Origin of the sequence: Streptomyces sp. WG5, from assembly GCF_049974565.1 — a bacterium.
Classification (GTDB): Bacteria; Actinomycetota; Actinomycetes; order Streptomycetales; family Streptomycetaceae; genus Streptomyces.
Map to the genome: position 1 here is coordinate 56,363 of NZ_JBNGGC010000009.1, position 56,938 is coordinate 113,300.

General features: G+C 72.6%; 53 protein-coding genes, 1 pseudogene and 1 riboswitch (2 of these 55 cut by a window edge). Of the genes and pseudogenes, 37 read left to right on the forward strand and 17 right to left on the reverse strand.

Going from position 1 to position 56,938, the window contains the following annotated elements; translation table 11 throughout:
• The 4 genes from ACP4IX_RS11365 to ACP4IX_RS11380 form a co-directional block, all read left to right on the forward strand.
• Positions 1-482, forward strand: the final stretch of a protein-coding gene (locus ACP4IX_RS11365) for an ArsA family ATPase (protein ID WP_426526078.1). 700 nt of this gene lie to the left of the window's left edge; only the last 482 of its 1,182 coding nucleotides appear in the window; the start codon falls outside the window, past its left edge; the stop codon is at positions 480-482.
• 57 nt (positions 483-539) lie between these two features.
• Positions 540-1,085, forward strand: a complete 546-nt coding sequence (locus tag ACP4IX_RS11370) for a DUF5304 domain-containing protein (RefSeq protein ID WP_426526076.1) — start codon at positions 540-542, stop codon at positions 1,083-1,085.
• Positions 1,086-1,139: 54 nt separating this feature from the next.
• The gene (locus ACP4IX_RS11375; RefSeq protein ID WP_426526074.1) at positions 1,140-2,093 is read left to right on the forward strand and encodes an ROK family glucokinase; all 954 of its coding nucleotides are present in this window, start codon (positions 1,140-1,142) and stop codon (positions 2,091-2,093) included.
• Between the two features lie 156 nt (positions 2,094-2,249).
• Positions 2,250-3,026: an endonuclease/exonuclease/phosphatase family protein gene (locus ACP4IX_RS11380; RefSeq protein WP_426522960.1), complete on the forward strand. Its 777-nt coding sequence runs from the start codon at positions 2,250-2,252 to the stop codon at positions 3,024-3,026.
• Between the two features lie 21 nt (positions 3,027-3,047).
• On the opposite strand, the gene ACP4IX_RS11385 is transcribed toward ACP4IX_RS11380, so the two are convergent.
• Both ACP4IX_RS11385 and ACP4IX_RS11390 read right to left on the reverse strand, forming a co-directional pair.
• Positions 3,048-3,671 (reverse strand): hypothetical protein, encoded by a 624-nt coding sequence (locus tag ACP4IX_RS11385; protein WP_426522959.1) that lies wholly within the window; start codon positions 3,669-3,671, stop codon positions 3,048-3,050.
• Entirely contained in the window at positions 3,664-4,467 is an 804-nt protein-coding gene (locus ACP4IX_RS11390; protein ID WP_426522958.1) for an alpha/beta hydrolase, read from the reverse strand. Before ACP4IX_RS11390 ends, ACP4IX_RS11385 begins: the two co-directional genes overlap by 8 nt.
• A 222-nt stretch (positions 4,468-4,689) precedes the next feature.
• Between ACP4IX_RS11390 and ACP4IX_RS11395 the strand changes: the two genes are divergently transcribed.
• From ACP4IX_RS11395 to ACP4IX_RS11415, 5 genes are all read left to right on the forward strand, one after another.
• Positions 4,690-5,475, forward strand: a complete 786-nt coding sequence (locus tag ACP4IX_RS11395) for a lysophospholipid acyltransferase family protein (RefSeq protein ID WP_426522969.1) — start codon at positions 4,690-4,692, stop codon at positions 5,473-5,475.
• Positions 5,476-5,520: 45 nt separating this feature from the next.
• The gene (macS, locus tag ACP4IX_RS11400; protein ID WP_426555420.1) at positions 5,521-6,762 is read left to right on the forward strand and encodes a MacS family sensor histidine kinase; all 1,242 of its coding nucleotides are present in this window, start codon (positions 5,521-5,523) and stop codon (positions 6,760-6,762) included.
• Positions 6,759-7,436, forward strand: a complete 678-nt coding sequence (locus ACP4IX_RS11405; RefSeq protein WP_426555421.1) for a response regulator — start codon at positions 6,759-6,761, stop codon at positions 7,434-7,436. The genes macS and ACP4IX_RS11405 overlap by 4 nt, the downstream gene beginning before the upstream one ends.
• Positions 7,437-7,493: 57 nt before the next feature.
• Positions 7,494-8,522 carry a 6-phosphofructokinase gene (locus ACP4IX_RS11410; RefSeq protein WP_426522955.1) on the forward strand — a complete coding sequence of 343 codons (1,029 nt, stop codon included), beginning with the start codon at positions 7,494-7,496 and terminating at the stop codon, positions 8,520-8,522.
• Positions 8,523-8,621: 99 nt separating this feature from the next.
• On the forward strand, positions 8,622-9,617 hold the full coding sequence (locus tag ACP4IX_RS11415) for a 2-hydroxyacid dehydrogenase (protein WP_426522954.1): 996 nt from the start codon (positions 8,622-8,624) through the stop codon (positions 9,615-9,617).
• Here ACP4IX_RS11415 and ACP4IX_RS11420 read toward each other — a convergent pair.
• Both ACP4IX_RS11420 and ACP4IX_RS11425 read right to left on the reverse strand, forming a co-directional pair.
• Positions 9,569-11,461, reverse strand: coding sequence for an anthranilate synthase family protein (locus tag ACP4IX_RS11420; RefSeq protein WP_426555422.1), 1,893 nt, complete (start codon positions 11,459-11,461; stop codon positions 9,569-9,571). The two genes, ACP4IX_RS11415 and ACP4IX_RS11420, sit on opposite strands and share 49 nt — an antisense overlap.
• 101 nt (positions 11,462-11,562) lie before the next feature.
• On the reverse strand, positions 11,563-11,670 hold the full coding sequence (locus ACP4IX_RS11425) for a trp operon leader peptide (protein ID WP_426555423.1): 108 nt from the start codon (positions 11,668-11,670) through the stop codon (positions 11,563-11,565).
• 176 nt (positions 11,671-11,846) lie between these two features.
• On the opposite strand from ACP4IX_RS11425, the gene ACP4IX_RS11430 reads away from it, so the two are divergent.
• Both ACP4IX_RS11430 and ACP4IX_RS11435 read left to right on the forward strand, forming a co-directional pair.
• Positions 11,847-13,202, forward strand: a complete 1,356-nt coding sequence (locus tag ACP4IX_RS11430) for a class II 3-deoxy-7-phosphoheptulonate synthase (protein ID WP_426522952.1) — start codon at positions 11,847-11,849, stop codon at positions 13,200-13,202.
• Positions 13,203-13,380: 178 nt separating this feature from the next.
• Complete coding sequence (locus ACP4IX_RS11435; RefSeq protein ID WP_392123591.1) at positions 13,381-13,614, forward strand: (2Fe-2S)-binding protein; 234 nt, start codon at positions 13,381-13,383, stop codon at positions 13,612-13,614.
• On the opposite strand, the gene bfr is transcribed toward ACP4IX_RS11435, so the two are convergent.
• Positions 13,615-14,118 (reverse strand): bacterioferritin, encoded by a 504-nt coding sequence (bfr, locus tag ACP4IX_RS11440; RefSeq protein WP_019327969.1) that lies wholly within the window; start codon positions 14,116-14,118, stop codon positions 13,615-13,617.
• Positions 14,119-14,300: 182 nt separating this feature from the next.
• Here bfr and ACP4IX_RS11445 point away from each other — a divergent pair, with 182 nt between their 5' ends.
• A complete protein-coding gene (locus ACP4IX_RS11445) occupies positions 14,301-14,948 on the forward strand; it encodes a sulfite oxidase-like oxidoreductase (RefSeq protein WP_426522951.1) in 648 nt (215 codons plus the stop codon).
• 59 nt (positions 14,949-15,007) lie between these two features.
• On the opposite strand, the gene ACP4IX_RS11450 is transcribed toward ACP4IX_RS11445, so the two are convergent.
• From ACP4IX_RS11450 to thiO, 5 genes are all read right to left on the reverse strand, one after another.
• Positions 15,008-15,904, reverse strand: coding sequence for a deoxyribonuclease IV (locus ACP4IX_RS11450; protein WP_426522950.1), 897 nt, complete (start codon positions 15,902-15,904; stop codon positions 15,008-15,010).
• A 47-nt stretch (positions 15,905-15,951) separates the two neighbouring features.
• On the reverse strand, positions 15,952-17,904 hold the full coding sequence (gene pknB, locus ACP4IX_RS11455) for a Stk1 family PASTA domain-containing Ser/Thr kinase (protein WP_426522949.1): 1,953 nt from the start codon (positions 17,902-17,904) through the stop codon (positions 15,952-15,954).
• Between the two features lie 220 nt (positions 17,905-18,124).
• Positions 18,125-18,922 (reverse strand): thiazole synthase, encoded by a 798-nt coding sequence (locus ACP4IX_RS11460; RefSeq protein WP_426522948.1) that lies wholly within the window; start codon positions 18,920-18,922, stop codon positions 18,125-18,127.
• 2 nt (positions 18,923-18,924) lie between these two features.
• Positions 18,925-19,125, reverse strand: coding sequence for a sulfur carrier protein ThiS (gene thiS / locus ACP4IX_RS11465; protein WP_426522946.1), 201 nt, complete (start codon positions 19,123-19,125; stop codon positions 18,925-18,927).
• Positions 19,122-20,321, reverse strand: a complete 1,200-nt coding sequence (gene thiO / locus ACP4IX_RS11470) for a glycine oxidase ThiO (RefSeq protein ID WP_426522945.1) — start codon at positions 20,319-20,321, stop codon at positions 19,122-19,124. The genes thiS and thiO overlap by 4 nt, the downstream gene beginning before the upstream one ends.
• Positions 20,319-20,430, reverse strand: a riboswitch (TPP riboswitch). Its footprint overlaps the gene before it by 3 nt.
• A 52-nt stretch (positions 20,431-20,482) precedes the next feature.
• On the opposite strand from thiO, the gene ACP4IX_RS11475 reads away from it, so the two are divergent.
• The 6 genes from ACP4IX_RS11475 to ACP4IX_RS11500 all read left to right on the forward strand — a co-directional run bounded on the left by ACP4IX_RS11475 (position 20,483) and on the right by ACP4IX_RS11500 (position 25,727).
• Entirely contained in the window at positions 20,483-20,833 is a 351-nt protein-coding gene (locus ACP4IX_RS11475) for a hypothetical protein (protein WP_426555424.1), read from the forward strand.
• A gap of 89 nt (positions 20,834-20,922) precedes the next feature.
• Complete coding sequence (locus ACP4IX_RS11480; RefSeq protein ID WP_426555483.1) at positions 20,923-22,137, forward strand: NAD(P)/FAD-dependent oxidoreductase; 1,215 nt, start codon at positions 20,923-20,925, stop codon at positions 22,135-22,137.
• Positions 22,138-22,274: 137 nt separating this feature from the next.
• Complete coding sequence (locus ACP4IX_RS11485; protein ID WP_055416498.1) at positions 22,275-22,640, forward strand: Rv2175c family DNA-binding protein; 366 nt, start codon at positions 22,275-22,277, stop codon at positions 22,638-22,640.
• A gap of 307 nt (positions 22,641-22,947) precedes the next feature.
• Positions 22,948-23,604, forward strand: coding sequence for a thiamine phosphate synthase (gene thiE / locus ACP4IX_RS11490; protein ID WP_426555425.1), 657 nt, complete (start codon positions 22,948-22,950; stop codon positions 23,602-23,604).
• A 147-nt stretch (positions 23,605-23,751) separates the two neighbouring features.
• A complete protein-coding gene (metF, locus tag ACP4IX_RS11495; RefSeq protein WP_426522942.1) occupies positions 23,752-24,675 on the forward strand; it encodes a methylenetetrahydrofolate reductase [NAD(P)H] in 924 nt (307 codons plus the stop codon).
• Between the two features lie 56 nt (positions 24,676-24,731).
• On the forward strand, positions 24,732-25,727 hold the full coding sequence (locus tag ACP4IX_RS11500) for a hypothetical protein (protein WP_426522941.1): 996 nt from the start codon (positions 24,732-24,734) through the stop codon (positions 25,725-25,727).
• 54 nt (positions 25,728-25,781) lie between these two features.
• Here the strand turns inward: ACP4IX_RS11500 and ACP4IX_RS11505 are convergent, their stop codons facing one another.
• Both ACP4IX_RS11505 and ACP4IX_RS11510 read right to left on the reverse strand, forming a co-directional pair.
• Positions 25,782-27,302 carry a phytoene desaturase family protein gene (locus tag ACP4IX_RS11505; protein ID WP_426522940.1) on the reverse strand — a complete coding sequence of 507 codons (1,521 nt, stop codon included), beginning with the start codon at positions 27,300-27,302 and terminating at the stop codon, positions 25,782-25,784.
• A gap of 491 nt (positions 27,303-27,793) precedes the next feature.
• Positions 27,794-28,423, reverse strand: coding sequence for a TetR/AcrR family transcriptional regulator (locus ACP4IX_RS11510; RefSeq protein ID WP_426522939.1), 630 nt, complete (start codon positions 28,421-28,423; stop codon positions 27,794-27,796).
• Positions 28,424-28,694: 271 nt separating this feature from the next.
• On the opposite strand from ACP4IX_RS11510, the pseudogene ACP4IX_RS11515 reads away from it, so the two are divergent.
• The 3 genes and pseudogenes from ACP4IX_RS11515 to ACP4IX_RS11525 form a co-directional block, all read left to right on the forward strand.
• Positions 28,695-29,294 (forward strand): annotated as a pseudogene (locus ACP4IX_RS11515) (SAV_6107 family HEPN domain-containing protein); the annotation flags it as partial.
• Between the two features lie 337 nt (positions 29,295-29,631).
• Complete coding sequence (locus tag ACP4IX_RS11520; protein WP_426522938.1) at positions 29,632-30,459, forward strand: methyltransferase; 828 nt, start codon at positions 29,632-29,634, stop codon at positions 30,457-30,459.
• 276 nt (positions 30,460-30,735) lie between these two features.
• Positions 30,736-31,137, forward strand: coding sequence for a spore wall synthesis complex protein (locus tag ACP4IX_RS11525; protein ID WP_019327988.1), 402 nt, complete (start codon positions 30,736-30,738; stop codon positions 31,135-31,137).
• A gap of 313 nt (positions 31,138-31,450) precedes the next feature.
• Here ACP4IX_RS11525 and ACP4IX_RS11530 read toward each other — a convergent pair whose 3' ends face one another.
• The 4 genes from ACP4IX_RS11530 to ACP4IX_RS11545 form a co-directional block, all read right to left on the reverse strand.
• Positions 31,451-33,841 carry a transglutaminase TgpA family protein gene (locus ACP4IX_RS11530; protein ID WP_426555426.1) on the reverse strand — a complete coding sequence of 797 codons (2,391 nt, stop codon included), beginning with the start codon at positions 33,839-33,841 and terminating at the stop codon, positions 31,451-31,453.
• 115 nt (positions 33,842-33,956) lie between these two features.
• Positions 33,957-35,321, reverse strand: coding sequence for a DUF58 domain-containing protein (locus tag ACP4IX_RS11535; RefSeq protein WP_426522936.1), 1,365 nt, complete (start codon positions 35,319-35,321; stop codon positions 33,957-33,959).
• Complete coding sequence (locus tag ACP4IX_RS11540; RefSeq protein ID WP_426522935.1) at positions 35,321-36,394, reverse strand: AAA family ATPase; 1,074 nt, start codon at positions 36,392-36,394, stop codon at positions 35,321-35,323. Before ACP4IX_RS11540 ends, ACP4IX_RS11535 begins: the two co-directional genes overlap by 1 nt.
• Positions 36,395-36,653: 259 nt before the next feature.
• Complete coding sequence (locus ACP4IX_RS11545) at positions 36,654-37,202, reverse strand: beta-class carbonic anhydrase (RefSeq protein ID WP_426522934.1); 549 nt, start codon at positions 37,200-37,202, stop codon at positions 36,654-36,656.
• A 424-nt stretch (positions 37,203-37,626) separates the two neighbouring features.
• Between ACP4IX_RS11545 and rsmH the strand changes: the two genes are divergently transcribed.
• From rsmH to divIVA, 16 genes are all read left to right on the forward strand, one after another.
• The gene (rsmH, locus tag ACP4IX_RS11550) at positions 37,627-38,583 is read left to right on the forward strand and encodes a 16S rRNA (cytosine(1402)-N(4))-methyltransferase RsmH (RefSeq protein ID WP_426522933.1); all 957 of its coding nucleotides are present in this window, start codon (positions 37,627-37,629) and stop codon (positions 38,581-38,583) included.
• Positions 38,584-38,642: 59 nt separating this feature from the next.
• Entirely contained in the window at positions 38,643-39,107 is a 465-nt protein-coding gene (locus tag ACP4IX_RS11555; protein WP_426522932.1) for a septum formation initiator family protein, read from the forward strand.
• Positions 39,104-41,071, forward strand: coding sequence for a penicillin-binding transpeptidase domain-containing protein (locus ACP4IX_RS11560; RefSeq protein WP_426555427.1), 1,968 nt, complete (start codon positions 39,104-39,106; stop codon positions 41,069-41,071). Before ACP4IX_RS11555 ends, ACP4IX_RS11560 begins: the two co-directional genes overlap by 4 nt.
• 215 nt (positions 41,072-41,286) lie before the next feature.
• Positions 41,287-42,807 (forward strand): UDP-N-acetylmuramoyl-L-alanyl-D-glutamate--2,6-diaminopimelate ligase, encoded by a 1,521-nt coding sequence (locus ACP4IX_RS11565; protein WP_426555484.1) that lies wholly within the window; start codon positions 41,287-41,289, stop codon positions 42,805-42,807.
• A gap of 37 nt (positions 42,808-42,844) precedes the next feature.
• Positions 42,845-44,260 (forward strand): UDP-N-acetylmuramoyl-tripeptide--D-alanyl-D-alanine ligase, encoded by a 1,416-nt coding sequence (locus ACP4IX_RS11570; protein ID WP_426522930.1) that lies wholly within the window; start codon positions 42,845-42,847, stop codon positions 44,258-44,260.
• Entirely contained in the window at positions 44,260-45,354 is a 1,095-nt protein-coding gene (mraY, locus tag ACP4IX_RS11575; protein WP_426522966.1) for a phospho-N-acetylmuramoyl-pentapeptide-transferase, read from the forward strand. The genes ACP4IX_RS11570 and mraY overlap by 1 nt, the downstream gene beginning before the upstream one ends.
• Before the next feature lie 11 nt (positions 45,355-45,365).
• Positions 45,366-46,781 (forward strand): UDP-N-acetylmuramoyl-L-alanine--D-glutamate ligase, encoded by a 1,416-nt coding sequence (gene murD / locus ACP4IX_RS11580; RefSeq protein ID WP_426522965.1) that lies wholly within the window; start codon positions 45,366-45,368, stop codon positions 46,779-46,781.
• Positions 46,782-46,858: 77 nt separating this feature from the next.
• On the forward strand, positions 46,859-48,229 hold the full coding sequence (gene ftsW / locus ACP4IX_RS11585; RefSeq protein ID WP_426555428.1) for a putative lipid II flippase FtsW: 1,371 nt from the start codon (positions 46,859-46,861) through the stop codon (positions 48,227-48,229).
• Positions 48,230-48,235: 6 nt separating this feature from the next.
• Positions 48,236-49,330: an undecaprenyldiphospho-muramoylpentapeptide beta-N-acetylglucosaminyltransferase gene (murG, locus tag ACP4IX_RS11590; protein WP_426555429.1), complete on the forward strand. Its 1,095-nt coding sequence runs from the start codon at positions 48,236-48,238 to the stop codon at positions 49,328-49,330.
• 25 nt (positions 49,331-49,355) lie between these two features.
• Positions 49,356-50,150, forward strand: coding sequence for a cell division protein FtsQ (ftsQ, locus tag ACP4IX_RS11595; protein WP_426555430.1), 795 nt, complete (start codon positions 49,356-49,358; stop codon positions 50,148-50,150).
• Between the two features lie 288 nt (positions 50,151-50,438).
• Positions 50,439-51,641: a cell division protein FtsZ gene (gene ftsZ, locus ACP4IX_RS11600; RefSeq protein WP_426522926.1), complete on the forward strand. Its 1,203-nt coding sequence runs from the start codon at positions 50,439-50,441 to the stop codon at positions 51,639-51,641.
• Positions 51,638-52,366: a peptidoglycan editing factor PgeF gene (gene pgeF / locus ACP4IX_RS11605; RefSeq protein ID WP_426555431.1), complete on the forward strand. Its 729-nt coding sequence runs from the start codon at positions 51,638-51,640 to the stop codon at positions 52,364-52,366. Before ftsZ ends, pgeF begins: the two co-directional genes overlap by 4 nt.
• Before the next feature lie 6 nt (positions 52,367-52,372).
• Positions 52,373-53,092: a YggS family pyridoxal phosphate-dependent enzyme gene (locus ACP4IX_RS11610; protein ID WP_426522924.1), complete on the forward strand. Its 720-nt coding sequence runs from the start codon at positions 52,373-52,375 to the stop codon at positions 53,090-53,092.
• Between the two features lie 129 nt (positions 53,093-53,221).
• Positions 53,222-53,863, forward strand: a complete 642-nt coding sequence (locus ACP4IX_RS11615) for a cell division protein SepF (protein ID WP_426522923.1) — start codon at positions 53,222-53,224, stop codon at positions 53,861-53,863.
• A gap of 81 nt (positions 53,864-53,944) precedes the next feature.
• Complete coding sequence (locus ACP4IX_RS11620; protein ID WP_007448661.1) at positions 53,945-54,229, forward strand: YggT family protein; 285 nt, start codon at positions 53,945-53,947, stop codon at positions 54,227-54,229.
• 55 nt (positions 54,230-54,284) lie between these two features.
• Positions 54,285-55,478 (forward strand): apical growth/hyphal branching protein DivIVA, encoded by a 1,194-nt coding sequence (gene divIVA / locus ACP4IX_RS11625; RefSeq protein ID WP_426522922.1) that lies wholly within the window; start codon positions 54,285-54,287, stop codon positions 55,476-55,478.
• Positions 55,479-55,791: 313 nt separating this feature from the next.
• On the opposite strand, the gene ileS is transcribed toward divIVA, so the two are convergent.
• Positions 55,792-56,938, reverse strand: partial view of an isoleucine--tRNA ligase gene (gene ileS / locus ACP4IX_RS11630; RefSeq protein WP_426555432.1) — the end only. The gene runs 2,000 nt beyond the window's last position; 1,147 of the gene's 3,147 nt are visible here — the last part of the coding sequence; its start codon lies off the right edge, out of view; its stop codon occupies positions 55,792-55,794.

Below are 56,938 nucleotides of genomic sequence, written 5' to 3' on the forward strand. Positions count from 1 at the left end.
TGCGCGGCCTGCGCACCGACCTGCTGGTCGCCAACCGCGTCCTGCCCGAGGACACCCCGGCGGACAGCTGGCTCACCGGCCCCCTCGCCCAGCAGCGCAAGGCACTGGAGGAGTGGCAGGGCACGTACGACGTCCGCACCACCGCCCACCTCGGACGCGACCCGCGCGGCACGGACGACCTCGCCGCGCTCGACGCGCCGGGCGTCAACCCGGACGTCCGCCCGGTCGAGTGGCCGGTCACCGACCGGCTGGCCGAAGACGGCGTGCTGGTCTGGAGCATCCCCCTGCCCGGCGCCATACGCGACGAACTCGACCTGATCCGCCGCGGCGACGAACTGGTCCTCACCGCCGGACCCTTCCGCAGGATCGTCCCGCTGCCGTCGGCGCTGCGCCGCTGCACCGTCGACGGGGCCGCGCTGCGGGAGGACGCCCTCGCCGTCCGCTTCCGGCCGGACCCGCGGCTGTGGCCGCAGAGCCGCTGAACGCGCCGCGCCCCTTCGGGTAACGTCGTAAGGACGAACCGTAGTCAGGAGTCCGTCATGAGCGAAGAGCTCCCCCCGTCCGAGGCCGCCCGCCCCGACGAGGCCGACGCGGTCGACGAGGTGCGGGCCGGCGACGCCGACGCCTGGGCGACGGCGTGCGCCGAGGACCTGGAGGCGGAGAAGGCCCGCCGCCGGGCCGAGTACGGGCCGCCGCCCGGGTCGGCCGCCGAGGAACTGCGCCGGCTCGTCGACACCGTCGCGGAGAAGCTGTCCGGCCTCCAGTCCCCGCTGCTCGGCCAGGTCGCCGGGCCGGCCGCCCAGCAGGTGGTCCGGCAGGTCGTCCAGCAGGCCAAGGCTGCCGTCGAACCGGTCATCGAGCGCAACCCGGACGTCTTCGACCACCTCGCGGCCGCCGGCGGCGAACTCCTGGCCGCCTACCGCTCCGCCGTCCAGAACCAAGAGCGCCGCTGGACCGCCGGGCCCTCCGGACGCGACGCCCCCGGGGACTCCCGCGACCCCCGCGACCTGGACGAACCGCGCGACGACGGAAGCGACGACGGCGACGAGGGCACCGGCCCGGGCCGGCGCATCGACTTGGACTGACACTCCCCTCGGGTACGGTTGGCCATAGCGGGGCTCGACCGAACTGAGGGATTCATGGGACTCACCATCGGCGTCGACATCGGCGGCACGAAGATCGCGGCCGGCGTGGTCGACGAGGAAGGCAACATCCTCTCGACCCACAAGGTGCCGACCCCGGGCACGCCCGAGGGCATCGTGGACGCCATCGCCTCCGCGGTGGAAGGCGCGCGCGCGGGACACGAGATCGTCGGCGTCGGCATCGGAGCCGCCGGATACGTCAACCGGCAGCGCTCCACGGTCTACTTCGCGCCCAACATCGACTGGCGCCAGGAGCCGCTCAAGGAGAAGGTCCAGGCCCGCGTCGGACTTCCCGTCGTCGTGGAGAACGACGCGAACGCCGCGGCCTGGGGCGAGTACAGGTTCGGTGGCGGCAAGGGCCACCGCAACGTCATCTGCATCACCCTCGGCACCGGCCTCGGCGGCGGCATCATCATCGGCAACAAGCTGCGCCGCGGCCACTTCGGCGTGGCCGCCGAGTTCGGCCACATCCGCATGGTGCCGGACGGCCTGCTGTGCGGCTGCGGCTCGCAGGGCTGCTGGGAGCAGTACGCCTCCGGCCGCGCCCTCGTGCGCTACGCCAAGCAGCGCGCCAACGCCACCCCCGAGCGCGCCGAGGTGCTCCTCGCGCTCGGTGACGGTACGCCCGACGGCATCGAGGGCAAGCACATCTCCGTCGCCGCCCGCCAGGGCTGCCCGGTCGCCGTCGACTCCTACCGCGAGCTGGCCCGCTGGGCCGGCGCCGGCCTCGCGGACCTGGCCTCCCTCTTCGACCCGTCCGCCTTCATCGTCGGCGGCGGCCTCTCCGACGAGGGCGACCTGGTGCTCGACCCGATCCGCAAGTCGTACAAGCGGTGGCTGGTCGGCGGCAACTGGCGTCCGGTCGCCGACGTGATCGCCGCCCAGCTCGGCAACAAGGCCGGCCTGGTGGGCGCGGCCGACCTGGCGAGGGAACCCGACCCGATCATGTAGCGGACGGCCGGTGCACGCTCTCGGGGGCGCGGGGCGGAGCCGACGCACGGCTCCGCCCCGCGGCGCGAAGCCACGTCGCGACCCGCCGGCCGTGCCCCGTCCCGCGCCCCGGGCTGCCGGGCGCCCGGGCCCCGGTCACAGCGTAGATTGACCCCCATGGCAACGTCGCTGCGACCGCTCCCCAACTCCCGCACCGAACCCGACGGTTCCGCCGTCATCCGGGTCCTCAGCTACAACATCCGCTCGATGCGGGACGACACCGACGCCCTCGCCCGTGTGATCGCCGCGTGCGCCCCCGACCTGGTCCTCGTGCAGGAGGCGCCCCGGTTCTTCCGCTGGCGCAAGAAGCTCACCCGGCTCGCGGCGGCATCCGGGCTGGTACTCCTGTCCGGCGGCGGCACCGCCGCCGGGCCCGCGCTCCTGTGCTCCCTGCGCGCCACCGTCGAACGCACGGAGGACGTGCTGCTCCCGCTCACCCCCGGCCGGCACCGCCGCGGCCTCGCGACCGCCGTGGTCCGCATCGGCGGGGCCCGCCTCGGCGTCCTGAGCTGTCACCTGTCGCTGTGGCAGGACGAGCGGTACGAGCAGGCGGGCCTGCTCCTCGACCGGCTCGCCGGCCTCGGCGTGACGCACGCGGTGGCGGGCGGCGACCTGAACGAGCGCCCCGGCGGCCGCACCTTCCGGCGGATCGGCGACGGTCTGCGGGACTGCTGGACCGCCGAACCCTGGGGCGGCGAGTACACCTTCTCCGCGGCCGCCCCCGACCGGCGCACCGACGCGGTCTTCGTCACGGAGGGCATCGAGGTACTGGGCTGCGGAGTGCCGCTGGGCCTGCCCGGGGTGGCCGAGGACGACCTGAGGGCGGCCACGGACCACCTCCCGGTCCTGACCGCCCTCCGCGTACCCGCGTCGCCCACGCACCGGGCCGCCTGACGGCCCCGCGGGTCACCACGCCTAGACCACCGCGCCCCGCCCCGGATCGTCGTCGTCCTCGTCACCCGTCCGCATCCGCATGACCAGGGTGGCGAAGCCGCCGAGGAAGCCGCCGACGCTCGCGGTCGCCAGCCACCAGCTCATGTCCCAGCCGAGCAGCACCGCCAGCAGGAGCAGCACCGGGCCGCCGAGCACGCCCAGCCAGGCGAACTTCGCGGTGGTGTCGGCCTCGGGCAGCGGCGGGGGCTCGGGGGGTACGAAATGCCCCTCGTCGTCCTCGCCGAGATCGTCGTCCGAGGGCCCGGCCAGGGTGTGGTCGCGGGGACCGACACCGGGGGCGAACGCCACGGAGCCCCCCAGCGGCCGGGCCGAGGCCGGCCGGTCCGCCCCGGGCTCGTCGTCGTTGGTCTCCGGCTCCAGGAGCGCCAGGTCCTCCACCGACTTGAACGGCTTCGCACCCGGCGGGTCCGGCGGCTCGTCCCCGTACCCGGCGACGATCGCGGCCCAGGCGGCGTCCTCGTCGAGGGGCACGCCCTGCTCCTCGGGCCCGCGGTCCGCCGCGCGCTCTCGTCCCTCGCGGTGCTCCCGCTCCCGCTCCAGGTCCCGCTCCTCGCGGTCCTCGCGGTCGGAGTCGTGCTCAGCCACCTGCGGCCGTCCCTTCCTTGCCGAGACCGGGCTCCGGATCCCCGACGGAACCGGGCGCGAGCCGGCCGATGAACGCGACGCTCTCCGCGAAGATCCGGTCCGCGTCGTGGTCCAACGTCGCCACGTGGTAGCTCTGTTCCAGCAGGACCTCCGTCACGTCCGTCGACGACACCCGGCCGAGGATGCGGGCCGAGTCCGCGGGCGGCACCACATGGTCCTGCGGGCTGCGCAGCAGCAGCAACGGCTGGGTCACCTGCGGCAGGTCGCCGTCGGCGAGACGGAAGAACGCGCGCAGCGAGTGCGCCGCGTGCAGCGGCACCCTGTCGTACCCCAGCTCCGTGCCGAGCGGCTTGGCGATGTCACTGGCGATGCCCTTCGTCGCCGGCAGCAGGTGGCGCAGGACCGGAAGGGCGTGCTGGGCGACGCCGTGCATCCGGTTCGCCGGGTTGACGACCACGACGCCCGACACGGCGTCGCCGTGCTTCGCCGCGAGCCGCAGCGCCAGCGTGCCGCCCATGGACAGGCCGGCCACGAAGACGCGCCCGCAGCGCTCCCGCAGGGCGCGCAGCTCGCGGTCCACCTCCGCGTACCAGTCCTGCCAGCCGGTGACCTGCATGTCCTGCCAGCGCGTGCCGTGCCCGGGCAGCAGCGGCAGCGCGACGGTCAGGCCGCGGTCGGCGAGGTACCGGGCCCAGGGGCGCAGCGACTGCGGGGAACCGGTGAACCCGTGGCAGAGGAGGACACCGACCTCACCGCCCTCGTGGCGGAACGGCTCGGCTCCGGGCAGGACCGGCACGTCTCGGTCTCCTGTCGTCAGGGGCCGGCACGGCCGGCACGTCGGGTGGGGTACACGCGGGCGCGGTACACGCGGAGGTAGTGCTTGCGGGTGCGGTACTTGCGGGTACTTCACCGTACGCGACCGCACTGACACCGACCAGGGCCGTCGGGGCCATTGACGGTGCCCCGGGATAGGGTCTGACCCACAGACACAGGAGGCACTCGCTTGTTGTACGGCGCGATGAAGGTCACCGTCGGAGGTTCGCTGAAGCTCGCCTTCCGGCCCTGGGTGGAAGGCCTGGAGCACATTCCGGCCGACGGCCCCGCCATTCTGGCGAGCAACCACCTGTCGTTCTCCGACTCGTTCTTCCTGCCCGCCGTCCTCGACCGCAAGGTGACCTTCATCGCCAAGGCCGAGTACTTCAACACCCCCGGGGTCAAGGGCCGGCTGACCGCCGCCTTCTTCAAGGGCGTCGGCCAGTTGCCCGTGGACCGCTCCGGGGCACGCGGCGCGGGCGAGGCCGCCATCAAGAGCGGCATAGAGGTGCTGGAGCGCGGCGAGCTGTTCGGCATCTACCCCGAGGGCACGCGCTCCCCGGACGGCCGCCTCTACCGCGGCAAGCCGGGCGGCCTCGCGCGCGTGGCGCTCGCCACCGGCGCGCCCGTCATCCCGGTCGCCATGATCGACACCGAGAAGATCCAGCCGCCCGGCAAGGTGGTGCCCAAGCTGATGCGGCCCGGCATCCGCATCGGCAAGCCCCTCGACTTCACCCGCTACCAGGGCATGGAGCACGACCGCTTCGTGCTCCGCGCGGTGACCGACGAGGTCATGTACGAGATCATGAAGCTCTCCGGACAGGAGTACGTCGACATGTACGCGACCGCCATGAAGCGGCAGCTCGCGGACGAGGCGAAGGCCGAGAAGGAGGCGGGCAGGGCGGCGAAGGCCGCGCTCGCGCAGGCGGAGAGGGAACAGGCCGCCAAGGAGAAGGAGGCGGCCGAGCAGGACCGGTCCGGCGACCGGTAGCGGCCGGCCGGGACGGAAGAACGTACGGGCCGGGGACGGGGGGACATGGCCAGGCGCGAGAGAGTCATGAGGATGTCGGTCGAGCAGCCGCTGTGGCGCGCGCTCGCCGGCTACCGCGTGCTCACCATGGTGTACGCGATCGGCTTCTTCGTCACCGCCCACTCCGGCTTCGCCCGTCCCTGGCTCGCCGTCGCCTACTACGCTGTCCTCTTCGTCTGGACCCTGGCCACCCTGCCCAAGGTCGCGGGTGCGGCGAGCTGCACCAAGCGGTTCCTCACCGCCGACCTCACCATCGCGCTGACCGGCATCCTGCTCACGCCGTTCGCCGACGCGCACGAGCGGGTCATGAACGGGGGCCCGACCCTGCCGTCGATATGGACGGCCGGCTCCGTCCTGGCCTTCGCCATCAAGGGCGGCTGGCGCTGGGCGGCCGTCGCCTCCACGCTCGTCGCCGTCGCCAACCTGGTCGAGCGCGGCACCCCGGCCCGCGACACCGTGCACAACGTCGTCCTCGTCTGGGTCGCCTCCATCGCCATCGGCTACGTCGTCGAGGTGGCCCGCGCCTCCGAGCGCACCCTCGCCCGCGCCCTGGAGATCGAGGCGGCGACCAGGGAACGGGAGCGGCTCGCCCGGGACATCCACGACAGCGTGCTCCAGGTGCTGGCGATGGTGCAGCGGCGCGGCGCCGTCATCGGCGGTGAGGCGGCCGAGCTGGGCCGGATGGCCGGTGAGCAGGAGGTGGCGCTGCGCACGCTGGTCTCCGGCGGCCTGGTGCCCGTCTCCCGCGTGTCGGAGGACACCGCCGAGGGAGCGGTCGTACGGGCCGTGGAGGAACCGGAGCGGGACGATCCGGACGGTCCCGTGGACCTGCGCGCCCTGCTGGCCCCGTACGCGGGCTCCCTCGTGAACCTCGCCGAGCCCGGCGCGCCGGTCCTGCTGGCCCCGTTGGCGGCCCGGGAGCTCGCGGCCGCCGTGGGGGCCGCCCTGGACAACGTGCGCCGGCACGTCGGCGAGCAGGCGCGCGCGTGGATCCTGGTCGAGGACGAGCCGGACGAGGTGATCGTCACCGTCCGCGACGAAGGGCCCGGCATCCCGGAGGGGCGGCTCAGCGAGGCGGAGGGCGAGGGGCGGCTCGGCGTGGCCCTCTCGATCCGCGGCCGACTGCGCGACCTCGGCGGCACGGCCGAGCTGATCTCGGTGCCCGGCCAGGGCACGGAGGTCGAACTGAAGGCACCGAAGAAGACGACCAGCAGTACCAGCGCGCGGGGGAAGGCAGCGGAGCGATGACCGAACGACACGAACCGATCAGGGTCATGGTGGTCGACGACCACCCGATGTGGCGCGACGCCGTCGCCCGGGACCTGGCCGAGTCCGGCTTCGACGTGGTCGCCACCGCCGGCGACGGCGAGCAGGCGGTGCGCCGCGCCCGGGCCGTCGCGCCCGACGTCCTCGTGCTCGACCTCAACCTGCCCGGCAAGCCCGGCGTCCAGGTCTGCAAGGAGGTCGTCGGCGCGGACCCGAAGCTGCGCGTCCTCGTGCTCTCCGCGAGCGGGGAACACGCCGACGTGCTGGAGGCGGTGAAGTCCGGGGCGACCGGATACCTGCTGAAGTCGGCCTCCACCGAGGAGTTGCAGGACGCGGTGCGCCGCACGGCCCTCGGCGACCCGGTCTTCACCCCCGGGCTGGCCGGCCTGGTCCTCGGCGAGTACCGGCGCCTCGCCTCCGAACCGGCTCCCGCCGCGGAGACCGGTGAACCCGGGGCGCCGCGGCTCACCGACCGCGAGACCGAGGTGCTGCGCCTGGTGGCCAAGGGACTGAGCTACAAGCAGATCGCCGAACGCCTCGTCATCTCCCACCGCACCGTGCAGAACCACGTCCAGAACACCCTGGGCAAGCTCCAGCTGCACAACAGGGTGGAGCTGGTGCGGTACGCGATAGAACGGGGTCTGGACGACGCGTGACCCGCGCGGGACAGTGGCAGTGGCCTGAACCACCCGCTGTGGCAAGGGAGTTGCGCGATGAAGGTCGGAGTGCTGACCGGAGGCGGTGACTGCCCCGGGCTCAACGCCGTCATCCGGGCCGTCGTCCGCAAGGGCGTACAGGAGTACGGATACGACTTCACCGGCTTCCGGGACGGCTGGCGCGGTCCGCTGGAGGGCGACACCGTCCGGCTCGACATCCCGGCCGTCCGCGGCATCCTGCCCCGCGGCGGCACCATCCTCGGCTCCTCGCGCACCAATCCCCTCCAGCACGCGGGCGGCATCCGGCGCATCAAGGAGAACCTGGCCGAACGGGGTGTCGAGGCGCTCGTCGTCATCGGCGGCGAGGACACCCTGGGCGTCGCCACCCGCCTCGCGGACGAGTACGGCGTGCCGTGCGTCGGCGTGCCGAAGACGATCGACAACGACCTGTCCGCCACCGACTACACCTTCGGCTTCGACACGGCCGTCGGCATCGCCACCGAGGCCATCGACCGGCTGCACACCACCGCCGAGTCCCACATGCGCGTGCTGGTCGTGGAGGTCATGGGCCGGCACGCCGGCTGGATCGCACTCCACTCCGGCCTGGCGGGCGGCGCCAACGTCATCCTCATCCCCGAGCAGCGCTTCGACACGGAGCAGGTGTGTGCCTGGGTGACGTCCCGGTTCCGGTCGTCGTACGCGCCGATCGTGGTCGTCGCCGAGGGGGCGATGCCCCGGGACGGCGACATGGTGCTCAAGGACCAGTCGCTGGACTCCTTCGGGCACGTCCGGCTGTCCGGGGTGGGTGAGTGGCTGGCGAAGGAGATCGAGAAACGCACCGGCAAGGAGGCCCGGACCACCGTCCTCGGCCACGTCCAGCGCGGGGGCACGCCCAGCGCCTTCGACCGCTGGCTCGCCACCCGGTTCGGCCTGCACGCCGTGGACTGCGTCCGCGACGGCGACTTCGGCACCATGGTCGCCCTGCGCGGCACGGACATCGTCCGCGTGCCGATCGCGGAGGCCACGGCCCGGCTGAAGACGGTCGACCCGAAGCTGTACGAGGAGGCCGGGGTGTTCTTCGGCTGACCGGCGCCCGCAGGCGCGGCGCCGTATATTCGGCCCGGAGCCCAGCACAAGCCCGGGAGCCCGGCGAAAGCCCCGGAGCCCGGCAGAACGGGAGCGGTCATGGAGATCCTGGCCTTCGGCGTCCAGGCCGACGAGAAGCCCCTGATCGAACAGGCCTTCCAGGGCCACGGCCAGGTCCGCTGCCTCGACGTCTTCCTCAACGAGGACACCGCCCCCATCGCGGCCGGCCACGAGATCGTCTCCACGTCCGTCAACGCCGACCTCGGCGCGGCCGTCCTGGAGATCCTCGCGGCCGGCGGCACCCGGATGGTGGCCCAGCGCTCCACCGGCTTCAACAACATCGACCTCGACACGGCCGAGCGGCTCGGCATGACCGTCGCCCGGGTGTCGTACTACTCGCCCCACTCGGTCGCCGAGTTCGCCTGGACCCTCGCCATGGCCGTCAACCGGCGGATCGTGCGGGCCTCCACCCGCACCCGGGACTTCGACTTCCGCCTGCACGGCCTGATGGGCCGCGACATGCACGGCCGCACCGCCGGCGTCCTCGGCACCGGCAAGATCGGCGAGGCCTTCGCCCGCATCGCCCACGGCTTCGGCATGCGGCTGCTGGGCTGGGACGTCGCCGAGAACCCCGCGTGCATGGAGCTGGGCATGCGCTACGTCCCCAAGGACGAGCTGCTCGCCCGCTCCGACCTGGTCTCCCTGCACCTCCCGCTGATGCCCGCGACCCAGCACCTGATCGACGCCGCCGCCCTGAAGGCGATGCGGGACGACGCGATCCTGGTCAATTCCAGCCGCGGCGGTCTGATCGACACCGCCGCCCTGGTCACCGAGCTGCGCGCGGGCCGCTTCACCGGGGTGGGCCTGGACGTGTACGAGGCGGAGGCGGGCCTGTTCTTCCTCGACAAGTCCCTGGAGGCCATCGCCGACGACACCCTGGCCCGCCTCGTCACCTTCCCGAACGTCCTGGTCACCTCGCACCAGGCGTACTACACCGAGGACGCGGTCGGGCAGATCGTCGACGCCACGGTGCGCAACGTCCTCGACTACACCGAGGGCCGCCGCTCGGAGAACGTGCTGGTACCGCGCAGCTGACCGGTCAGCTCCCGTACGATCGCCGCCCCGTTCAGCGTCAGCACCGACTCGGGATGGAACTGCACCGACGCGAACCGCGCGGCGCGCAGCGCGTGCACTTCGCCGCCCGCCGAGCGGCTCACCTCCACCCCGCGCGCGGCCAGCTCCAGGGCCGTCCCGTCGTCACAGCGCGCGGTGAAGCTGTTGTAGAAGCCCACGGTCTCGCGCCGCCCGAACAGGTCGATCTCCGTCTGCGCCCCCTGGTACGGCACCTCCTTGCGGACGATCCCCAGCCCCAGCTCCGCCGCGATCAGCTCGTGCCCGAGGCAGACCCCGAGGACGCCGTGCCGGTTCTCCCGGATCACGTCGGCGGTCAGGGCACGCAGGAAGCGCATCTTGGGATCCGCCGGATCGCAGGGGTCGCCGGGGCCGGGCCCCAGCACCACCGGGCCCTCGTGTCCGAGCACGGCCTCCCGCAGCCCCGGTTCGTCGTACCGCCGCACGCTCACCCCGAGGCCCGACGAGCGCAGTACGTGCGCGAGCATCGCCGTGAAGGTGTCCTCCGCGTCGACGACCAGGGCATGGCCCTCCAGCGCGTCCGACGGCTCCTGCATCCGCAGCCAGAACGGCGCCAGCGAGGACCGGCGCCCGTCCAGCGCCGCCCGCACGCGCGGGTCGTCGGCCAGCTCCGGCCGCCCGGCCTCCGTACGCGGCCGGGACGGACGCACGCCCAGCGCCGTCAGCACCCCGGCCGCCTTGGCGTGGGTCTCCGCGACCTCGCCGGCCGGGTCGGAGCCCCGTACCAGCGTGGCGCCGACCGGCACCCGCAGCCGCCCGGCGGCGTCGATGTCGGCGGTGCGGATGAGGATGGGGGAGTCGAGGGTCTGGGCGCCGCCCGAGTCCCGCCCCAGCAGTGCCAGCGCGCCCGCGTAGTAGCCCCGCCCCCCGACCTCGTGCCGCTCGATGACCCGGCAGGCGTTCTGCACCGGCGACCCGGTGACCGTCGCCGCGAACATGGTCTCCTTCAGCACCTCCCGCACGTCCAGCGAGGAACGGCCGCGCAGCTCGTACTCGGTGTGCGCGAGGTGGGCCATCTCCTTGAGCCGCGGCCCCACGACCATTCCGCCCATGTCGCCGACGGTGCACATCATCTTGAGCTCCTCGTCGACCACCATCGACAGCTCCTCGATCTCCTTGCCGTCGGCGAGGAAGCGGAGCAGGTGCTCGGGGGTCGGGCCCTCGGCGGGATAGCGGTACGTCCCGCTGATCGGGTTCATCACGACCGTGCCCCCGGACACCCGGACATGCACCTCGGGGCTGGCCCCGACCAGCGTCCGGTCCCCGGTGTGCACGACGAACGTCCAGTACGCGCCCCGCTCGCCCTCCAGCAGCCGCCGGAACAGCGCCAGCGCGTCGGCCCGCCCGAACCCGGGAATCCGCCCCTCGTACGTCCGCCGGATCACGAAGTTGGCGCCCTCGCCGGCCCCGATCTCCTCGTCCAGCACGCGCCCGACGATCTGCGCGTACGCGTCGTCGCCGACGTCGAAGCCGCCGCCCTCGACCCGGACGTCGTGCGCGGGGAGGGCGGCGAGGGCGTCGGCGAGCGGGATGTCGTGCCGCTCCTCGGGGGTCAGCACCAGCAGCGGCGTGCCGTCGTCGCGGACGTCGAAGCCACGCTCGCGGAGCTGCCGGAAGGGGACGAGCGCCAGTCCCTCGTCGGGCAGGCCGGCGAGTCTGTCGTGCTCGGTCACCGGGCCGAGCAGCAGTTCCACGGTGGTCCCGTCCCCGGCGGCGCGGCCCGGGGTGCGGCGGCGGAGCAGGGCGAACGGGCGGGGGTCGGCCAGGAGGCCGTCGAGCGGTGTCATGGTCCGGGTCCTTCTCGGTTCGTCGGAGAGGAACGGACCCCGGTCGCAAACGCCGAAGGCCGCCCCTCGGGCGGCCTTCGCGAAGTCTTGCGTACGCGCAGTCAGTGGGCCGCCGAAGGAGCGGTCCACCACCAGTTCTGGGTCGAGTGCGCGAACATGGCACGGACCGTACACCATGAGTGCCGGGTTCCGGAGCCCCACCGCGTCATTGGCCCTGTCGCGCTCCCGCCCGCGCCGGGGCGGCCCGCAGCTCAGGACACCGCCGCGGCGGGACGCCGATCACTCCCGCACCGGCGGGGCCGCCGGGCGTACTCCGCGGAGTACGCCTGTCTCACGGACTGGTCGGGGTGATGGACACCGTAACCGACCGCGTACTGTTGGGCACGTGACCGTGAACGCTGATTCCCGAAGCGTCGCCGCTCAGGCGACATGGCGAGACCTGCCCGCGGCGCAGCAGCCCGAGTACCCGGATGCCGAGGCTCTGCGCGATGTGATCGCCGAGCTCGAAACGTATCCCCCGCTGGTGTTCGCCGGCGAGTGCGACCAGCTGCGCGCGCGCATGGCAGCGGTCGCCCGGGGAGAGGCCTTCCTGCTCCAGGGCGGTGACTGCGCCGAGTCGTTCGACGCCGTGTCCGCCGAGCACATCAGGGCGAAGCTCAAGACGCTCCTCCAGATGGGCGCCGTACTCACCTACGCCGCGTCCGTGCCCGTGGTGAAGGTGGGCCGGATCGCCGGCCAGTACTCCAAGCCGCGCTCCAAGCCGACCGAGACCCGGGACGGCGTGACGCTGCCGACCTACCGCGGCGACTCCGTCAACGGCTTCGACTTCACCGAAGAGGCCCGGATCCCGGACCCCGAGCGGCTCAAGCGCATGTACCACGCGTCGGCGTCCACGCTGAACCTGGTGCGCGCCTTCACCACCGGCGGCTACGCCGACCTGCGCCAGGTGCACGCCTGGAACCAGGACTTCGTGAAGTCCTCGCCGTCCGGCCAGCGCTACGAGCAGCTCGCCCGGGAGATCGACAACGCGCTGAACTTCATGCGGGCCTGCGGGACGGACCCGGCCGAGTTCCAGACGGTCGAGTTCTTCTCCTCGCACGAGGCGCTGCTGCTCGACTACGAGTCGGCGCTCACCCGCGTCGACTCGCGCACCGGGCAGCTGTACGACGTCTCCGGGCACATGGTGTGGATCGGTGAGCGCACCCGGCAGATGGACCACGCGCACATCGAGTTCGCCTCGCGGATCCGCAACCCGATCGGCATCAAGCTCGGCCCGACCACCACGGCCGAGGAGGCGCTCCAGTACATCGAGCGTCTGGACCCCGAGCGCGAGCCCGGCCGGCTGACCTTCATCGTCCGCATGGGCGCGGACAAGATCCGCGACAGGCTCCCCGAGCTGGTCGAGAAGGTCACCGCGTCCGGCGCGACCGTCGCCTGGATCACCGACCCGATGCACGGCAACACCTACGAGGCGGCCTCCGGCCACAAGACCCGCCGCTTCGACGACGTGCTCGACGAGGTCAAGGGCTTCTTCGAGGTCCACAAGTCGCTGGGCACCCACCCGGGCGGCATCCACGTGGAGCTGACCGGTGACGACGTCACCGAGTGCGTGGGCGGCGGCGACGAGATCTTCGTCGACGACCTGCACCAGCGCTACGAGACGGCCTGCGACCCGCGGCTCAACCGCAGCCAGTCGCTCGACCTGGCGTTCCTGGTGGCGGAGATGTACCGGGACCAGTGACGGCGCCCCCGTCGGGCGACGCGGACGGGCGGCAGGGACGGGGAATGGGGCGCGGGTCACATACGATCCGCGCCCCTTCCGCTTTTGCCGCCCCCGCCCGATGGGTAAGGTTAGGTTTGCCTCACCGAGTCGGGCCTCCGGTCGTTCGGTACGGCACGACCTTGTATCCGCCCGGGAGGTGAACCGCGTGTTCGTCTGCAGCTGCTTCGGTGTCACCGAGGAACAGGTGAGGAGCCACGCGGAAGCCGGCGCCTGCACGCCCCGGCAGATCGCCTCCGCCTGCAAGGCGGGCACCGACTGCGGCGGCTGCGTGCGGCGCATCCAGGCGCTGCTCGGCCGTGGCGCCTGCCCCCGCCGGCAGCTGGCCGACCAGGGCGGACCGGTCCTCGCGGAGCTCCCGGAAGCGGCGTAGCTAGAGCGAGCCGGGACCGGACGCGTCCGGCTGGGACTGCTCGATGACCGTCGACAGGTAGAGCGACTCGCCCAGCTTCTCGATCAGCTCCAGCTGGGTGTCCAGGTAGTCGATGTGGTGCTCCTCGTCGGCGAGGATCGCCTCGAAGACGTTGGCGGACGTGATGTCGTTCTTGGCCCGCATCACCTCGACGCCCCGGCGCAGCCGGTCGATCGCCTCGACCTCGATCTCCCGGTCGGCCTGGAACATCTCGGTCACGCTCTGGCCGACCCGCACGTGGAAGAGCCGCTGGTAGTTCGGCAGGCCGTCCAGGAGCAGGATGCGGTCGGTGAGCACCTCGGCGTGGCGCATCTCGTCGAAGGACTCCGCGCGCGTGTACTTCGCGAGCTTGGTCCAGCCCTTGTGGTCCTGCAGCTTCGCGTGCAGGAAGTACTGGTTGATCGCCGTGAGCTCGGCGGTCAGCTGCTCATTGAGGAACTCGATGACCTCGGGGTCGCCCTGCATCGCTTGACGCTCCTTCGAACGGGAACTGGCGTGTTGCGCCGCATGATTGCACCGGCACCGAAGATCGTCCAGTAAGTCTCGACTTAGTAAGTAAGTACAGGCTTAGTGGAATCTGTTCGTGTTTGCCCGAATGTGAGGAGGGTGGGTCGGGGGCATCGGTCCAGGTCTGTCAGGATGGAGGCATGGGTCAGCCGGCGGGAAACGAATCGGGAGAAGGCGGTGCGGAAGGAGCATCGCGGTTCGAGCTCCCACCGGGGCAGCGACTGCAGCGCGGCTGGCCGGTCACGCACTACGGGCCCGTCCCCAGGTTCCGCCCCGAGCGCTGGGAGTTCCGGGTCTTCGGCGCCACCGCCGACGGTGAGAAACACGGCTGGACGCACGAGGAGTTCACGGCCCTGCCGTACACCACGGTCGTCGCCGACCTGCACTGCGTCACCAAGTTCAGCATGCTCGGCTCCGAGTGGGGCGGCGTTCCGGCCGCCGCGATCCTGGAGCTCGCCCCGCCGGCGCCCGCCGTCACCCATGTGATGGTGTGGGCGGAGTACGGGTTCAGCTCCAACCTGCGGCTGTCCGACTTCGCCGCCGAACGCACCCTCTTCGCCACCCACAAGGACGGCGAGCTGCTCACCGCCGAGCACGGCTTCCCGCTCCGGCTGGTCGTCCCGCACCTGTACGCCTGGAAGGGGCCCAAGTGGGTCCGCGGCATCGAGTACATGACCGCCGACCGCCGCGGCTTCTGGGAGGAGCGCGGCTACCACAACATCGGCGATCCGTGGCAGGAGCAGCGCTACTCCTACCAGGAGGAGCCCGGGGACGGTCCCGAGCTCTGACCGGCGGGGGCCTGACCTGCGGGTTCAGCCGTCGCGCAGCTCTCGGGAGCCCGCGGCGTTCAGCCGTCCCGCAGCTTCTTCAGCCGCTCCACGTCCGCCGCGTGCCCCTCCTTGCCGCCCGGGGTCTCGATGACCAGCGGCACGCCCTCGGTCGCGGGGTGGGCCATCAGCGCCCGGAACGGGTCCTCGCCGATGTGGCCGGAGCCGATGTTCTCGTGCCGGTCCTTGTGCGCCCCCGCCACGTCCTTGGAGTCGTTGGCGTGGATCAGCCTGAGCCGGCCCTCGCCGACCGTGTCCACCAGCAGGTCCAGCGTCTGGTGCATGCCCGACGGGCCGGTCAGGTCGTGCCCCGCCGCGAAGATGTGGCACGTGTCCAGGCACACCCCGAGCTTCGGGTGGGCGTCCAGCGCCTCGAAGTACGGCCCGAAGTCCCAGGTCCGCGAGCACAGGGAGGCGCCCTGTCCGGCGGTCGACTCCAGGAGCAGGTACGGATCGTCGTCGTGGGTGAGCTCGTCGAGCAGCGGAAGCATGTACTCGCGTACCTGCTCCAGCGCCACCGCCCGGTCCCGTCCGCCGGTCGCGCTGCCGGTGTGCACGACCACGCCGAGCGCCCCGATCGCCCGCCCGCGCCGCAGCGAGTGCCGCAGCGACTCGACCGACCGCTCCACCGTCGCCTCGGTGTGCGAACCGAAGTTGATCAGGTAGGGCGCGTGCACGTAGGCCGGGACCGACCCGGCCGCGCAGGCCTCCCGGAACGCCTCGTCCTGCTGCGGGTTGCCGGCCGGGGTGGCCCAGCCGCGCGGGTTGGCGACGAAGACCTGCACGGCCTCCGCCTTCAGCTCACGGGCGTAGGACAGGCCCACGGAGTGCAGGCCGCCGGCCACGGGGACGTGGGCGCCGACGGGGTTGCGGGGGAGGCCGGAGGCGGGGGAGGGGGCGGACTGTTGACTGTTCACCCATTCAGGGTGTCACGCGCTCGTACCCGTCCGGACCGTGAGAGCCGTCACCTGATGGTGATCTTGATGGTGGAGCCCTTGGGAGCCGTGTCCCCGCCCTCCACGGACTGCTCCTTCACGGTGTCGCCGAACAGCCCGAGCAGACCGCGGTCCTCCTTCACGTCGAAGCCCGCGTCCTTCAGCGTCCGCTTGGCGTCGTCCACGCTGTCGCCGACCACGTCCGGAACCTCGATCATCTCGGGGCCCTTGGAGACCGTGAGGGTCACCGTGTCGCCCTCGGCGGCCCGACTGCCCGAGCCCGGCGTCTGGCGGGCGACCTGGCCCTTGTCGTGCTCGGAGTTCACCTGCTCGTCGGCGACCTTCACCTTCAGCCCGGCCTCGGTCAGCTCGGCCCTCGCGTCGGCCAGGTCGTCGCCGGTGACGTCGGGGACGTCGATCGGGCCGCCCTTGCTGACGACCAGGGCGACCGCGGAGCCGGCGCGCACCGTGGTGCCCGTCTTCGGCTTCGTGGAGATCACGAAGCCCTTCGGCACCTCCTCGCTGAACGCCCGGGTCACCATGCCCGGCTCCAGCCCCTCGTCCTTCAGTACGGTCCGCGCCCGGTCCAGCCGGTAGCCCGCGACGTCCGGCAGCTTCACGGTGTCGGGGCCGTCGGAGACGGTGAACGACACCGAGTCGTTCTTGCGGATGCGGGTGCCCACCCCGGGATCCGTGCTGATGACCTTGCCGCGCTCCACGGTGTCGCTGTAGGCGTGCTCGACCTCGCCCACGTCCAGGCCCGCCTCGTCCAGCCGGTCCCGGGCCTGCGCCTCGGTCGTGGACAGCAGTGCGGGCACCTTGGTGAACTGGCCGGAGTTGATGTACCAGACACCCGTGCCGACGCCGAGCACCAGCAGGACGGCCACGACGACCGCCAGCGGGCCGCGCCGCAGCTCCGGGCGCCGGCGCCGGGGCGGGGCCGGCTGGGGAGCGGCCAGCCGACTGGTGCGGTTCACCCCGTCCGCGGGGAACGCCCCGTCCGTGCCGTCGCCCTCGTCCTCGTTGACGGGGAGCGGCCGGGGCAGGGTCAGCGCGCGGGGGATCACGCTCGTGCGGTCCTCGGCGTTGTCGTGCCCCCCGGTGAGCGCCTGCGGCGGCACCGCGTCCAGCTGGTCCTCGCTCAGCGCCCCGCGGGCCTGGCGGGTCTGCGAGAGCAGGGCCACGGCGTCGTGCGGACGGATCTCCGGGTTGCGGGCGGTCGCCGAGGCGACCAGCTCGTCCAGCTCGTACGCCATCCCCGGCACGGCGGCCGACGGCGGCGGCACGTCCTCGTGCAGATGCTTGTAGAGCACCTGGGCGGGGGAATCCCCCTCGTGCGGCTTGGCGCCGGTCAGCATCTCGTGCAGCACCACGCCGCACGCGTAGACGTCGACCCTCGGATCGGCGGTGCCGTGCTCGATCTGCTCGGGCGCCAGGTAGGAGACGGTGCCGAGGACGGCTCCGGTGGTGCTGGTGACCGTGTCGACGGCCCGGACCAGTCCGAAGTCGGCGACCTTGACCCGGCCGTCGTCCCCTATCAGCACGTTCTCCGGCTTCATGTCCCGGTGCACGAACCCGGCCCGGTGCGCGGCGCCCAGCGCGGCCAGCACCGGCTCCAGGATGTCCAGCGCGGCCCGCGGACGCAGCGCCCCGCGCTCGCGCAGCACGTCGCGCAGGGTGCAGCCGGCGATGTACTCCATGGCCAGGTAGACGTACGCTCCCTCGGCCCCTTGGTCGAACACCTGTACGACGTTGGGGTGGTCGAGGCGGGCGGCCGACTTCGCCTCGCGGATGAACCGCTCCACGAAGGTGGCGTCGGCCGCGAGCGTCGGGTGCATCACCTTCAGCGCGAGCACGCGGTCCAGGCGGGTGTCCACGGCCCGGTAGACCGTGGCCATCCCGCCCACCGCGATCCGCGCCTCGACGCGGTACCGGCCGTCGAGCACCTGCCCGACGAGAGGGTCCTGAAGGGTCGTGTCCACGCAGGCGAGTCTACGAGTCACCACGGACACCCGGCGCCGCAGCCGACGGGCGGGGGCGGTACTGCAGCGCATCTGTGACGTGCCCGACGCGGAGCCGGGCCCGTGCCCGCGCACGGTGGGCCCCGGACGGCGACGGGCCCCGAGGCCGGGACCCCGCCTCTTGTCCGACGGGACACGGGCGGTGCGTCGGACGGAGACGGAACGGCAGGTCAGCGCCTGGTCACTGGAAAGCGGGCCGCTCAGGGTCCAGGACGGCCAGGCCCTTTGCGGGAGACGACGCCTGCGCGAAGTGCCGCCGCGGGATCCGCCCGGCCCGCCGGGCCAGCCGCCCCGCCTCCACGGCCAACCGCATCCCCTCCGCCATCAGCACCGGCTCCTGCGCCCGCGTCACCGCCGAGGCGAGCATCACACCCGCGCACCCCAGCTCCATCGCCGAGGCCACGTCCGACGCGGTACCGGCCCCCGCGTCCAGGATCACCGGCACGCGCGCGTGCTCCACGATCAACTCGAAGTTGTGCGGGTTGCGGATACCGAGCCCCGACCCGATCGGCGAGCCGAGCGGCATGATCGCGGCACACCCCACGTCCTCCAGCTTCCGCGCGAGGACCGGGTCGTCGTTCGTGTACGGCAGCACCGTGAACCCGTCGTCGACCAGCGTCTCCGCCGCGTCCAGCAGCTCGATCGGGTCCGGCAGCAGGGTGCGCTCGTCGGCGATGACCTCCAGCTTGACCAGGTCCGTGCCGAGGGCCTCGCGCGCGAGCCGGGCGGTGAGGACGGCCTCCCCGGCGGTGAAGCAGCCGGCCGTGTTCGGCAGCACCCGGATGCCGAGCTTCTCCAGCACCGACAGCACGGACCCGTGCACCGAGGCGTTCACCCGCCGCATCGCGACGGTCGTCAGCTCCGTCCCGGACGCCACCAGCGCCCGCTCCAGGACGTCGAGGCTGGGCGCCCCGCCGGTACCCATGATCAGACGGGACCCGTACGCCGTACCGCCGAGGACAAAGGGATCGTCGGCCATGGTCAGCCTCCTTGGACGGCGGTGAGGACTTCGACACGGTCGCCGTCGGCCAGCGCGGTGGCGGACCACCGCGCGCGCGGGACGACGGTTTCGTTGAGGGCGGCGGCCACACCGGACGACGCCGCGGTGAGCGTGCCCACCAGGGCGTCCAGGGCCGTGCCGGGAGCCACCTCGCGCGGCTCGCCGTTGACGGAGATGTTCATACGGGCTGCTCCGAGAGTCGCGGGAGTGCGGGGGCGGCGCCGAAGCGCCGGGGGCTGAAGGGGCGGGCCTCGGCCGGAAGCTCCCCGGTGGTCAGGACGTCCGCCATGACGTCGCCGGTGACCGGGGTGAGCAGGACACCGTTGCGGTGGTGCCCGGTGGCCAGCAGCAGGCCGTCCAGAGCGGTCGGGCCGAGCAGCGGGGCGTTGTCCGGGGAGCCGGGGCGCAGACCCGCACGGGTCTCCGCCAGGGGCAGCTCGGTGATGCCGGGGACCAGCTCGTGGGCGTCGCGCAGCAGCTCGTACACGCCGCCCGCGGTGACCGTCGTGTCCCAGCCCAGTTCCTCACTGGTGGCGCCGACGACCAGCTCGCCGTTTTCCCGGGGCACCAGGTAGAGGGGGTTGCCGCGCACCACGGCGCGCACCGTCCGGTTCAGCAGCGGCCCGTGCGCCTGCGGCATCGTCAGACGCAGCACCTGCCCCTTGACCGGCCGCACCGGCGGCAGCACGTCGTCCGGCACGCCCGTGAGCCGCCCGCTCATGCTGCCCCCGGCCAGCACCACCTGCCCGGCCTCCCGCGCGGTGCCGTCGGCCGTGACGACGCCCGTGGCGCGCTCACCGCCGCGCCCGACGGTGAGCCGGTCGGCCCACACCCGGTGGAAGACGACGCCCGCGCGTTCGCAGGCGGCCACGAGCGCGCCGGCGAGGCGCCGGGGGTCGATCTGATGGTCGCCGTCCACCCGGAGCCCGCCGCGCACACCCGGCGCGAGCATCGGCTCCAGACGCCGGCACTCGCGCCCGGGCAGCCACTCGGACTCCAGGCCCGAGCGCTGCTGGAGCGCGTGCAGTTCCCGCAGGTGGGCGCGGTCGTCGGCGTCCAGGGCGACGGCGAGTGTGCCGCACCTGCGGTAACCGAGGTCGTGACCGGTGAGGTCGGCCAGCTCCGCCGCGAACTCGGGGTACCGGCGGGCGGAGGCGAGGTTCAGGGCGAGCAGCGTCTGCTCGCCGTAGTGCAGTTCCGTGACGGCGGCCAGCATCCCGGCCGCCACCTGGGCGGCCCCACCGCCCGGTTCCGGGTCCACGAGGGCCGTGACGAGCCCGCGCTGCGCGGCCCGCCAGGCCGTGACCAGGCCGATGATCCCACCCCCGACGACGAGGACGTCGGGGGTACGTGACGACGTGTGTGGCGGAGACGACATGGGCGTCCAGCCCCTCCCTTCGCCGGCATGACCCGGATCAGGTTCGTACGGTCGGAGGCCGCCAGCCTCCCTCTCAGCCCGGTGCGTCCGGGCTCCCGCGAGTGCTTTACGTTGGCCACCCTAGCCCGCAGCGCATCGCACTCGTAAGGGAGCCTCCGCCCATGGCACGTTCACTCGACGGTCTCGTCCTCGCTCCCGTCGCCGACCAGGCGCCGGGCCAGGTGGGCACGCGAACCCGCTTCACGTATCACGAGCAGGACGGTGCCGTATGGGCCGAGTACGCGGGCGGCGACGTCGTCCGCGGCCGCTTGGTGGGAAGCAGGGAGGGCGACCGTCTCGACTTCCGCTACGTGCAGCTCAAGACCGACGGCAACACGTCGTCGGGCCACTGCGTGTCCACCGTCGTCGAGCTGCCGGACGGGCGGGTGCGCCTGGAGGAGGCCTGGGAGTGGGAGTCGCAGCGGGGCAGCGGGACGAGCGTTGTGGAGCAGGTCACCGCGCACGGGCACTGACCGGCGGACCACCGGGTGTCTAAGGTGATCAGGTGAGCGAGCAGACGCAGGAGCAGACCCGGGAACGGGGAGCGGACGCGGAGCGCGGCGTGGTCGTCGTGGGCGCGGGCATGGCAGGGGTGCAGACCGCCGTCGCCCTGCGGGAGCAGGGCTTCACCGGCACCGTGACGCTGATCGGCGCGGAGCCGCACCAGCCGTACGACCGCCCCCCGTTGTCCAAGGCCGTCCTGCTCGGCACGGCCGAGGGCTCCGCCTTCGACGTCGACTTCGAGGCACTGGGCATCACCCTGCGGCTCGGCTGCGAGGCCCTGGGCGTCCGCCCCGGCGCGCACGTCCTCGACACCTCCGCGGGGCCCGTGCCGTACGACGTCCTCGTCCTCGCGACCGGCGCCGAACCGATCCGGCTCCCCGGCGCGGAGGGCGTGCCCGGCGTGCACCTGCTGCGCACCCTGGACGACGCCGAACGGCTGCGCCCGGTGCTCGCCCGGCAGCACGACATCGTGGTCGTCGGCGCGGGCTGGATCGGCGCCGAGTTCGCCACCGCCGCGCGTGAGGCGGGCTGCGCGGTGACCGTCGTGGAGGCCGCCGGCCGGCCCCTCGCCGGTGTGCTGCCCGACGAGGTCGCCGCGAAGATGGCGGACTGGTACGCCGGTGCGGGCGCCGAACTGCGCACGCACGCGCGCGTGGAGCGCGTCGAGCCCGGGGAGCCCGGGGAGCCCGGCCGGGTGGTCCTCGACGACGGCTCACGGCTGCCCGCGGGCGCGGTCGTCGTCGGCATCGGCGCCCGGCCCGCCACCACGTGGCTCGCCGGCTCCGGGATCGGCCTCGGCGCGCACGGGGAAGTCCTGGCCGACGACCGCCTGCGCACTTCGGCGCCGGACGTCTACGCGGTCGGCGACTGCGCCTCCTTCCCCTCGCGCCGCTACGGCGAGCGGCTGCTCGTGCACCACTGGGACAACGCCCTCCAGGGCCCGCGCACGGTCGCCGCCGCCATCGTCGGCGCCGCCACCGGCGACGCCCCGGCGGCCTACGATCCGGTGCCCTACTTCTGGTCCGAGCAGTTCGGGCGCTTCGTCCAGTACGCCGGTCACCACGCGGCCGCCGACCGCACCCTGTGGCGCGGCGACCCCTCGGGGCCCGCCTGGACGGTCTGCTGGCTGCGCGAGGACCGCCTGGTCGCCCTGCTGGCGGTGGGCCGCCCCCGGGACCTCGCCCAGGGCAAACGCCTGATCCAGGCGGGCACGACGATGGACCCGCGGCTGCTGGCCGATCCGGCGAGGCCGCTCAAGGCGGCGACGGCGTAGTCCGCCCCCGCTCACCCGCCGCCCCCGCTCACCCGCCGCCCCCGCTCACCCGCCGCCCGCGCTCCCGGTCCGGTTCGCCGGCCCGGGCCGGACGGGTCCGGTTTCCGACTGTCAGTGCCAGATGGCAGGCTGGAGCTGTGACCGAGATTGACGCAAAGATCGATGCTCTCGTGCCTGCCTGGCTCACCGTCCCCGACATCGCCGAGATGCTCGGTGTCGAGGTGACCCGCGTACGCCAGCTGATCAAGGAAGGCCAGCTCATCGCCGTACGCCGCGGTGAGAACCGCGCGCTGCACATCCCCGCGGCCTTCATCGACGAGGACAAGGTCGTCAAGGGCCTGGTCGGGACCCTGACGCTGCTGCGGGACGACGGCTTCACGGCCGAGGAGATGCTGGAGTGGCTCTTCACGCCCGACGAGACCCTGCCCGGCACCCCCGCGCAGGCGCTGAGCGAGAACCGCGGCACGGAGGTGAAGCGCCGCGCCCAGGCGCTCGCCGTCTGACCTGACACCCACCGTCCGGCGTGCGGGCCGCGGCCCACGGCCCCAGGAGGGCCGTGCCGGCACACGGCCCGCACGCCGGGGTCGTGGCGCGGCACGCCCCGCGACCCACGGGCGCGTGCCGCCCGCAGTACCGTTCAAGGCCCGGGCCGCGTGCCGCCCGAGCACCCGTTCGACGTCCGGGCCGCGTGCCGCCCGGGTACCTGTTCGACGCACGGCCGCGTCGCCACCGCGGCCCGTGTGCCGGAGCCGTGCGGCCCACGCGGCCCACGCCACCGACCTGCCGACCTGCCGACCTGGGGGAACCCGCATGTCCGACACCGACGCCACCGCCCGCGCCCGGCTCGCCGACGCCAGGCTCTACCTGTGCACGGACGCCCGCCGCGACCAGGGCGACCTGCCCGAGTTCCTGGACGCGGTGCTGGCCGGCGGCGTCGACATCGTGCAGCTGCGTGACAAGGGCATGGAGGCCGGTGAGGAGTTGGAGCACCTCGAGGTCTTCGCCGACGCCTGTGCCCGCCACGGCAAGCTCCTCGCGGTGAACGACCGGGCGGACGTCGCCCACGCGGCCCGTGCCGACGTGCTGCACCTCGGGCAGGGAGACCTCCCGGTGCCCGCCGCCCGGGCGATCCTCGGCGACGACGTGCTCGTCGGCCGGTCCACGCACACCGAGTCCGAGGCCGCCGCTGCCGCCGTCCAGGACGGCGTGGACTACTTCTGCACCGGTCCGTGCTGGCCGACCCCCACCAAGCCCGGCCGCCACGCACCCGGACTCGGCCTGGTCCGTCACACGGCGTCCCTCGGCACCGGGCGACCCTGGTTCGCGATCGGCGGCATCGACCTCGGCAACCTCGACGAGGTGCTGGCGGCGGGCGCCCGGCGCGTCGTCGTCGTCCGCGCGATCACCGCGGCGGAGGACCCGGGCGCGGCGGCCGCCGAGTTCGCGAAGCGACTGCGGCAGGCGTAGGGCACGCGTCGGCGGGCCGGCGTGGCCGGGGGGAGCCGGAGGCATGTGTCCGGCGCGTATGTCCAAGGGGTGGACAAGAAATCGACAATACGGACAAATGCCCCGCATTCGGTTGGGTGACCGCCGCCCCCTGGCTAACCTGCCCGTATGGCCCTCGGAACCGCATCCACCAGGACTGATCGCGCACGCACCGTGCGCGACATGCTCGCGTCCGGCAAGACGACGTACTCGTTCGAGTTCTCCGCGCCGAAGACGGCCAAGGGCGAGAAGAACCTGTGGAGCGCGCTGAGGCGGGTGGAGGCGGTCGCGCCGGACTTCGTCTCCGTGACCTACGGAGCCGGCGGGTCCACGCGCGCGGGGACGGTCAAGGAGACCCAGCAGATCGTCGCCGACACCACGCTGACCCCGGTGGCCCACCTCACCGCCGTCGACCACTCCGTCGCCGAACTGCGCAACATCATCGGCCAGTACGCCGACGCCGGGATCCGCAACATGCTCGCCGTGCGCGGCGACCCGCCCGGCGACCCCACGGCCGACTGGGTCCCGCACCCGCAGGGCCTGACCTACGCCGCCGAACTGGTCCGGCTCATCAAGGAGTCGGGCGACTTCTGCGTCGGCGTCGCGGCGTTCCCCGAGATGCACCCGCGCTCCGCCGACTGGGACACGGACGTGAGGCACTTCGTCGACAAGTGCCGGGCGGGCGCCGACTACGCGATCACGCAGATGTTCTTCCAGCCCGAGTCCTACCTGCGCCTGCGCGACCGGGTCGCCGCGGCCGGCTGCGAGACCCCGGTCATTCCCGAGGTCATGCCGGTGACCAGTGTGAAGATGCTGGAGAGGTTGCCAAAGCTCAGCAACGCCTCGTTCCCGGCCGAGCTGAAAGAGCGGATCCTCACAGCACAGGACGATCCGACCGCTGTACGCTCCATTGGCATCGAGTTCGCCACGGAGTTCTGCGCGCGGCTGCTGGCCGAGGGCGTGCCCGGACTGCACTTCATCACGCTGAACAACTCCACGGCGACCCTGGAAATCTACGAGAACCTGGGCCTGCACCACCCACCGCGGGCCTAGACCGGTCGCACATACTTACGACACACTGCGTAGCGGCCACTGGGAGAGGGGCGTACATGGGCTGGACGGTCCTCTACATCGCGTTCGGCGGCGTCGCGCTGTGGCTGCTCGGTGAGGTGCTGCTGCAGTACAAGGCGCGGCTGCGCTGGCGGCTGCTCGCGTTCGGCGGCTTCCTCGGTGTCGTGGTCGGTGTCCTGATCCCGTCCGTCATCGTCATCGGGCTGGGCGCGGCCGCCTTCGCGGTCGGCCAGACCTACGTCACGCTGTCGTTCCGCCGCGGCTTCGAGGCCGGCTGGGCGGTCAACGCCCCGGCGAGCCTCACCGGCAAGCGCGGCCGCCCCCAACGGGGCCGCCAGGAACCGACGTTGGAGGTCTCCGGCCTCGAAGGGGCCGAGGGCGGCCCGGACGGCCACGACGGCTACGGCGACCGCACGCCGGACCACGTGCCCGGTCAGGACGGCCTCGCGTACGGTCCTGACGACTACGACCGCGACGACGTCTTCACCCCGGTTCGCCCGGCCGACCCCACGGCCGCGGAGACCACCGCCGTCTACGAGCCGCAGCCCATGCCGGACGACACCGGCTCCTACGGTGTGTACGCCGACGCCGGCTACGGCCACGACCAGCAGGCCCAGGCCGCGGCCGCGCAGGCCCAGGCCGCGCAGGGCACCGGCCAGTCCTACGCCTACGACTACTCGGGTGACGGACAGCAGCAGGGGTACGGCTACGACACCGGCGGCCAGCAGCAGTACGCCGCCTACTCCGACCCGTACATCGGCACCCACACCTACGGCGGGACGTCGTACGACACCGGCTCCTACGACACGGCCGACGGGCAGCAGTACGGCCAGCAGGGCTACGGGCAGGACCAGTACGCCACCGGCGCGCCCGGCGGTTACGGCGGCGAGACACCGGCCGACGGGGTGTGGGTGCCGCAGCAGCGCAGCACCGACGAACCCCACGGCGGCGAACTCCCGCAGGAGCAGACGTATCCGTACCAGGGCAACGGCCAGACACAGGGCCAGGGCTACGACGAGCAGTACCGCTTCTGACGGCACGTCCGGGGACCGGTCACCGGTCCGGGCCGCGCGCCGGTCCCCTGCCGCTCACTGGGAACCCCGGAACTCCGGTCCCTCCACGACGAGTCCGGCGACCAGCGCGCCCGACATGCCCGCGTGCGGCAGACCCCCGCCCGGGTGCGACCAGCCGCCGACCGTGAACAGCCCGCCGGTGCGCGTGCCGTTCGCCGCGTGCAGCAGGCGCCCGCCGACCCCCGCCAGGGCCGGCACCGGAACCGCGCCGTCCGCCACACCGGTCCCCGCCGCGACGTCGGCCGGGGTGCGTACCTCGTGCCACAGAAGCCGGTCGCGCAGATCCGGTATCGCACGCTCGGCGACGCCGACCAGGTACTCGGCGTGGCGGGCGGACACGTCTGCCGCGGTCCAGTCCGGCCCGGCGCCCAGGGCGGGCACCACGGCGGTGAGCGTGACCGCCTCGTGGTCCGCGTCCGGGACCAGTCCCGGGTCGTCGGGGCGCAAGGCCGTGACGGTCGGCCGCGCGGCCATACCGGGTGTGCCGCCGAACAGGCCGTCCAGCTCGGTCTCCCGGTCCTCCGCATGCACCACCGTCCGGTGCGCCGTGCCCGGGGGGCGCCCGCCCCGCAGCGCCAGCAGCACCGTCAGCCGGCTCGTCCCGCCGCGCTGCGGCGGGACCTCGCCGTCGCCCCGTACCGCCGAGCCCGCGCAGAGGCGGTCCAGCACACCGGGCGCCACACCGGCCACCACGAACTCCGCCTCCGCGACGCCGCCTCCGGCCAGCTCCACGCCCGCCACCCGGCCGTCCTCCTCGACGATTCCCGCGACCTCGGCACCGAAGTGGAACTCGACCCGGCGGGCCAGGCACCGCTCGTACACCGCCCGCGCCAGCTCCCGCAGACCGCCGCCACGCACGTACCACATACCGAACGCGTACTCCATGTACGGCAGCACCGCGGTGTTCGCCGGAGCGGTCCGGGGGTCCAGGCCGTACCCGAGCGCGTGGCTCTCCAGGAGGGCGGCGAGCCGGGCGTCCCGCAGCTCCCAGGCACCTACCTCGGCGAGCGTGCCGGCCCGGCGGGTGCGCAGCAGCCGCTTGTGCGGGACGGCAGGGTAGGGCTCGCGCTCGGCCAGCACCTCCCAGTTCGGCCACAGAGGCTCCTCGAGGAGCGGGCGGCGCGTCCGGTCCCAGGTCTCGCGGGCCCGCACCAGGAAGTCGCCCCAGCGCTGCCCGGCGGCCGGGCCGAGCGCCCGGTCCAGGGAGGCTACGACCCCCGCCCGCGAGGCGTTCGGCAGCGAGACCTCCGTCCCGTCGGCGAACACGTGCCGTGACGACGGGTCGACCTGCACCAGCTCGACACACGCCTCCAGCGGCTCCTTGCCGGTCTTGACGAACAGGTCGCGCCAGACCGCGGGCAGCGGGAGCAGACCGGGTCCGGTGTCGAAGGAGAAGCCGTCCCGCTCGAAGCGGCCCAGGGCGCCGCCGTACGTCCGGCTCCGCTCGTACACCGCCACCCGGTGGCCCGCGACGGCCAGCCGGGCGGCGGCCGCCATCGCGCCCATCCCGGCGCCGATCACCGCAATCCGTGCCATGCCAGGGACTTTATCCGCCGCCACCGACAGTCCGGGTCCAGGGGCCGGGCCGCGCACCTGCGGGAACGGCCGACGGCGGGCCGCGGCTGAGTACCGGGACGGGCGCGCGCGTGACCGGCCGGTGACGCACCGCCCTGAGCCGGGGCGCGCACGACTGAGTACCCGTACCTAGCCCGGTAGATGAGTACGCACGCGGATGGGGTGCGACCTGCGGGAACGAGAGAGTGGAGACACGGAGAGGGGCACGGCTCCCAGCCGGCGACACGGGGCGCCGGATCGGAGCCGGGCCCGCGATCCGCTCCTTCCGCCGGCCGCGGTCGGCGGGAGCGAGGCACGGGGGAGCCCGGGGGGACCGACCGGGAACGGGGGTTCCAACGGGGGGACGTACGGGGGAACAGGAGAAGGCGCCGGTCCGACGGTGGCCCGCGGGGGACGCGGCCGCCACGGGCCGGCGCTCTTCGTGCGCGGCCGGCGGCTCGTGCGCGGTCGCTTCAGGGGCGGCCGCTCACGCGTCCCTGGAGCAGTCGGGACAGGGCCGCGTGCACGTCGTCGAGGGAGCGTTCCGCCTGGAACGCCTTCCAGTCCAGCGCCGCCACCAGGACCATGCCGACCAGGGCCGCGGCGGTCAGCGGTACGTCGATCTCCTCGCTGAACTCACCGCGTGCCACCCCCTCGCGCAGCACGCCCTCCACCACCGCTACGGCCTCCTGCCGGACCACCAGCAGCGTGGACTGCCAGGCCCGGTTGGTACGCCACAGCTCGGCCACGTACAGCTGGGTGAAGGCCGGGTAGCGGTCGATGAAGACGAGCCCCGCGCGGATCATCTCGTCCAGGGCGTCGACCCGGCCGCGGCCCTCCCGCGCCGTCCGCTGTGCCGCCTCCCGCAGCGATGCGGTGAGGAGCCCGACACCATGGCGCAGCAACTCCTCGAAGAGGACGGACTTGCTGGCGAAGTTGTAGTAGACCGTGCCCTTCGCGACCCCGGCGCGTTCGGCGATCTCGTCCACGGTGGTGGCGGAGAAGCCCTGCTCGGCGATGAGGGTGACGGCCGCCTCGTAGAGCTTCTGCCGGGTGGCCTCGCGACGGCCGCTGCCCTGCGAGACGGCGCTGCTGCTTTCCATGGTCCTGATTGTCACAGCACCCTCCCCGCGGACGTCACCGCAGGGCCCGCGGGGGCCGAAGGCCCGGGTTCCGGGTACGGCCGGTCGGGCACCTCGGCCGGGAACGGTGCGCCGGGCTCCGCGCCGGCCCGGTCGGCACGCACCGCGAACCGGACCTTCGACCGAGGCGAAAGCCCAGGTCGGGGCGGATTGTCAGTGGCATACCTCACGATGGGCACATACGGCACCTCTTGCCAGGGCGTGCCGTCACGGAGACGACAGGAGGATCGTCATGGCCCACTCGTCCGCAGCCGCCGCCCGGTGGCGCCGCGCAGCCGGCCCTGCACCCTCACTGACCGGCCCGGCGAGCGACGTGCACCCCGTGCTCCGCCGGACCAGCGCCCCGCCCGCCGCCCTCGACCTGCTCGCCCAGGCCCGGTCCGGACTGGAAGAGGCCGCCGTCCTCGAAACACCGAACGAGCGGTACGCGACGGCTCATCTCGCCGCCCTGCGCGCGGCGGCCGCGGTGCTCGCCGCACGAGGCCGCCCCGAGACCACCCCGCGGGCCCGGTCCCGCATCCGCAGCGCCTGGGAGGTGCTCCCCGAGATCGCACCCGAGCTCTCCGACTGGAGCGCGCTGTTCGCCTCCGGCGCCCCGCGCCGGGCGCGGGCCGAGGCGGGCATCCGGGGCGCGGCCAGCCGGCGGGACGCCGACGACCTGATACGCGACGTGGCGGTGTTCCTGCGCCTCGTGGAGCGGATGCTGGCCCTCCAGCCCGTCCTGCCCCGGCCCCGGCCCGACGCGGACCGGCCGGCCACGGACCGCCTGGACGGGCCGGGTTCCGCCGGGCCGGGCCCTGCCCGCCCGAGGGACGCCCGTCCCGACTCCGGATACCCGGACGCCGACCGGTCCGGTTCCGGACGGGGCCGCTTCGACCGCCCGGGCGCGGGCCGCCCCGGTTTCGACCGCCCCGGCCGTGACCGGCCGGGCGGTGGCCCACCGGGGGACGGCCGGACGGGTCAGCACCTGCCGGACGCGGGATGAGCGCCCCGGGCAGCGGGAACACAGGGCACCTGAGGGGCCGGTGGTGCGCGATGGCCGGTCGGCCCACCGGAGGCAATAGGGTGGGAGGCGCCTGAAGCCTGCCCCTTCCCGCACCCGGGCCGGGGCGGCAGCCCGTTCGCTCCGCCCCTGCCCGAGGCGGTGCCGCGCCGAGGAGTCAACTGCCGTGTCGGAGCCGATGCGCCCGCCCGTCTCCCCCCACCGCCCGCAAACGGCGTCGCCGCGCTCCGACCCGTCCCGTTCCCGCGCCGCCCTGCGCACCGCTGTGGTCTGGGACGTTCTCCAGGACGCCCTGGACCGCCGGGTCAAGGCCACGGGCCGCCAGGCGCTGGACGTCCTGGACACCGGTGGCGGCAGCGGCAACTTCGCGGTGCCCGTGGCACGCCTCGGCCACCGCGTCACCGTCGTCGACCCGAGCCCCAACGCACTGTTCGCCCTGGAGCGCCGCGCCGCCGAGGCCGACGTCGCCGACCGCGTCCGGGGCGTCCAGGGAGACGCCCACGGCCTCTTCGACGTGGTCGAGCGCGGCGGCTACGACATCGTGCTGTGCCACGGCGTCCTGGAGTACGTGGACGACCCCGCGGAGGGCATCCGCAACGTGGTGGCCGCCCTGCGCGCCGAGGGCGTCCTCAGCCTGCTCGCCGCGGGCCTCGGCGGGGCCGTGCTGGCGCGTGCCCTGGCCGGCCACTTCACGGAGGCCCGGCAGGCGCTCGGCGACCCGGACGGCCGCTGGGGCACGGGTGACCCCGTGCCGCGCCGGTTCACCGCCGAGCAGCTCACCGGACTGGTCGAGGCCGCGGGGCTCCGGATCGGCGCCGTGCACGGCGTGCGGGTCTTCGCCGACCTCGTCCCGGGAGTGCTGGTGGACACGGAGCCCGGTGCCATGGAGGCGCTGCTGAAGCTGGAGGCCGCGGCGGCCGAACTGGCCGCGTTCCACTCCGTGGCCACACAGCTTCACGTGCTCGGTGAGACGCGAGGGGCCCAGGAGACCTGAGTCGCCCGGTGGGTAAGGCGCTGATCAGGGGCGCGACTGCAGATGGAGTACGCCACAGGCCCCCCGAACGGGGGCCAGTCGCCGTATGATCGAGGGAGACCGCCCGGCATGACGGGTCGGCCGCTGGGGAATGGGAACTTCAGCAGCCGGCACGGCCATGACGGAAACCGGTTGGCCAATTGGCGTAGAGGGGCGGGTTTCACGGGGGCGATTCCCTGCCTATCCTGAAGGGACCCCCCCGGGTCGCCCCGGCGACTGCACGATGAGGAGGACTCCGTGCCGCTCTCGGAGCACGAGCAGCGCATGCTCGAGCAGATGGAGCGAGCGCTGTACGCCGAAGATCCCAAGTTCGCGACAGCGCTCGAGGGAAGCGGGCTGCGTACGTACACCCGGCGACGGGTCTACCAGGCGGTCGCGGGCTTCCTCGTAGGTATTGCGCTCCTCATGGCCGGTATGGTCGCCCAGCAGGTCTGGCTCAGTGTGGTGGGTTTCCTCGTCATGCTGGGCTGCGCGGTCCTCGCCGTGACCGGCTGGCGCAAGGCACCGAAGCCGGGCGAGCAGCCCGCCGCCGGTGCCGGACCACAGGCGCGCCGCCAGGGGCGGCAGAAACGCTCCATGATGGACCGCATCGACGAGCGCTGGCAGCGCCGCCGGGATGAGCAGCAGGGCGGCCAGTAGCTTCCGGGGCCGCTCGTCAGGACATCCGCGTGAGGGGGTGACCACCGTCCGGGTGGTCACCCCCTCACGCGTACCCGTGTGTGCCCGGAGTCCGTGCCCACGCGCCGCGCGCGCTCCGTCTCTCCGCGTCCGGGACCCGTACGGCTGTGTCCCAAGCCCGGGTCACCAGTGGCTGTGCCTCCCGTCCGGAGCCCGAGTGGCTGCTCGGGCTCCGGACGGGGGCGACTGTGACTCCGGGCCCCGGTCCCGCGCCCTGTCCCGCGGGCCCGGTCCTGCCGGTCCCGCCCCGCGGGACACGCCCGCGGGGCCCCGCTCAGCCCTGCTGCCCCGATGCCTTCCGGAACGTCGGCCGGGCCGCCGCGGCGCGCTGTTTCAGCGCCGCCCACCTGGCCGACACCGCCCAGGACACCCGCACGGTCGAACGCGGGGCGAACCGCGCACGCAGCCGCGTGCCCCGGCCGGCCGTGGCCCGCAGGCCGGCGCTCGCCCGGTGGACGTCCTCCGTGAGGCCCGCCGTCGGGCGGGGCCGGGGTGCGTAGAGAACCTGCTCCACGGCATCCGCCACCCGGTGCACCGCCGCCGCGGCCGTCGGCTCGAGCTGCCTGAGCCGGACGATCCGGGCCGCCGCCTTGCGCGGGGTCTGCGACTCCTCCGGCAGGATGCCGAAGTCCCATGCCGTGTCGGTCAGCTCCTGCCAGACCGCGAGGGTGTGCGGCCCCGCGTCCGCCCCGGTGCGGCCGTGCGCCCCCAGCCGTACCGACCGGGTGCGCAGCCGCCACAGCATCGGTGCGAGCGGGACCAGCAGCACCGCGAGCCCTCCCAGGACCCAGGCCGGCACCACGTACCACTTCGGTCCGTTCCCGCCGGCGACCGGTGCGGCCGCCGCGGACTCGCTGGCGCAGGCGTCCAGCTTCTTGTCCTGAGCCGTGCAGCTCTCGCTCGCCGAGGGCGCCGCCGAGGGCTCCGTCTCCGGGTTCCGGGACGGCAGCTCGGGGTCGGGCACCGTGCTGCCGGGCGTCTCCGTCAGCGTGTACGACGGGGTCGACCCGCGCGTCGGCGTCGGCTCGAAGCGGGTCCAGCCCACGCCCTCGAAGTACACCTCGGGCCAGGCATGGGCGTCCCGCAGCCCCACCGACACCGAGCCGTCCGCCTGAGGGGAACCCGGCGCGAAGCCGACCGCGACCCTGGCCGGGATGTCCAGGGAACGGGCCATCGCCGCCATGGCGAAGGAGAAGTGGACGCAGAAGCCTTGCTTGTCCGCGAGGAAACGGGCGATCGCCTGCGAGCCGCTGCCGACCTTGACCTTGGTGTCGTACTCGAAACCGCCGTTGACCGCGAAGTACTCCTGGAGCTTGACCGCCTGCTCGTAGGGGTTCGCCGCGCCGGCGGTGACCTGTCGGGCGGTTCGGGAGACCACGTCGGGCAGCGAGTCCGGCAGCTCGGTGTACTCCTGCTGCAGCGCCGGGGGCGGCTGGGGGGCGGCGGCGAGCTGGTCCGCCGTCGGCCGCACGTTCAGGCTCCGTACCTCGTACGCCACGCCGCGGGTGTTCTGACCGTGGTCGCCGACCAGGGTCATGCCGACCGGTTCGTAGCGCCAGTTGCCCGCCACCCGCACGCCGCTCGGCGGGTACGGCATGGGCAGCCAGTCCTGGGCGTACCAGTCCGCGGCCCTGATGGCGGTCCGGGTCTCCGTGCGCTCGATGTCGGGACCGAGGCCGGCCGGCGTGGGGAACGTGCCGTCCGGCACGGCGGTGATGTCCCGCTTGGACGGCTTCCAGGTGGTGCCGTCGAAGTCGTCCAGGGACACGATGCGCAGGTACAGGTTCGACAGGTCGTTCGCGTCGGTCTCGACGGAGAGGACCTGCCGGTTCTCGTCGACGTTGAGACTGTCGCGCAGGGAGACCAGCGGGTTCACCGCGGAGATCGTGCCGCCGCCCCCGGTCCCGGAACCGGCGCCCGTCCTGGCGCTGTCCAGCAGCCCGCCGTTCATCGCGGGCAGGGCGAGCGGTACCACCAGGGCGACGCCCAGAGCGAACGCGCCGATGCGCCGCCCGGTGCGGACCGGGGCGACGGCGCCGCTCTGCTCCCCGCCCGGGGTGCGTGGCGTGCCGCCGAAGACCCGGCCCCACTGTGAGAGCCGGTCACGTCCCTCGGCCAGGAGCAGCATCAGGTAGCCGACCGCCGCGACGAGGAACCACAGCCAGTCGGTGCCGCCCTCGGACAGCCCCGCGGCCACCGAGTAGAGCGCGAGCAGCGGCAGTCCGGCGGGGGCGGCGCTGCGGAAGGTCACCGCGAGCGTGTCCACCAGCAGCCCGATCACCAGGACGCCGCCGACCAGCATCAGCCGGATGCCGTCGGACTCCAGCGGCGCCGGGATCGCGTACCGGGCTATGTCGTCGCCGCCCTGTCGCAGCAGGTCGGCGAAGCGCTGAACGGCCTGTGGACCGGGGATCAGCCCGGCGAGCGCCTGCTGCCGGGCGAAGACCAGGGTCAGGAGCACCAGCGTGACCAGGGCCTGCACGGCGATGGTCAGCGGCCGGGCCAGCGGGACCCGGCGGGCCGCCGCGCCCACCCCGGCCTGGACCGCCAGCAGGAGCGCGGCCTGCAGGATCCAGGTGGCCGGGTCGACCAGGGGAAGCAGCGCGCACGCCGCCATCAGCGTGGCCGCCCACGCACACAGAGCCAGCCGCGCCCGCCCACTCATCGTGTGCCCTCCCGGCCGGTGGCCGTCGTGGAACCGGTGTGCCCGCGGCCCGCCGGTCGCTCGTGTCGTTCGGGTGCGGCCGCCGAGGCGCTCGGTGTCGGTCGTGCCGGTGCGTTCATCGCGTGCCCTCCCCGCCGCTCGCCGTCGCGAGGCCGGCGCGTTCGTGGTCCGCCAGGCGCCAGAGCTCTTCCAGGGGGGTGCCCCGCGGCACGTTCACGGCCGTCCAGCCCGCATCGCGCAGCATCCGGAGCCGTTGCGTGCCCCTGTCCGACGGACCGGGCGCGTCGGCCGGCTCCCGCGCCCAGGCCGCGGAGTCCAGGACGAAGGCGACGGCGCCGCCGCTGCGCTGCCGCATCTTGGCGGCCACCGCGGCCTGCTCCTCGTCCAGGTCGCCGAAGAACGCCACGAGCAGCCCCTCGTTCCCGCCGCGCAGCACGTCGTACGCCCGGGACAGGCCCGTGCCCTCGGAGTGGTCGATCACCGCGAGGGTGTCCATCATCAGCCCGGCCGCGTCGGCCGCGCCCTGGCCGGCACCCGCGAAGCCGTCGGCGCCCTCGCCGGGTACCGAGTTCCCGGTGTCGGTGAGCAGCCGGACCGAGAAGCCCCGCTCCAGCATGTGCACCAGCACGGACGCCGCACCCGACACCGCCCACTCGAAGGCCGAGTCGGGACCCGCGCCCTCGAAGGCCCCGCCCCGGGTGTCCAGCAGCACCGTGCAGCGGGCGCGCTGCGGCTGCTCCTCGCGGCGCACCATCAGCTCGCCGTACCGCGCGGTGGAGCGCCAGTGCACGCGGCGCAGGTCGTCGCCGTAGCGGTACCCGCGCGGGATCACGTCGTCGTCGCCCGCCAGCGCCAGCGAGCGCTGCAGGCCCTCGCCGTACCCCTTCGCCTCCCCGCTCAGCCGCACCGGCGGCAACGCCTCCACGCGCGGGATCACGGTCAGGGTGTCGTACGTCGAGAAGGACCGGGTCAGCTCGCACAGCCCGAAAGGGTCGGTCAGGCGCAGTTGGAGCGGGCCCAGCGGATAGCGGCCGCGCAGGTCGGAGCGGACCCGGTAGGACACCTCGCGGCGACCGCCCGGCTCCACCCGGTCGAGCACGAAGCGGGGGCGCGGTCCGAGCACGTAGGGCACCCGGTCCTGGAGCATCAGCAGGCCCGTGGGCAGCCGCGAGACGTTGTCGATCCGCAGGTGCACCCGGGCCTCGCTGCCCGCGGGCACCCGCCCGGGGGAGAGCCGGCGGCTGCCCGCGACCCGGTACCGGGTGCGGTAGAGCACGGTCGCGCAGAGCAGCGGCAGCACACCCAGCAGCAGTCCGACGCGCAGCAGGTCGCTCTGGCCGAGGACGTAGGCGCAGACCGCGGCGGCGATACCGGCGGCCAGGAAGGAACGCCCGCGGGTGGTCAGACCGGCCAGGGCGGTGCGGATGCCACCGCCCTCGCCCCGGTCGTCCTGGGACCGGTCCGCCCCCCCGGCGTCCATCACAGCCTCCGCGGCGGTTGCCGGTCGTACGCCGGCGAGCCGTGGCCCACGCCGAAGCCCGTCTGCTGCTGCGACGCCGCGGGCACCGGGGTGCGCTGCAGGATCTCCTGGACGACCTGCTCGGCGGTGCGGCGGTTGAGCTGCGCCTGGGCGGTGGGCAGCAGGCGGTGGGCCAGGACGGCGACCGCGAGGGCCTGCACGTCGTCCGGCAGCGCGTACTCCCGGCCGCTCAGGGCGGCGGACGCCTTCGCCGCGCGCAGCAGATGCAGCGTGGCGCGCGGCGAGGCGCCGAGTCTGAGGTCCGGGTGGGTGCGCGTGGCGCCGACCAGGTCGACGGCGTACCGCCGCACCGGGTCGGCGACGTGGACGGCCCGGACCGTCTCGATCAGCTTCAGGATGTCGTGCGCGTGTGCCACCGGCTGCAGGTCGTCCAGCGGGTTCACCCCGCCGTGCACGTCGAGCATCTGCAGCTCGGCTTCCGGGCTGGGATAGCCGATGGAGACCCGCGCCATGAAGCGGTCGCGCTGCGCCTCCGGCAGCGGGTAGGTGCCCTCCATCTCGACCGGGTTCTGCGTCGCCACCACCATGAAGGGGCTGGGCAGCTCGTAGGTCTGGCCGTCGATGGTGACCTGGCGCTCCTCCATCGACTCCAGCAGCGCCGACTGCGTCTTCGGCGAGGCGCGGTTGATCTCGTCGCCGATCACCACCTGCGCGAAGATCGCGCCCGGTTTGAACTCGAAGTCACGGCGCTGCTGGTCCCAGATGGACACCCCGGTGATGTCCGAGGGCAGCAGGTCCGGCGTGAACTGGATCCGGCGCACGGAGCAGTCGACGGACCGGGCCAGCGCCTTGGCCAGCATGGTCTTGCCGACGCCCGGGACGTCCTCGATCAACAGGTGGCCCTCGGCGAGCAGCACGGTCAGCGAGAGCCGTACGACCTCGGGCTTGCCCTCGATCACGGCCTCCACGGAACCGCGCACCCGCTCCACCACAGCGGTCAGATCATCCCCCACGCTCGAATACGCTCGCGCGGGGGCACCCCCCTGGCTCGCTCGATCGTCATAGGTCGTCACCGGCCCTCCTCGGCCTTTCCCCGCGCTTCGTGAGAAGCGGGAGTACCCCAACGTGCCGGGCCGGCCCCCGGATCGCGGACCGGCCCACCCCGAATCACGGACAGCGCGCCGAAAAAGTTCCGCGCGACACCACTTCACGCATTCTTGCTGCCGTTACCGATTCGTGTCACTCGCCTGTGGGCAACTGGCCGCGATATTTCGGGCCTTGCGGCCTTTTGCGGCGCTTGCGCGGTGGGAGTCATCGGGGCGGGCGACCGGGTCAGGCGGGAGCGATCTCGCGCAGCAGACCCGTCTTCACGTCGAAGACGAAACCGCGCACGTCCTCGGTGTGCAGCAGGAACGGTGAGGTGCGCACCCGCTCGATCGACTGCCGCACGTCCTGGTCGGCGTCCCGGAAGGCCTCCACCGCCCACGCCGGGCGCTGGCCGACCTCCAGCTCCAGGTCGTGCCGGAACTCCTCGGTGAGGGACTCCATGCCGCACCCGGTGTGGTGGATGAGGACCACACTGCGGGTGCCGAGCGCCCGCTGGCTGATGGTGAGCGAGCGGATCACGTCGTCGGTGACGACACCGCCCGCGTTGCGGATGGTGTGGCAGTCACCGAGCTTCAGGCCGAGCGCGGCGTGCAGGTCGAGGCGCGCGTCCATGCAGGCCACGACGGCGACGCGCTGGACGGGACGGGCGTCCATCCCGGGGTCGGTGAACGCGGCGGCGTAGCGCTCGTTCGCCTCGACGAGCCGGTCGGTGACGGTGCGGTCGCCGGCCTTCGCGGATTCGGAGCCGACGGGTACCGATGCAGAAGTCGTCATATCCATGACGTTACTGGCCGACCTCCTCCGCGGCCCGCTGCGAAGCGGGACAAAGAACGTCATCGAGGCTTGGTGTGAGCCAACCCACAGGGTGGTGCGCACGCGTCCGTACGAGTGAAAAGCCGCGCGGCACCGGTTTGCGGACGCCGGCGGCCGCGACGCGCAGGCCGGTTGATTGACCGGGCGACAGGGTGGACTAAAGTGACGCGAAGCGGGAGGCGAGGCTCTCACCGCTGGACTGCATTCCCCGGAGACCTGGGCGACGTCCCGCCAGTTCTCCCCACGTGCGCGGCGCGTACGTACGGCTCGGCCTCCTCCCGCTCCCGGCCGGCCGACGCTTCCGGCGCCGGCAGGCCTCCCCTTCACGAGCGGGAGGGGACCCGGCGGTGCGTGACGCCGCGCCGGACCTGAGAGGCCGCCCCACTTGAGCCAGAGTCGACACGTCCCGGTGATGCTCCAGCGGTGTCTGGACCTGCTGGCACCCGCCCTGACGGAGCCGGGGGCCGTGGTCGTCGACTGCACGCTGGGACTCGGCGGACACAGCGAGGCCCTCCTCGAGCGCTTCCCCGAGGCCCGGCTCGTCGCCCTCGACCGGGACAAGGAGGCCCTGCGCCTGTCCGGCGAGCGGCTCGCGCCGTACGGCGAGCGCGCCACCCTCGTGCACGCCGTGTACGACGAGCTGCCCGACGTACTGGACCGGCTGGGCGTCCCGCGCGTCCAGGGCGTGCTGTTCGACCTCGGTGTCTCCTCGATGCAGCTCGACGAGGCGGACCGCGGCTTCGCCTACGCCCAGGACGCCCCGCTCGACATGCGGATGGACCAGACGACCGGCATGAGCGCCGCCGAGGTCCTCAACACCTACCCGCCGGGCGAACTCGTCCGCATCCTGCGCGCGTACGGCGAGGAGAAGCAGGCCAAGCGGATCGTGTCCGCGGTCGTGCGCGAGCGCGAGAAGGAGCCGTTCAGCAACAGCGCGCGCCTCGTGGAGCTGATCCGCGCGGCGCTGCCGCAGGCCGCCAAGCGCACCGGCGGCAACCCGGCCAAGCGCACCTTCCAGGCCCTGCGCATCGAGGTCAACGGCGAACTGTCCGTCCTGGAGCGGGCGATCCCGGCGGCCGTCGGGGCGCTCGCCGTGGGCGGCCGGATCGCGGTGCTGTCGTACCACTCCCTGGAGGACCGGCTGGTCAAGCAGGTGTTCGCGGCGGGGGCGGCCAACACCGCGCCGCCCGGACTGCCGGTCGTCCCCGAACGCTACGCGCCCCGGCTCAAGCTGCTCACGCGCGGTGCCGAACTTCCCACCGAGGAGGAGATCGCCGAGAACCGGCGGGCGGCACCGGCACGGCTGCGCGGAGCCCAGCGCATCAGGGAGTCCATCGAGTGAAGCGAGTGAGGCAGGGCAGGCGCGGGGACGGACGGCCCGCCCCGGCCGGGGGAGGGCGTGTGAGCAGGAAACCCGAACTGAGGGGGAGGGCGGCCCGGCTGGCGCAGCTCCTCCCGCCCGTCGGCGGACGCGGCCATGCGGCCCGGGCCCCGTTCGTCCTCCTGGTGGTCGTCCTCCTCGGCGGCGGCCTGATCGGGCTCCTGGTGCTGAACTCCGCCATGAGCGAGGGCTCCTTCCAGCTGGAAGACCTGAAGAAGGAGACGAAGGAGCTCACCGACGAGGAGCAGTCGTTGCAGCGGGACATCGACGCCTACTCCGCCCCCCGGGCCCTCCAGCGCCGCGCCCGTGAGCTGGGCATGGTGCCCGGCGGCGATCCCGCCTTCCTCGCTCCCGACGGCACGGTCAAGGGTTCGCCGAGACCCGCCTCCGCCGCGGCCACCCCGCTGGTCATCGCCCCCGAGGCGCTCACGGCGCCGGGTACCACCGCGGCCACCCCCGCCCCGAACCCGACTCCCGGCAGGTGACGGAAGTGTCCGACAGGGAACCGCCGCGCCGCCGAGTGCCCGGACCCGCGCGGCCCGCCGGCCCGGGCGGACGGCGACAGCCCGGCCCCGGCGCCCGGCCCACCCGCCGGCCGGCCTCGTCCCCGCAGGCCCCGCCCCGCGCCCTCCGGCTGGGCAGTCCGCGCCCGCGCCTGCGCATGATCGGCCTCGTGCTGACCCTGGTGCTCTGCGCCTTCGTCGTACGGCTGCTCCAGGTGCAGGCCGTCGACGCCGGCACGTACGCCGCCAAGGCCGAGCAGAACCGCTACGTCGTCCACACCCTGCCCGCCGAGCGCGGCGGGATCACCGACCGCAACGGCGTGGCCCTCGCGACCACCGTGGACGCCTACGACATCACCGCCGACCCCACGATGTTCACCCGGGAGCAGCTGGAGGTCGGCGACGGTCCCGAGCAGGCGGCGGCGCTCCTCGCGCCGATCCTCGGAGAGGACCAGGAGAAACTGGTCGAGCGGCTCCGCCCCGAGAACGAGGGACTGCGCTACGTCCGTCTCGCCCGCCGGCAGACCCCGCAGGTGTGGAACCAGATCAAGGACCTGAAGACCGCGCTGACGAAGAAGACGGAGACGGACAAGTCCGCGGTCAACGTCCTCGCGGGCGTCTTCGCCGACCCCAGCAGCAAGCGCGTGTACCCGGGCGGCGACCTCGCCGCCGGCATCATCGGCTGGGTCGGCGCGGACGGCAAGGGCGGCGGCGGCCTGGAACGGAAGCTGAACGACACGCTGGCCGGCGAGGACGGCGAGATCCGCTACGCGCAGTCCGGCGGACGCCAGGTGCCCACCGTCGGTTCCACCGAGACGCCGGCCGTGCCCGGCAGCGACGTCGAGCTCACCATCGACCGCGACATCCAGTGGGCCGCGCAGCACGCCATCAGCGAGCAGGTGAAGAAGTCCCGGGCGGACGGCGGCTACGTCATCGTCCAGGACACGGCCACCGGAGAGATCCTCGCCATGGCCAACTCGCCCGGCTTCGACCCGGGCGACCTCGCCCACGCCGACCCGGACGCGCTGGGCAACGCCGCCCTCCAGGACGCCTTCGAGCCCGGCTCCACCGCCAAGGTGATGTCGATGGCCGCCGTACTGGAGGAGAACGCCGCCACGCCGACGACCCACCTCACCATCCCGAACCGGCTCAAGCGCGGCGACCGGCTCTTCAAGGACGACGTCGACCATCCCACCTGGTACCTCACGCTCAACGGCGTGCTCGCCAAGTCCAGCAACATCGGCACCATCATGGCCACCGGCGAGCTGGGCAGGACCCAGGAGGAGGCCAACAAGGTGCTCTACTCCTACCTGCGCAAGTTCGGCATCGGCGGCTACAGCGGGCTCGGCTTCCCCGGCGAGACCAAGGGCATCCTGGCGCCGCCCGGCCAGTGGTCGACATCGCAGCAGTACACGATCCCTTTCGGCCAGGGCGTCTCCGTGAACGCGCTGCAGGCGGCCTCCGTGTACTCGACCATCGCCAACGGCGGCGTCCGCGTCGAGCCCACCCTGGTACGCGGCACCAAGGGGGACGACGGACGCTTCACCCCGTCCCCCGAGCCCAAGAAGACCCGTGTGATCAGTGAGAAGACGGCGAAGACCCTCTCGCAGATGCTGGAGTCCGTCGTCGACGACGAGGAGGGCACGGGCACCAAGGCCCGTATCCCCGGCTACCGCGTCGCGGGCAAGACGGGCACGGCCAACCGGGTGGATCCGGACACCGGCAAATACCACGGCTACACCTCGTCGTTCGCCGGGTTCGCCCCCGCCGACAAGCCCCGCGTCACCGTCTACTGCGCCATCCAGAACGCCACCGAGGGCAGCTACTTCGGCGGCCAGATCTGCGGCCCCATCTACAAGCAGGTCATGGAGTTCACCTTGAAGACCCTCCAGGTCCCGCCGACCGGGGCCGCCCCCGCGAACCTCCCGGTCACCTTCAAGCCCTGACCCCGGACGACGCATCCCGACCAGCAGCGAGCCCGTACCGAGCCAGCGCCGATTCAGTACCGAGCCACCAGGAACCACCCGTGACAACGATCACCCCCGATCCCGGGAACCAGAGCAGCCCCCGCCCCTCACTTCGCCCGGAAGCGGGTACGCCCGGTACGCTCACCGCCGTGCCACACGCTGATCAGTCCCGAACCACCCAGAAGGGCCACCCCGTGACCTACCCGGGACCGCCCAGGCCGGTGCGGATCTCCGCCACACCCCTCGCGGAACTCGCCGGTCAGCTGGGTGCCACCGCGCCGGACAGCACCGCCCGGGTCACGGGCATCACCCATGACTCGCGCGCCGTCCGCCCCGGTGACCTGTACGCCGCCCTCCCCGGAGCCCGTCTCCACGGCGCCGACTTCGCCACCCAGGCCGCCGGCCTCGGCGCCGTCGCCGTGCTGACCGACCCGGCCGGCGCGGAACGCGTCGCCGCCACCGGACTGCCGGCGCTCGTCGTCGACGACCCGCGCGCGCGGATGGGCGAACTGGCGGCCACGATCTACGGCCACCCCGGCCGCGATCTCCTCCAGATCGGCATCACCGGCACCTCCGGCAAGACCACCACCGCCTACCTCGTCGAGGGCGGCCTGCGCACGGCGAAGTCCACCGGGCTCATCGGCACGGTCGAGATGCGCATCGGCGACGAGCGCATCAAGTCCGAGCGCACCACGCCCGAGGCCACCGACCTCCAGGCGCTGTTCGCGGTGATGCGCGAGCGCGGCACCGAGGCGGTCGCCATGGAAGTCTCCAGCCACGCCCTGGTGCTCGGCCGGGTCGACGCCTGCGTCTTCGACATCGCGGTCTTCACCAACCTCAGCCCGGAGCACATGGAGTTCCACTCCGGCATGGAGGACTACTTCCAGGCCAAGGCGCAGCTCTTCACGCCGGAACGCAGCAGGCTCGGCGTCGTCAACGTCGACGACGAGTACGGGCGCCGCCTCGCGAACGAGGCCACCGTCCCGGTCGTCACCTACTCCGCCGAGGGCCACCCCGACGCCGACTGGCGTGCCGACCAGGTCGAGGTCGGCCCGCTGGACTCGACGTTCACCGTGCTCGGCCCGAAGGGCGAGCGGATCGCCGCCACGTCGCCGCTGGCCGGTCCGTTCAACGTGGCGAACACCCTCGCCGCGATCGTCGCCCTCGCCGCCGCCGGCCTCGACCCGCAGGCCGCCGCCGACGGCATCGCCGCGGTGCCGGGCGTGCCCGGCCGCCTGGAGCGCGTGGACGAGGGGCAGCCCTACTTCGCGGTGGTCGACTACGCCCACAAGACGGACGCCGTCGAATCCGTCCTGAAAGCGCTGCGCAAGGTCACCGAGGGCAAGCTGCACGCCGTGCTCGGCTGCGGCGGCGACCGGGACACCACCAAGCGGGAGCCGATGGGCGCCGCCGTGGCCCGGTTCGCCGACACCGCCGTACTGACCTCCGACAACCCCCGCTCCGAGGACCCCCTCGCGATCCTGGCCACCATGCTCCAGGGCGCGGCGTCCGTACCCGCGTACGAGCGCGGCGAGGTGCAGGTCTTCGAGGACCGGGCCGCCGCGATCGCCGCGGCCGTCGCCCGGGCCGAGCCCGGCGACACCGTGCTGGTGGCGGGCAAGGGACACGAGCAGGGCCAGGACATCGCCGGGGTGGTCCGTCCCTTCGACGACCGCCAGGTGCTTCGCGAAGCCATTCAGAAGACCCAGGGATGAGATCCCGAATGATCCAGATGATCCAGGGGATGAACTTGTGATCGCCCTCTCTCTCGCCGAGATCGCAGAAGTCGTCGGCGGGCAGATGCATGACATACCGGACGCGTCCGCGCAGGTCACCGGTCCGGTCGTCCGGGACTCCCGGGAAGCGGGGCCCGGCTGCCTCTTCGTCGCCTTCGTCGGCGAGCGGGTGGACGGCCACGACTTCGCGTCGGCGGTCGTCGCGGCGGGCGCGGTGGCCGTGCTCGGCTCCCGCCCCGTCGGCGTGCCCGCGATCGTCGTGGACGACGTCCAGGCGGCCCTCGGCGCCCTCGCCCGGCACGTCGTGCGGCGCCTCGGCGCCACCCTCGTCGCCCTCACCGGGTCCGCCGGCAAGACCAGCACCAAGGACCTCATCGCCCAGGTGCTGCGCCGCAAGGCACCCACGGTGTTCACGCCGGGCTCCCTCAACAACGAGATCGGGCTGCCGCTCACCGCGCTCACCGCCACCGAGGAGACGAGGTTCCTCGTCCTGGAGATGGGCGCCCGCGGCATCGGCCACATCCGCTACCTCGCCGAACTGACCCCGCCGAAGGTCGGTCTCGTCCTCAATGTCGGCTCCGCGCACATCGGCGAGTTCGGCGGCCGGGAGCAGATCGCCCAGGCCAAGGGCGAACTCGTCGAGGCGCTGCCGCCGGCCGAGGAGGGCGGCACCGCGATCCTCAACGCGGACGACCCGCTCGTACGGGCCATGGCCTCCCGAACGAAGGCGAAGGTGGTTCTTTTCGGAGAGTCCGACGAAGCGGACGTCTCCGCCGAGAATGTGCGACTCACGGACAGCGGACAGCCTGCCTTCAGGCTTCACACACCCTCCGGTGCAAGCGATGTGACCATGCGCCTGTACGGTGAGCACCACGTGTCGAACGCGCTCGCCGCGGCCGCCGTCGCCCACGAGTTGGGCATGTCCGCAGACGAGATCGCCACCGCGCTCTCCGAGGCGGGCTCCCTCTCCCGCTGGCGGATGGAGGTCACCGAGCGCCCGGACGGCGTGACGGTCGTCAACGACGCCTACAACGCGAACCCCGAGTCCATGCGAGCCGCCCTGCGCGCGCTCGTGGCGATGGGCAAGGGACGCCGTACGTGGGCGGTGCTCGGTCGGATGGCCGAGCTCGGGGACGAGGCGCTCGCCGAGCACGACGCGGTCGGGCGGCTCGCCGTCCGGCTCAACGTCAGCAAGCTCGTCGCGGTCGGGGGCAGGGAAGCCCGATGGCTGCAACTGGGCGCATACAACGAGGGTTCGTGGGGTGAGGAGTCGGTGCACGTGTCCGACGCACAGGCGGCGGTCGACCTGTTGCGCAGCGAGTTGCGCCCAGGGGACGTCGTGCTCGTGAAGGCGTCCCGTTCGGTGGGTCTGGAGAGCGTCGCCGCGGCGCTGCTGGAGACCGGCGCCGAGGGTGAGGTTGCCGCCCGATGATGAAGCAGATCCTGTTCGCAGGAGTCATCGGCCTGTTCCTGACGCTGGTCGGCACGCCGCTGCTGATCAAGCTCCTGGCCCGCAAGGGCTACGGCCAGTACATCCGCGACGACGGCCCGCGCGAGCACGCCAGCAAGCGCGGTACGCCGACCATGGGTGGCATCGCCTTCATCTTCGCGACGGTCGCCGCGTACTTCCTCGCCAAGGTGATCACCGGCTACCTGGAAGAGCCCGAGGTCGACACCGCGCCGACCTTCTCGGGTCTGCTGGTGCTCGGCCTGATGGTGGGCATGGGCCTGGTCGGCTTCCTCGACGACTACATCAAGATCGTCAAACGGCGTTCGCTGGGCCTTCGGGCCAAGGCGAAGATGGCCGGCCAGCTGATCGTCGGCATCGCCTTCGCCGTGCTCTCGCTGCAGTTCGCGGACAACCGCGGCAACACCCCGGCGTCCACCAAGCTGTCGTTCATCACCGACTTCGGCTGGTCGATCGGCCCGGTGCTGTTCGTCATCTGGGCGCTGTTCATGATCCTCGCCATGTCGAACGGCGTGAACCTCACCGACGGTCTGGACGGTCTGGCCACCGGCGCCTCCGTCCTGGTCTTCGGCGCCTACACCTTCATCGGCGTCTGGCAGTTCCAGGAGTCCTGCGCCAACGCGCTGACCCTGACCAACCCGGGCGCCTGCTACGAGGTGAGGGACCCCCTCGACCTCGCGGTGGTCGCGTCCGCGCTGATGGGCTCCTGCCTCGGCTTCCTGTGGTGGAACACCTCGCCGGCCAAGATCTTCATGGGCGACACCGGTTCGCTCGCACTCGGCGGTGTGCTCGCGGGTCTGGCGATCTGCTCGCGCACCGAACTGCTGATGGCCATCCTCGGCGGCCTGTTCGTGCTGATCACGATGTCGGTGGTCATCCAGGTCGGATCCTTCCGCCTCACCGGCAAGCGGGTCTTCCGGATGGCGCCACTCCAGCACCACTTCGAACTCAAAGGCTGGTCCGAGGTCCTTGTCGTGGTCCGTTTCTGGATCATCCAGGGCATCTGCGTGATCGTCGGACTGGGCCTCTTCTACGCGGGATGGGCAGCGGACAAGTGACCTCCTCCTCGGTGCCTTTCGACTTCCAGGGCAAGCACGTCACCGTCGCCGGACTCGGCGTCTCCGGAGTCCCGGCGGCCAGGGTCCTGCACGGCCTGGGCGCGCGGGTCACCGTCGTCAACGACGGCGACGACGAGCGCGCGCGGGCGCAGGCGGCCGAGCTGGAAGCGCTCGGCGTCACCGTGCGCCTCGGCGACGGCGCGACCCTGCCGGAGGGCACCGAGCTGATCGTCACCGCGCCCGGCTGGAAGCCGGACAAGCCGCTGTTCACGGCGGCGCGCGAAGCCGGCGTCCCGGTCTGGGGCGACGTCGAACTGGCCTGGCGCCTGCGCGGCCCCGGCGCCGCGCCGTGGCTGGCCGTCACCGGCACCAACGGCAAGACCACCACCGTCCAGATGCTGGCGTCGATCCTGAAGGCCGCGGGCCTGCGCACCGCGGCCGTCGGCAACATCGGCGTCTCGCTGCTGGACGCGGTCACCGGCGAAGAGGACTACGACGTACTGGCCGTGGAGCTGTCCAGCTACCAGCTCCACTGGGCGCCCTCCCTGCGCGCCCACTCGGCCGCCGTCCTCAACCTCGCCCCCGACCACCTCGACTGGCACGGCTCCATGGAGGCCTACGCCGCCGACAAGGGCCGTATCTACGAGGGCAACCAGGTCGCCTGCGTCTACAACGCGGACGCCACCGGCAAGCCGTCCACCGAGGACCTGGTCCGCGAGGCCGACGTCGAGGAGGGCTGCCGGGCCGTCGGCTTCACCCTGGGCACCCCCGGCCCCTCCCAACTCGGCGTCGTGGAGGGCATCCTGGTCGACCGCGCCTTCGTCGAGAACCGGCAGAAGAACGCCCAGGAACTCGCCGAGGTCTCCGACGTCGACCCGCCCGCCCCGCACAACATCGCCAACGCCCTCGCCGCGGCGGCCCTCGCCCGTGCCTACGGCGTGCCCGCCGCCGCCGTGCGGGACGGGCTGCGTGCCTTCACACCCGACGCCCACCGCATCGCGCACGTGGCCGACGTCGACGGCGTGGCGTACGTGGACGACTCCAAGGCCACCAACACCCACGCCACCGAGGCCTCTTTGGCGGCGTACGACTCGATCGTCTGGATCGCCGGCGGGCTCGCCAAGGGCGCGACCTTCGACGAGCTGGTCACCGGGGCGGCCGAGCGGCTGCGCGGGGCGGTGCTGATCGGTGCCGACCGCGCCCTGATCCGCGAAGCCCTGGCGCGACACGCCCCCGAGGTACCCGTGGTCGACCTCGACCGGACCGACACTGGGGCGATGCTCCAGGCCGTTCAGGAGGCCCAGCGGCTCGCCCGGCCCGGCGACACGGTCCTGCTGGCCCCGGCCTGTGCCTCCATGGACATGTTCACCAATTACAACAAGCGCGGCGACGCGTTCGCGGAGGCCGTTCGCGAACTCGGCGCCTGACCCGGCAGCCTCCTGCGCCGGGCGACTTCGGGAGGACGTGTTGGGACGGTCCATGCCGACGTACAGCGGAGGCCCGCATGCCGGGTAGTCCCCAGAGCCGTACCGGGCATCCGCCCGTACAGCGGACCGTCAAGCGACCCGCCGCGCCGGGCCCGCGGCACGAGAACCCCGCGCTCCGCCTCTACCACCGCCTCCGCCGTGCCTGGGACCGGCCGCTGACCGCTTACTACCTGATCTCCGGCGGCAGTGCGCTGATCACCGTGCTCGGTCTGGTGATGGTCTACTCGGCCTCCCAGATCACCGCGCTCCAGCTGTCGCTGCCGGGGTCGTACTTCTTCCGCAAGCAGGCCCTGGCCGCGCTGATCGGTGCCGGGCTGCTGGTGGCCGCCATGAAGATGCCGGTGAAACTGCACCGGGCGCTGGCCTACCCGATCCTCGCCGGTGCCGTCTTCCTGATGATCCTGGTACAGGTGCCGGGGATAGGGGTGGCGGTCAACGGCAACCAGAACTGGATCTCGCTGGGCGGCTCCTTCCAGATCCAGCCCAGCGAGTTCGGCAAGCTGGCCCTGGTGCTGTGGGGCGCGGACCTGCTGGCCCGCAAGCAGGACAAGAGGCTGCTGACGCAGTGGAAGCACATGCTGGTGCCGCTGGTGCCGGCCGCGTTCATGCTGCTCGGGCTGATCATGCTCGGCGGCGACATGGGTACGGCGATCATCCTGACGGCGATCCTGTTCGGCCTGCTCTGGCTCGCGGGCGCGCCCACGCGGCTGTTCGCCGGTGTGCTCTCGATCGCCGTGCTGCTCGGCTTCATCCTCATCAAGACCAGCCCCAACCGCATGGCCCGGCTCGGCTGCCTGTTCGCCGCCGATCCGGGTCCGAACGACTCCTGTTGGCAGGCCGTGCACGGCATCTACGCCCTCGCCTCGGGCGGACTGTTCGGTTCCGGGCTCGGCGCCAGTGTGGAGAAATGGGGCCAACTGCCCGAGGCGCACACCGACTTCATCTTCGCCGTCACCGGTGAGGAACTGGGCCTGGCGGGGACGCTGTCGGTGCTCGCCCTCTTCGCGGCTCTAGGCTATGCGGGTATCCGCGTGGCCGGACGTACGGAGGACCCCTTCGTGAGGTATGCCGCGGGAGGCGTGACCACCTGGATCACGGCGCAGGCCGTGATCAACATCGGTGCGGTCCTCGGGCTGCTGCCGATCGCCGGTGTCCCCCTCCCGCTGTTCTCCTACGGGGGTTCCGCCCTGCTGCCGACCATGTTCGCCATCGGACTGCTGATCGCCTTCGCGCGCGACGAGCCCGGTGCGCGGGCGGCGCTTGCGCTGCGGCAACCTCGCTTTGGTAGAAAGCGGGGGGCCGGGGGTGCCGGCTCCAAGCGGAGCCCCCGGAGTTGGAACACGATGCGACGGCGCGCCTCAGCGGCGCGCTCGTCCGGAGAGCGGTGAATTTCGGTGCATGTCGTACTCGCCGGCGGAGGAACCGCGGGCCACATCGAGCCCGCGCTCGCCCTCGCGGACGCACTGCGCAGGCAGGATCCGACCGTGGGGATCACGGCCCTGGGCACGGAACGCGGCCTCGAGACCCGCCTCGTACCCGAGCGCGGGTACGAGCTGGCGCTGATCCCGGCCGTCCCGCTGCCGCGCAAGCCCACCCCCGAACTGATCACCGTCCCGGGCCGGCTGCGCGGCACCATCAAGGCGGCCGAGCAGATCCTGGAACGCACCAGGGCGGACGCCGTGGTCGGCTTCGGCGGCTACGTCGCCCTGCCCGGCTACCTCGCGGCCAAGCGGCTCGGTGTGCCGATCGTCATCCACGAGGCCAACGCCCGCCCGGGCCTGGCCAACAAGATCGGCTCGCGGTACGCCGCGCAGGTCGCCGTCTCCACCCCCGACAGCAAGCTGCGCAACTCCCGCTACATCGGCATCCCGCTGCGCCGCTCCATCGCCACCCTCGACCGGGCCGCCGTGCGCCCCGAGGCCCGGGCGGCGTTCGGGCTCGACCCCAATCTGCCGACGCTGCTGGTCACCGGCGGCTCGCAGGGCGCCCGGCGGCTCAACGAGGTGATCCAGCAGGTCGCCCCCTGGCTCCAGCAGGCGGGCATCCAGATCCTGCACGCGGTCGGCCCGAAGAACGAACTGCCGCAGGTGCACCAGATGCCGGGGATGCCCCCGTACATCCCGGTAAGTTACCTGGACCGGATGGACCTCGCGTACGCCGCGGCCGACATGATGCTGTGCCGTGCGGGCGCGATGACCGTCGCCGAACTCTCCGCCGTCGGGCTCCCGGCCGCCTACGTTCCGCTGCCCATCGGCAACGGCGAACAGCGGCTCAACGCCCAGCCGGTGGTCAAGGCGGGCGGTGGACTGCTGGTGGACGACGCGGAACTGACGCCCGAGTGGCTGCAGCACAACGTCCTGCCCGTGCTGTCCGACCCGCACCGGCTGTACGAGATGTCCCGTGCCGCCGCCGAGTTCGGCCGCCGGGACGCCGACGACCTGCTCGTCGGCATGGTGTACGAGGCGATCGCCGCCCGTGCGCACCGCTAGCCAGGAATGACGGAGGGCAGGGAGCGTGGCCGGACCGACCGCCGCCGAGCGCGGTGTACGCCAGCAGAAGCCGTCCGGCCCGCGCGGGCCGCGGCGGTTCGGCCCGCCCCGTCTTCGTACGATCATCATCCTGGCGGTCGCCCTCGTGCTCGTCGCGAGCGGGACCGTCTGGCTGCTCTACGGCTCGAACTGGACGCGCGTGGACAGCGTGTCGGTCTCGGGGACCCGTGTCCTGACACCCGCCCAGGTGCGTGAGGCCGCCGACGTGCCCGTCGGCGACCCGCTGATCTCCGTCGACACCGGCGAACTCGAGGCGCGGCTGCGGCGGGAATTGCCCCGTATCGACGAGGTCGGCGTGGAACGTTCCTGGCCGCACGGGATCGAACTCAAAGTGACGGAGCGTACCCCGGTCCTGGTTGCTCAAAAGGGCCGAAAGTTCGTGGAAGTGGACGATGAAGGCGTCCGTTTCGCCACGGTCTCCCGGGCGCCGAAAGGCGTTCCCACGCTGAAATTGGAGCCCGCCCGTTCCGGAACGACGGCGGCGAGTCTGCGCCGCTTCGACGAGGACCGTCTGGTGCGTGAAGCGGTGCGGGTGGCCGGCCGTCTTCCGGACGCGGTCGCGAAGGACGCGCGGGTGGTCAAGGTCCGTTCCTACGACGACATCTCGCTGGAGTTGAGTGGCGGCCGGACCGTGGTGTGGGGGAGCGGTGAGCAGGGTGTGCGGAAGGCGCGTGTGCTCACCGCGCTGATGAAAGCGACGCCCGACGCGCGGCACTTCGACGTGAGCGCGCCCACCGCACCGGCGTCATCAGGGAGTTGACGGGTATACGCGCAGGCCAGCACCCTGGTTGGGCAGCGCTACGGCTGATCACATAGGGTGAAAAGAAAAACGGGAGGTTCGGCGTGTTCGTTGAACGTGCGCCACTTGTCGACTTAGTGTCCTGTTCAGAAGACTCCAAGGAACGGACACACTGGTAACCCTAAACTTCAGCGTTAGGGTTCGGGTCGGCGCTACGGACCGTCCCATTCGGCATCAGTCGTCGGGTCGCGGGGGCAGCAGTGCTCCGGCGCATCGACGACACGTAACTCGAGGCGAGAGGCCTTCGACGTGGCAGCACCGCAGAACTACCTCGCAGTCATCAAAGTCATCGGTGTCGGCGGCGGTGGTGTCAATGCCATCAACCGGATGATCGAGGTCGGTCTCAAGGGCGTCGAGTTCATCGCCATCAACACCGACGCGCAAGCTCTGTTGATGAGCGACGCCGACGTCAAGCTCGACGTCGGCCGCGAACTCACCCGCGGACTCGGCGCCGGAGCCAACCCGGCCGTCGGCCGCAAGGCCGCCGAGGACCACCGCGAGGAGATCGAGGAGGTCCTCAAGGGGGCCGACATGGTCTTCGTGACGGCCGGTGAAGGCGGCGGCACCGGCACCGGCGGCGCGCCCGTCGTGGCCAACATCGCCCGCTCGCTGGGCGCCCTCACCATCGGCGTGGTCACCCGCCCGTTCACCTTCGAGGGGCGGCGCCGCGCCAACCAGGCCGAGGACGGCATCGCCGAACTCCGCGAAGAGGTCGACACCCTCATCGTCATCCCCAACGACCGGCTGCTGTCCATCTCGGACCGCCAGGTCAGCGTGCTCGACGCGTTCAAGTCCGCCGACCAGGTGCTGCTGTCCGGTGTGCAGGGCATCACCGACCTCATCACCACGCCGGGCCTCATCAACCTGGACTTCGCCGACGTCAAGTCGGTCATGTCCGAGGCCGGTTCGGCCCTCATGGGCATCGGCTCGGCCCGCGGCGACGACCGCGCGGTGGCCGCGGCCGAGATGGCGATCTCCTCACCGCTGCTCGAAGCCTCCATCGACGGCGCCCGGGGCGTGCTGCTCTCCATCTCCGGCGGCTCCGACCTCGGCCTGTTCGAGATCAACGAGGCCGCCCAGCTGGTCAGCGAGGCCGCCCACCCAGAGGCCAACATCATCTTCGGCGCGGTCATCGACGACGCCCTGGGCGACGAGGTCCGGGTCACCGTGATCGCGGCCGGCTTCGACGGGGGCCAGCCGCCGTCCAAGCGGGACAACGTCCTCGGTTCCTCCTCCGCCAAGCGCGAGGAGCCCGCCCCGGTGCGGCAGACCGAGAGCCGTCCGTCCTTCGGGTCGCTCGGCAGCGTCAAGCCGAAGGAGGACCCGGAGCCGGCCCCCGCCCCGGAGCCGGTGAGCGACCTGCCGCCGGTCTCCGCGCCGCCGGTGCCGCCGTCCCGGAGCTACTCGGACAGCGCCGCCGAGGAACTGGACGTGCCGGACTTCCTGAAGTGATAGGACAGCGCGACACCGTGAACGGCGCGCACTTCGGCTTCACCGACCGGTGGGGCGGAGTGAGCGCCGTTCCGTACGAGGAGCTCAATCTCGGCGGCGCGGTCGGCGACGACCCCGGCGCCGTCATGGCCAACCGGGAGCTGGCGGCCGAGTCGCTGGGTGTCGAGGCGGCCCGGGTCGTCTGGATGAACCAGGTGCACGGCGCCGACGTCGCCGTGGTCGACGGGCCCTGGGGGGACGGCCCGGTCGCGCGGGTCGACGCGGTCGTCACCGCCGAACGCGGTCTCGCCCTGGCCGTCCTCACCGCCGACTGCGTGCCCGTCCTGCTGGCCGACCCCGTCGCCGGCGTCGCCGCCGCGGCCCACGCGGGCCGGCCCGGCCTGGTCGCCGGGGTCGTCCCCGCCGCCGTACGGGCCATGACGGAACGCGGCGCCGACCCGGCCCGGATCGTCGCCCGCACCGGGCCCGCCGTGTGCGGCCGGTGCTACGAGGTGCCGGAGCGGATGCGGGCCGAGGTCGCCGAGGCCGAACCGGCGGCGTACGCCGAGACGAGCTGGGGCACACCGGCGGTGGACGTGAGCGCCGGCGTGCACGCACAGCTCGAACGCCTCGGGGTGTGCGACCGGGCGCAGTCGCCGGTGTGCACCCTGGAGTCGAAGGACCACTTCTCGTACCGACGCGACCGCACCACCGGGCGGCTCGCGGGCTATGTCTGGCTGGACTGATGGGGCATGACGGACCGTAAGCAGGAACTCGCCGCGAATCTGGCGAAAGTGGAGGAGCGCATCGCCGCCGCGTGCGCGGCCGCGGGGCGCCGCCGCGACGAGGTGACCCTGATCGTGGTCACCAAGACCTACCCGGCGGACGATGTGCGCCTCCTGGCCGGACTCGGCGTCCGCCATGTCGCCGAGAACCGCGACCAGGACGCGGCGCCCAAGGCCGCCGCATGCTCGGATCTGCCGCTTTCGTGGCATTTCGTCGGCCAGTTGCAGACCAACAAAGTGCGCTCCGTGGTCGGTTACGCGGACGTCGTGCAGTCCATCGACCGTGCCAGGCTCGTCACGGCTCTGTCGAGGGAGGCCGTGCGGGCCGGGCGCGAGGTGGGCTGCCTCCTCCAGGTCGCGCTCGACGCGGGGGAGAGCGGGACGGGCGGGCGCGGCGGGGTCCCGCCCGCGGGAATCGAAGAGTTGGCCGACCTGGTCGCCCGGTCCGAGGGGCTGCGGCTCGACGGGCTGATGACCGTGGCCCCGCTGACCGGCGAGTATGCGGGGCGCCAACAGGCGGCGTTCGAGCGCCTCATGGATTTGTCGACCTACGTGCGCCGAACCCATCCGGCTGCGAACATGGTCTCCGCGGGAATGAGTGCGGACCTCGAGCAGGCCGTGGCCGCCGGAGCGACACATGTGCGCGTCGGCAGTGCGGTACTCGGAGTCCGCCCGAGGCTCGGGTAACGTCGCCAAGAAGTCGGACCACAGCAGAAAATATGGTCATTACCGCCGAAAGGCGGAAGTAACGACCTCGTGGATCGCGGGCATTTGGCAGTCGTCAGCCGATCCACCACAGAGCGGAGGACTCAGAGCATGGCCGGCGCGATGCGCAAGATGGCGGTCTACCTCGGCCTCGTGGAGGACGATGGGTACGACGGCCGGGGGTTCGACCCCGACGACGACTTCGAACCGGAACTGGACCCGGAGCCCGAGCGGGACCACCGGCGGCACGAACCGGCGCACCAGCCGCTCGGTTCACATCAGCCCCTAAGGGACGAAGAGGTACGAGTCGTACAACCGCCCGCACAGCGTGAGCCGGTGCCCCGTGCCACTTCGCTCGCGGCGGAATCGGGGCGCCCGGCGCGTATCGCGCCCGTGGCATCCATCACACAAGAACGCGCAAGCCTGGAAAAGAGCGCACCGGTCATCATGCCCAAGGTCGTGTCCGAACGAGAGCCCTACCGGATCACCACACTTCACCCCCGGACCTACAACGAGGCCCGTACCATCGGGGAACACTTCCGTGAGGGCACGCCGGTGATCATGAATCTCACTGAGATGGATGACACAGATGCGAAGCGACTTGTCGACTTTGCGGCCGGTTTGGTGTTTGGTCTTCACGGCAGTATCGAGCGGGTGACGCAGAAGGTGTTCCTGCTGTCTCCTGCTAACGTCGATGTCACGGCGGAGGACAAGGCCCGCATCGCAGAGGGCGGGTTCTTCAACCAGAGCTGAGACGCACCACCGGTACAGAGCAAGAACGCGGATCCGACAACGGGTCCGAGAGATGGTTCAGGGGAGAGGGAAGCACAGGTCATGAGCGTGGTCCTGGATGTCGTCTACATCGCGCTGATGTGCTTCCTCATCGTGCTCATCTTCCGGTTGGTCATGGACTACGTCTTCCAGTTCGCCCGCTCGTGGCAACCCGGCAAGGCGATGGTGGTCGTTCTGGAGGCCACCTACACCGTCACAGATCCACCGTTGAAGCTTCTGCGGCGGTTCATCCCGCCGCTGCGTCTCGGGGGCGTGGCGCTCGACCTGTCCTTCTTCGTACTGATGATCATCGTCTACATCCTGATCTCGATCGTGAGCCGGCTGTGATCGATGAGAGAGATACGGGCTTGCCGAATGCCGACGACAACGTTGAGGTGAAGAGATGCCGTTGACCCCCGAGGACGTGCGGAACAAGCAGTTCACGACCGTCCGCCTCCGAGAAGGCTATGACGAGGACGAGGTCGATGCCTTCCTCGACGAGGTCGAAGCCGAACTGACCCGACTGCTCCGCGAGAACGAGGACCTGCGCGCCAAACTGGCCGCGGCGACGCGCGCGGCTGCGCAGAACCAGCAGAACATGCGCAAGCCCCCGGAGTCGCCGCAGGATCAGCAGCAGCACCAGCAGCAGCAGGGCCCGCCGCAGCAGGGCGGCATGCCCCAGCAGGGCATGCGAGGTCCCGGCGCTCCGGTGCCCGCCGGCATATCGGGCCCGCCGCAGCAGCAGATGGGTGGCCCCATGGGTGGTCCGCCCCAGCTGCCGAGCGGTGCCCCGCAGCTGCCCGCCGGCCCCGGCGGACAGGGTGGCCCGCAGGGTCCCGGCCCGATGGGCCAGGGTCCGGGGCCGATGGGCCAGGGCGGCCCCGGTCCGATGCAGGGCCAGATGGGCCCCGGCCCGATGGGCGGCCCCATGGGCGGCCCGCAGGGGCACGGCGGCCCCGGTGGTCCCGGTGGCATGCCCGGTCAGGGCGGCCCCGGTGGCGACAGCGCCGCCCGTGTCCTGTCGCTGGCCCAGCAGACCGCCGACCAGGCGATCGCCGAGGCCCGTTCCGAGGCCAACAAGATCGTCGGCGAGGCGCGTTCGCGTGCCGAGGGCCTGGAGCGGGACGCCCGTGCCAAGGCCGACGCCCTGGAGCGGGACGCGCAGGAGAAGCACCGCGTCGCGATGGGCTCCCTGGAGTCCGCACGCGCCACGCTGGAGCGCAAGGTCGAGGACCTGCGCGGCTTCGAGCGCGAGTACCGGACGCGGCTGAAGTCGTACCTGGAGTCGCAGCTGCGTCAGCTGGAGACCCAGGCGGACGACTCGCTCGCCCCGCCGCGTACGCCCGCGACGGCCTCTCTGCCGCCGTCCCCGGCGCCTTCCATGGCACCGGCCGGCGCGAGTGCCCCGTCGTACGGCGGCGGCAACCAGTCGATGGGCAACGGGCCGAGCCAGAACGGGCCGTCCTACGGCGGTCAGCAGCAGATGTCGCCGGCGATGACCCAGCCGATGGCTCCGGTGCGGCCGCAGGGCCCGTCGCCGATGGGGCAGGCGCCGTCGCCGATGCGAGGGTTCCTCATCGACGAGGACGACAACTGACGGGTTGACGAACGGTAGTACGGCGTAGCCGTCGGCAGCGTTCAGGGCGGGCCCCGGGTTTCTGACCCGGGGCCCGCCCTTGTCGTGTGCGCGGTGCGGGGTGTCGGTGTGGGTCCGGGACCCACCGCCCGCCCGTGCCGGCCTGGGACACGGCCCAGGCCGTTCACCAGGCCGGTTCAGGCTCTGAGGGAGGGCACGACGGTCCGCGGCTGCGCGAGTACGGCAGAAGGGCCCGGCCGCCTTCCGGGATGCTGGTGGTCGACCAACAGCATCCCTTCCGGTGACCGGGCCCTTCTGCCGTACTCCCCGGGGATTACTGCTTGCGCAGCCGGAACGTCAGGGACAGGCCCTCGTCCGTGAACGGCTGCCCGTACGTGTCGTCCGCCTCGCCCTGTGCGAAGTCCGTGGCGAGGACCTCGTCGGAGATCAGGCCCGAGTGGCCGGTCAGGGCGGCGATCGTCGCCGGGTCCGTGGCCGTCCAGCGCAGGGCGATCCGGTCGGCCACGTCGAGGCCGCTGTTCTTGCGGGCCTCCTGGATCAGGCGGATCGCGTCCCGGGCGAGGCCCGCGCGGCGGAGCTCCTCCGTGATCTCCAGGTCGAGCGCCACCGTCGCGCCCGAGTCGGAGGCGACCGACCAGCCCTCGCGCGGCGTCTCCGTGATGATCACCTCGTCGGGGGCGAGGGTGATCGTCTCGCCGTCGACCTCCACCGACGCCGTGCCCTCGCGCAGGGCGACGGAGAGCGCCGCGGCGTCCGCGTGCGCGACGGCCTTCGCGACGTCCTGGACACGCTTGCCGAACCGCTTGCCCAGCGCCCGGAAGTTGGCCTTCGCGGTCGTGTCGACCAGGGAGCCGCCGACCTCGCTCAGCGACGCGAGGGACTCGACGTTCAGCTCCTCCGTGATCTGCGAGTGCAGCTCGGGGGAGAGGGCGTCGAAGCCGGTCACGCCGATCAGCGCGCGGCTGAGCGGCTGGCGGGTCTTGACGCCCGACTCCGCGCGCGTGGCGCGGCCCAGTTCGACCAGGCGGCGGACGAGTGCCATCTGCTTCGACAGCTCCGGGTCGATCGCCGACAGGTCCGCCTCCGGCCAGGAGGACAGGTGCACGGACTCGGGGGCGCCCGGGGTGACCGGCACGACCAGGTCCTGCCAGACCCGCTCGGTGATGAACGGCGTCAGCGGGGCCATCAGCTTGGTGACCGTCTCGACGACCTCGTGCAGGGTGCGCAGCGCCGCCTTGTCGCCCTGCCAGAAGCGGCGGCGGGAGCGGCGGACGTACCAGTTGGACAGGTCGTCGACGAACGCGGACAGCAGCTTGCCGGCGCGCTGGGTGTCGTAGGCGTCCAGTGCCTGTGTGACCTGGTCGGTGAGCGCGTGCAGTTCGGAGAGCAGCCAGCGGTCCAGGACCGGGCGGTCGGCGGGGGCCGGGTCGGCCTCGCTCGGGGCCCAGGCCGAGGTGCGG

Bases quoted from the DNA above. Each gene is read 5' to 3' on its own strand.
- ftsW (WP_426555428.1), top strand. From the start codon at position 46,859: ATGCCGGGTAGTCCCCAGAGCCGTACCGGGCATCCGCCCGTACAGCGG.
- ACP4IX_RS11620 (WP_007448661.1), top strand. From the start codon at position 53,945: ATGAGCGTGGTCCTGGATGTCGTCTACATCGCGCTGATGTGCTTCCTC.
- ACP4IX_RS11445 (WP_426522951.1), top strand. From the start codon at position 14,301: ATGGGTCAGCCGGCGGGAAACGAATCGGGAGAAGGCGGTGCGGAAGGA.
- ACP4IX_RS11410 (WP_426522955.1), top strand. From the start codon at position 7,494: ATGAAGGTCGGAGTGCTGACCGGAGGCGGTGACTGCCCCGGGCTCAAC.
- ACP4IX_RS11545 (WP_426522934.1), bottom strand. From the start codon at position 37,202: ATGACGACTTCTGCATCGGTACCCGTCGGCTCCGAATCCGCGAAGGCC.
- ACP4IX_RS11405 (WP_426555421.1), top strand. From the start codon at position 6,759: ATGACCGAACGACACGAACCGATCAGGGTCATGGTGGTCGACGACCAC.
- bfr (WP_019327969.1), bottom strand. From the start codon at position 14,118: ATGCAGGGCGACCCCGAGGTCATCGAGTTCCTCAATGAGCAGCTGACC.
- thiE (WP_426555425.1), top strand. From the start codon at position 22,948: ATGTCCGACACCGACGCCACCGCCCGCGCCCGGCTCGCCGACGCCAGG.
- ACP4IX_RS11460 (WP_426522948.1), bottom strand. From the start codon at position 18,922: ATGGCCGACGATCCCTTTGTCCTCGGCGGTACGGCGTACGGGTCCCGT.
- ACP4IX_RS11535 (WP_426522936.1), bottom strand. From the start codon at position 35,321: ATGGACGCCGGGGGGGCGGACCGGTCCCAGGACGACCGGGGCGAGGGC.
- metF (WP_426522942.1), top strand. From the start codon at position 23,752: ATGGCCCTCGGAACCGCATCCACCAGGACTGATCGCGCACGCACCGTG.
- ACP4IX_RS11415 (WP_426522954.1), top strand. From the start codon at position 8,622: ATGGAGATCCTGGCCTTCGGCGTCCAGGCCGACGAGAAGCCCCTGATC.
- ACP4IX_RS11530 (WP_426555426.1), bottom strand. From the start codon at position 33,841: ATGAGTGGGCGGGCGCGGCTGGCTCTGTGTGCGTGGGCGGCCACGCTG.
- ACP4IX_RS11425 (WP_426555423.1), bottom strand. From the start codon at position 11,670: ATGACGCGGTGGGGCTCCGGAACCCGGCACTCATGGTGTACGGTCCGT.
- mraY (WP_426522966.1), top strand. From the start codon at position 44,260: ATGAAGCAGATCCTGTTCGCAGGAGTCATCGGCCTGTTCCTGACGCTG.
- ACP4IX_RS11615 (WP_426522923.1), top strand. From the start codon at position 53,222: ATGGCCGGCGCGATGCGCAAGATGGCGGTCTACCTCGGCCTCGTGGAG.
- ACP4IX_RS11510 (WP_426522939.1), bottom strand. From the start codon at position 28,423: ATGGAAAGCAGCAGCGCCGTCTCGCAGGGCAGCGGCCGTCGCGAGGCC.
- ACP4IX_RS11610 (WP_426522924.1), top strand. From the start codon at position 52,373: ATGACGGACCGTAAGCAGGAACTCGCCGCGAATCTGGCGAAAGTGGAG.
- divIVA (WP_426522922.1), top strand. From the start codon at position 54,285: ATGCCGTTGACCCCCGAGGACGTGCGGAACAAGCAGTTCACGACCGTC.
- ACP4IX_RS11475 (WP_426555424.1), top strand. From the start codon at position 20,483: ATGGCACGTTCACTCGACGGTCTCGTCCTCGCTCCCGTCGCCGACCAG.
- ACP4IX_RS11395 (WP_426522969.1), top strand. From the start codon at position 4,690: ATGAAGGTCACCGTCGGAGGTTCGCTGAAGCTCGCCTTCCGGCCCTGG.
- ACP4IX_RS11370 (WP_426526076.1), top strand. From the start codon at position 540: ATGAGCGAAGAGCTCCCCCCGTCCGAGGCCGCCCGCCCCGACGAGGCC.
- ACP4IX_RS11500 (WP_426522941.1), top strand. From the start codon at position 24,732: ATGGGCTGGACGGTCCTCTACATCGCGTTCGGCGGCGTCGCGCTGTGG.
- ACP4IX_RS11375 (WP_426526074.1), top strand. From the start codon at position 1,140: ATGGGACTCACCATCGGCGTCGACATCGGCGGCACGAAGATCGCGGCC.
- thiS (WP_426522946.1), bottom strand. From the start codon at position 19,125: ATGAACATCTCCGTCAACGGCGAGCCGCGCGAGGTGGCTCCCGGCACG.
- ACP4IX_RS11505 (WP_426522940.1), bottom strand. From the start codon at position 27,302: ATGGCACGGATTGCGGTGATCGGCGCCGGGATGGGCGCGATGGCGGCC.
- thiO (WP_426522945.1), bottom strand. From the start codon at position 20,321: ATGTCGTCTCCGCCACACACGTCGTCACGTACCCCCGACGTCCTCGTC.
- ACP4IX_RS11420 (WP_426555422.1), bottom strand. From the start codon at position 11,461: ATGACACCGCTCGACGGCCTCCTGGCCGACCCCCGCCCGTTCGCCCTG.
- ACP4IX_RS11380 (WP_426522960.1), top strand. From the start codon at position 2,250: ATGGCAACGTCGCTGCGACCGCTCCCCAACTCCCGCACCGAACCCGAC.
- macS (WP_426555420.1), top strand. From the start codon at position 5,521: ATGGCCAGGCGCGAGAGAGTCATGAGGATGTCGGTCGAGCAGCCGCTG.